We start from the raw sequence: 53,708 nt of genomic DNA on the forward strand, positions 1-53,708 counted from the left end.
CCAGCGTCGTCACCGGGCTGCCGGTGGTCGCTTCGACGGCCGCGAGCAGCGCGCGCGTGCGGCGCTCGGTCGAGCAGGTGTCGATCAGGACGGTGTGGTCACCGGCGTCCACGAACCCGCAGTTGTTGATGTACCAGGAGCCGTCGGGCTGGACGTAGCCGTGGACCTGGTCGGCGAGCGAGGTGACGGCGGCGGCCGATGGCGAACGATCGATCACCGGGTCACTATGCCCCAGATCGGGCTCCGCCGGTTGGCGGAATAATTCGGAATTTCACTGGTCCAGGCGAGTGACAACGCAGGTGACTGGCGTTCTGCGGCGTTTCCTGGAACGCTGCGCGGTGTCATCATCGAGATCCGCAAGGTGAAGCACTAACCTGGGTGGGTTCGATAGTTCGCGTGCGACGGCGGCCGGTGGCCGCCGTTGCTTGGTAGTGGTCCGGGAGAGCAGGGCGATGGCCAGCACCGTCACCTCGCGCCGGAAGCAGCTCGGCAACGAGCTCCGGCATGCCCGCACCGCGGCGCGGATGACACAGCAACAGGTCGCCGAGGTCCTCGGCTGCACCCAGGGCAAGGTCAACAAGATCGAGTCCGGTGCCGTCGGGGTGAAGCTCGGGGATGTGCGATCGATGCTGAACGCGTTCGGGATCAACGGCGAAGAGGCCGACACGCTGATGAACCTGGCGCGGGCCGCCGCCGGGCAGCGCGGCCACTGGTCGGGCTACCGCTCGGTGGTGCCCCACTGGTTCCGCACCTTCACCGACCTGGAGCCCGCGGCCGCGGAGATCCTCACCTGGCACGGCGAGCGCATCCCCGGCCCACTGCAGTCCGAGCACTACATGCTCAAGCAGTTCACCGAGTTCGGTGCCACCGACGTGACATCGCTGGTCCGCAACCGGCTCGACCGCAAGGCGGTGTTCGAGCAGCAGCAGCCGCCCTACTACCGGTTCATCATCAGCGAAGGCGCACTGCGCCGGGCACCGGGCGGGTACGCGCCCGCGGTGATGCTCGACCAGGTCGAGCACCTGCTCTCGCTCGAGAAGCACCCGCGCGTCTACGTGCACGTACTGCCGTTCGGCGCGCGGCTGGCCGCGGTGCCCAACGACTTCACGATCATGCGCTTCCCGGACCGCACGCGGGACTTCGTCTACATCGAGCACTCGGCAGGCGGCCTGTACCTCGACGACGTCAAGGACTTCAACATCTTCGTCGACTCCTGGGACAGGCTGCGCGGAGCAGCGCTGGAGCGCCAGGAGACCCGCCAGTTCCTCAAGGAGCTTGCAGAGGGTTACCGCGCCCAGATGCAGCAGCTCCAATAGGGCGAATGGGTGCGGGAGCTGTCCCGGACGGTGAACAACTGTCGGTAGAGTGAGCCCGGTGCGCCGGAACCCACCGTAAGCGCCGCCCGAAGGGGAGATCGTGGACCCCGACTTCCTGCCCGACGCCGTCGACCTCGACCGGCCGAACGTGGCGCGCATCTACGACTGGGCGCTGGGCGGCACCGCGAACTGGGCGATCGACCGGCAGTACGGCGAGCAGGCGGTGCAGGCGTTCCCGCTGGCGAAGACCCTCGCCCGGAACAACCGCGACTTCCTGGGCCGGGCCGTGCGCTACTGCCTTTCCGAGGGCATCACCCAATTCCTCGACCTCGGCTCCGGCATCCCGACCGCGGGCAACGTGCACGAGGTCGCCGACGACCACGCCGACGACACCCGGTGCGTCTACGTCGACCACGAGCCCGTGGCCGTCGTGCACGGCCGGATGCTGCTCGAGGAAGCGGGCGACCCCGAGCGCCACGCCGTGCTCCTCGCCGACCTGCGGGACGCCGGAGAGGTCTGGGAAGCCGCGCTGGCCACCGGCGTGCTCGACCCCGACCGGCCGATCTGCCTGCTGACCGTGGCGGTGCTGCACTTCCTGCCGGACGACACCGGCGTCCGCGAAGCGATCCGCGACTACCGGACGCTCCTGGCGCCCGGATCGGCGTACGTGCTTTCCCACGCGACCGAATCCGGCGTCGGAGGCGAAGAGCTGGCGCAGATCCGGCGGCTCGTGAAGCTGTCCGAACGGTCGAGTTCGCCCGCGGTCTCCCGGTCGCTCGACGAGATCGCCGCGTTCTTCGGTACCTTCGACGTCGTCGAGCCCGGGATCGTGCCTGTGGGAGAGTGGCGCCCCGAGCCCGGCGCCGCCACGGTCCCCCTCGCGAGCGTGGTCGGCGGTGTCGGCCGCAAGCCTGGAGGACTGGACCCATGACGACGCAGGACCCCGAAGCCCCCGAGGGCGTCGACCTCGACCGGCCGAACGCGGCCCGCATCTACGACTGGTTCCTCGGCGGCGACGCCAACTGGGCCATCGACCGGCAGTTCGGCGAGCAGGCGGTCAAGACCTTCCCGATGATCAAGACGGTCGCCAGGGTCGGCCGCGACTTCCTCGGCCGTGGCGTCCGGTACCTGGCGCGCAACGGCGTCGACCAGTTCCTCGACCTGGGATCGGGCGTGCCGACGGTCGGGAACGTCCACGAGGTCGCGGCGGAGGTCAACCCGGACGCGCGGTGCGTGTACGTCGACAACGAGCCGGTCGCGGTGGCGCACTCCCAGATCCTGCTGGAACGCGAAGGCGTCGCCCACCGGCACGCGGTGCTGCAGGGCGACCTGCGCAACCCGGCCGACATCTGGAAGCGCGCGCTCGACACCGGCGTCCTCGACCCGAACCGCCCGATCGCCCTGATCATGGTGGGCGTCCTGTACTTCCTCGGCCGGGACGAACCGGTGGCCAAGACCATTCAGCAGTACCTGTCGCTGCTGCCGTCGGGCTCGTACTTCCTGTCCTCGCACCTGACGAGCGACGATTTCGAGGGGATGGCCGACTCCGAGAGCCGCGAGGCGATCATGAAGCAGTACAACAAGTCGAGCACCCCGCTCCACCTGCGCAGCCGGGCGGAGTTCACGTCGTTCTTCGAGGGCCTGGAGCTGGTGGAGCCGGGCATCGTGTACCTGCCGGAGTGGCACCCCGAGGAGATCGAGTCCAAGGCCACGAAGAAGGTCGCGAACGACCCGGCGTTCGTCGGTCACCTCTGCGGCCTCGGCCGCAAGCGGTGACGGCCGCCGCCTACGACGCGGTCGCCGTCCAGTACGCCGAATTCGTCCGGGGAGTCTGGGACGAACACCCCCTGGAACGGGCGGCGTGGACGGCGTTCGCGGAGTCCGTCCGCGGCCGCGGCCCCGGTCGCCGACCTGGGTTGCGGCCCCGGCCACCTCACGGCGCACCTGCGGTCACTGGGGCTCGACGCGTTCGGCGTCGACCTGTCGCCGGCGATGATCTCGCTCGCCCGAGCCGCTCATCCGGACCTGCGGTTCGAGGTGGGCTCCATGGCGGCGCTGGAGCTGCCGGACGCGTCGCTCGCCGGGATCCTGTCGTGGTACTCGGTGATCCACACGCCGCCGGTGGACGTCCCCCGGTACTTCGCCGAATTCGCCCGAACGTTGGCGTCCGGTGGTCACGTTCTGTTGGGGTGCTTCGAATCCCGGGGCCGCCCGCTGACGTCGTTCGACCACAAGGTGACGACGGCCTACTGCTGGCCGCTGGACGAACTGGCCGGCATCGCCGCCGCGGCGGGGTTCGCCGAGGTGGGGCGGGTGTACCGCGAACCGGCGGCGGGGGAGCGGCCCCTGCGGCACGCCGCCCTGCTGCTCCGGAAACCGTAGCCACGAACGAAAAGAGCCCCGGTTCCGTCAGGGAGCCGGGGCTGTTTCGTGGTGGGGCGGCAGTTCAGGCGCGCGAGCCGATCCGGCCGCGCATCAGGGGCGTCAGGTCGATCGCGGCTTCCAGCGGACGGGTCGTGCGGACCCCGTCGGAGTGGCGCCGCAGCGGGAGGTCCTGATCCGTCGCCCACGTCGTGGTCTTGCGCAGTGGCGCCTGGATCAGGCTGAAGCCGAAGCGGTTCCGCAGCTCGTTCCCGATCCCTCGGCGGCCACGGTGTTCTTCGTCCTCGCAGCGGAAGAGCGAGTTCACCCGGACGGCCATTCGGCTACACCCCCAGCTCTCGTCGCGGTACTTGACGGGAAAGCGCTTCCGCGTCTGTTCGGACCAGCTCGGTCGTGGCCGCGGCGGCTTCCCGTCCGAAGACGTCGAGCCTGTTCACGGCGAGCGCGCCCGGTGGCGCACTGTCCTCGACGATCACGCTGTTCCTCCCCCATGAGGTCCTGCGGCAGGTTGGTTCGTTCATTCCGGCTCTGGCCTGTCCGACACTTCGTCCCGTGTCGATGACCGTCCGCCGCGAGCAGGGAGTCGTTCACCGACACCAGCGCCCCGGCCGATGCGATTAATCCTACTCCTGGAATAATCTTCATGTCGAGGCCGGACCTAGTTGATCACCCGCTTGGCCCTGTGACTTGCTCCATTGAGACACTGAGTAGCCGGGAGCGGGCTCTTTTGACCAGGTCGCGACCGCGCCCCCCAACGATCCTCGGAGGTACGACCCATGGCGGATTATCCGTCGTTCGCGGATTACGATCCGAACACGGCCGTGTCCCTGTTCGAAGAGGCCGCCTGGGAGAAGTCGTTCGCCAGCGAGCCCAACGGCGGCAGTTGCGTCGAGGTCAACCTGGGCTCCGACGGCCTGATCGGCGTCCGGGACACCAAGCTCGCGACCAGCCCCGTCTTCGTGTTCGACACCGCCGAGTGGGAAGCGTTCCTGATCGCCGTCAAGGCCGGGCAGTTCGACCTGCCCGCCTGAAACCCGCCCGCTCGTCGGAAAATGGTGAAGGCCTCCTTCCCGTCCTCTGCGGTGAAGGAGGCCGTCACGACGGTACGAGTACGTCCGGGCGCCCAATGTGAGCGGAATCTCACCCGATTGCCGGAAGCTCCCCGCCCCGCAGCCGGCTCCGGGTCCGGCGCCAGGCCACCACCACGAGCACCACGAGCCCGATCAGCGGGAGCGTGCTGATCGCCCAGCTCACCCCCATCGGCGGCCCCGGCTGCTCCAGCACCGGCAGCGCGCGCAGTTCGCCGGTGCCGGAGCCGGCGGGGCCGTTGACGGTGAAGCGGAACGTCCAGTCGCCCGCCCGCGGCATCGAGCGGACGTCGAGCCCCCAGACCTCGCGCTTGCGCGGGTGCCGCACGAGCGGCTGCGTGCGGTTGCGCCCGCCCTGCGGGTTGACCATCGTCAGCGTGCCGGACTTGTCCCCGATCCCGCCGTCGGGGATGAACGTGAAGTCCAGCGACTGCATGGCTTTCAGCGGCCAGGTGCTGAATCCGACCGTCAGCCCGTACGGCCCGGCCTGCACGCGCTCGGTGTGCACGATCTCGACCGGCTCGTAGGCGTTCGCCGGTGCGGCGGTGGCGAACAGCAGCCCGGCGACGGCGGCCAGGGCAAGCACGATCCGTCTTGCGGGGGTTCCGGGTGGCGGAGCCCCCGGCCGGAGCGGAGCTCCGAATGACTTTATGGGGGTTCCGGGTGGCGGAGCCCCCGGCCGGAGCGGAGCTCCGAATGACATTGTCTTACGCATCAGCGGTTTCCCCCTTCTTCGCGGGCGCCAGCAGGCAGAGCATTCCGCCGAACCGCCACCCGGCGAACCCGCCGAGCAGCCCCAGTGCCGCGCTGAGCACGGCGGTCGTCGTCAGGTACCAGGCCGGCGGCAGGTGCGCGCCGGTGTAGAGCAGGAAGCGCTGGACCGGCAGGCTCAGGCCGAGCAGCAGCCCGGCGATCCCGCCGGCGGCCACGGACACCCGGCCCGCGCGCCACCCCCGGCGCCGGCCGGTGAGGTACACCAGCTCCATCAGCGCGGCCACCGGCAGCAGCGCCATCGGCGTCAGCGACGGCATCGCCGGCACGCCGGAAACCGCGTCCCGCATCGGCAGGCCGACGAGGTCGGCGTACGCCTGTGCCGCCCACGGCGAGAACCACCAGAACACCGCCTGCACGACCGCGACCAGCGCCGCGGTGCCGACCGCCCCGCCCGGACGGCGGACGAACCCGGCGCCGACCGCGATCAGCAGCACCGCCATCATCGATGTCCCGACCGAAACGGGGTCGGCGTAGTCGGCCGGTACCTGCTGCAACCCGAGCGCCAGCACCGGTCCGAACGTGAGCAGCACGGTCAGCGACGCCGGCGTGCCGAGCCGGCCCCAGCGGTGTTCGCGCGCCGCGGCGAACACCGCGGTCGTGCCGATGAGCGACACCGTGATCGACAGCAGCAGCCCGATGTGCGGCGGCGAGTCGATGACCGCGTCGAAGCCGTAGAGCCCGTGCCACCACTGGTCCCACAGCCCGTACAGCAGGAACGTCGCCGCGCCGACGCCGGAAACCAGGTAGCCCAGCGGGGCCGCGAACGTCCGGCCGAACACGTTGACCACGCGCCCGCCGATCCGCGGGTCGACCGGCCGTCCCGCGCGCCGCGCCGCCGTCGTCAGCAGCACGACGGCGAGGCTCGCCAGGCCGACGACAGCGCTGCCCGCGTACAGGAACAGGTGTGGCAGCGTGAAGAACGTGTCCGGCCCGACGTCGTCGTGCCACTGGATGTCCCAGGTGAGCCCGACCAGTGACAGCAGCGACCCGCCGAGCACGACGTTCGCCGGCAGCAACCCCGTCCGCGCCTGTTTCGGCACCGACGTGCTGCGCACGCCGGATGCGGTGAGATCCATTCCCCCTCCTTCTACTTGACCAACACGGGAAAGACGACCTGCGCGGGCCCGCCGGGGCCGCGCAGGGAAACGGTGATCTCCCACTGCCCGGCCATCGGCAGCCCGACGTCCGCGGCGCGGAAGCGGCCGGGCCCGTCCGGCCCGGCGGGCACCGGTGCGAGTGCGTGCCCCATCTGTGCCATGACCGGCGCGACCGTGACGGCTTCGGGCGCGGGCCCGGTCACCGCCACCGCGAACGTGTTGCTGCCGATGCGTGGCTGGTCGGTGGAGAACTGGACGGTGTACGGCCCCGAAACCGCTTGCTGCGTGGCCGGTTTCGCGCCGCTGCCGCCCCACAGCAGCCACGCGGCGCCGGCCGCGACGACCAGCGTGACGACGACGATCAGCACCGTGGGGCGTTTCACCGTCCGGCTCCCGTCGTCGGGACGTCCACCACGGCGGGGACGGTGAGCACCTGGTAGCCGCGTTCGGCCTGCAGCCAGATCCGGTACCGGCCCGGCGCGGCGAAGGTGTAGGTGAAGCTGACGTCCGGGCCGTACGCGGCGACCGTCTCATCAGGACGGCCGGTCTGGCCCGCGACCGGCGGCACCATCGCGTGGACGTGCGCCCACGTGGGTGCCTTGGCGGCGCCTTCGCCGGCGGGGCCGGTGAACGGCCCGGTGACGATCAGGTGGCCGAGCATGCCCAGCCACGGCTGGAGGTCCTGGGCGGGGAAGTGCGCGGTGATGGTGGTCGGTGTCCCGGAGCTGATCGTGATTCCGACCGGGGTTCCGTCGATCGTCCGCGGTCCGGCGCCGGGTGGTTCGGGCGCGGGGGCCGCGGTACCCTTGATGTCCACAGTGGACCGGGCCAGCTGCACTCCGCCGCCGCGCCGGGCGAGTTCCGCGGCGACGGCGTACGTGCCCGCTTCCGGCTCGGCGAGGCGGACGCGGTAGTCGCCGGGGCCGACCCGCACCGGGTGCAGGTGGCTCAGCCGGCCGGACGGCGAGACGAGCACCAGGTGCACCAGCGCGTTGTCGTGGACCAGCAGGTCGTCGACCGGGCGTCCGGTGGCGCCGTCGGTGAGCGTCAGCTTCAGGTCGCCTTGCCGGGCCTCGATGGCGAGGTTCACCGGCGGGCGTGAGTAATCCATTGTGGACAATGGCGCGGTCCCGTACGGATCGGTGACGTTGTCGAACGTCGGGTCGAGCTGGCTGCCGGGGGCGGGCGGCGGGGGAGTGCTCGCCGACAGCAGCGCCCCGGTGACGGCGACGGCGAGCGCTGCGACCACACCCGCCGCCGGCACGAGCGCGAACGCCGTCCGCTTGGCCCGCGCCCCGACGACCAGGGCGAGCAGCAGGAAGGCGCCCGCGGCGACGAACCCGCCGTAGGTCGCCTTTTCCCACGGTGGCACCACCCGCGCGGGCACGATGAACGGGATCGTCGCCGGGGGTCCGGTGCCGTCGCTCAGCGAGAGTTCCCACGGCCCCGGTGCGTCGACTTCGAGATTCCCCGCGTAGACACCCGGCTCGGCGCCGAGGACCACGTCGGCGCGCGACTTCGTCAGCCCGCCGGCCGCGACGGCCAGGTGCAGCGCGCCGGTCGCGGTGCCCCGGTGCGTCACGACGTCGACCCGCAGCGGGGACGGCGTCGTGTCGACGCGGCGGATGATCACGGTGAGCTCGCGCGCGCCGAGCGTCTGCGCCACTTGGATGTCGGCGCCGCTCGGCGCGCCGTCGGCGTGCGCGATCCCGCTGCCGGCCACGATCCCCAGTGCGGCCAGCAGCATCAGCAGTGCCGCTTTCGATTTGTTCCCCATCGTGGTCCCGAACCTAGCCAGTGCGGCCGGTGGCGGGCGTCACGGCGGCGAGGGAATCCCGGTCCCCAGTTCGGGGGACCGGAGCACCCCGGGATCTCAGGGATCGAGGAACTTCCGCAGGTGGGCGACGACTTCCTCGGGCTGCTCCTCGGCGAGGAAGTGGCCGCACTCGGCGAGCGCTTCGCCGGTGACGTCGGTGGCGTACTCCCGCCAGATTTCGAGGGCGGGGAGCGTGCCGACCAGTCCGTTCGCGCCCCAGAGGGCAAGAGTCGGCTGGGTCAGGCGCTTTCCGGCGTCGAAGTCGGCGTCGTCGAGTTCGGCGTCGTCGGGGAAGGAGGCGCGGTAGTCGTCGAAGCCGGCCCTGAGCGCGCCGGGCTGGGAGAAGGCGCGGACGTACTCGGCTCGCGCGTCGGCGTCGAGGGCGTGGCGTTGGTAGGTCCAGCGCTCGAAGAAGTAGCCGAGGTAGGCGGCGATGTTCTGGCCCGCCAGGAGTTCCGGCAGATCGGGCTGCAGGTGGAAGAGCCAGTGCCAGGACGGCTTCGCGATGACGTCGAGCCGCTGCCACATCGCGCGGGTGGGCACGATGTCGAACACCGCGAGGCGGTCGACCTGGTCCGGGCGGTCCAGCGCCCAGCGGTGGGCGACGCGCCCGCCGCGGTCGTGGCCGGCGACGGCGGTCTTCGCGAAGCCCAAGTGGTCGGCGAGCGCGGCGACGTCGGCGGCCATCGTGCGCTTGTCGTACCCGGTCTCCGGCTTGTCGGTGCGGCCGTACCCGCGCAGGTCGGGGGCGATCACGGTGTGCGTCTCGGCGAGCGGCGCCAGCACCTTGTGCCAGCAGTGCGACGTCTGCGGCCAGCCGTGCAGCAGGAACAGCGGCGGGCCGTCGCCGGCCCGGAGGTAGTGCATGCGGATGCCGTTCACCGTGGCCATGTTCTCTAACCTGTTCATACGGTTAGACGGTAACGGCTCTTCTAACTGCCCGCAACGGTTAGAATGCGGGGCATGGAGTGGGTCTTCGATGGCGGGCGGCCGTGTCTCGACCTCGTCAACACGCTGCGCAGCCGCTACGAGGCGGGGGTCGAACTGCTGACCGGCCCCGACGCGCTGGCCGAGTGGCTTTCGCTGGCCGGGTTCACGACGGGCCCGGTGCCGGTGACGGCGGGCCACGTGCTGGCGGCGAAGGCGCTGCGGGAGGCGATCGACCGGGTGCTGCTGCCGCCCGAGGTGCCGGAGCGGATGGACATCGACCTGGTCAACAACGCGGCCGCGGCGGCTCCGGCGCCCCCGCCGCGCCTGGCTCTCGTCGACGGCGTGTTGCGGCGCGAAGTCCCGGTCCCGAAGGACCCGGTGGCGGCGGCGTTCGCGGCACTGGCGGCGGACGCGATCGACCTGGCGACGAGCGGCGCGGCGGTCCGCGTCTGCGCCGCGGACGACTGCGGCCAGCGGTTTTGCGATGCGTCGCCCCGCCGGAACCGGCAGTGGTGCTCGATGGCGCGGTGCGGGAACCGGGCGAAGGCCCGGGCCCACTACGCCCGCGCGATCACCCGCAACGACTGACCGCCGCTTTCACGTGAAAGCTACGCAAGGGGGATGCCGTAGCTTTCACGTGAAAGCTACGCAAGGGGGTAGCCGTAGCTTTCACGTGAAAGTGCCGGGTGCGGCGCCTGGGCCTTCGCCGCGGATTAGCGCCCGATACACCCGCGGGTGCGCGCGGAACCACACGTTGAGCTTCCCGGTCCACCGCATGGGCGCCGTCCGCAGCCCGGCCGGGATCGGGGTGCTCGCGAGGCGCACGCACGCCGCGAACCGGTCGAACCGCCGCTGGTCCCGCTCCGTCCACTGTAGACCGAGCTGCGAGCGGAACGAGGGCGGCAGCGTCGCCCGGATCAAGAACACCTGCAGGCCCCCGACCGGTCGCCACCACGAATCCGGCAGCCACCCCACCGGTTTCCGCGCCGTCCGGACCGTCTCGAAGAGCGTGTCGATCGTCGGGTTGGCCGCAAACCCGGCCACCACCGACGCGTAGTAGCGCTCGAAAGCCGCCCAGTCCGGGGGCAGGTCGCGCTCGCGCACCCCGAGCAGCCGCCCGATGCCGCACATCTGCGCGTAGTACTCCTCGAGCTCCGGACCGGACAGCGGAACTCCGAAGAACCGTTGCGCGTCGACCGGAGCCTTCACCAAGGTCGCGTGCACCCACGCGTACGCCGCCGGATCCAGCGCGCTGTACCGCCGTCCGTCCGAGAAACCCTTGAACGACCGGTGCAGGGAACGCAGCCGCGCGGCTTCCACCCGGGCTCCGGCCGTACCGCCGTAGACGTAGATCGACAGCGACGCGACCGTCCGCATCAGGCGCGTCCAGGGATCCGCCGTGTAGTCCGAATGATCCCGCACGCCCGCCGCGACCACCGGGTGCGCCACCTGCAGCACCAGCACCTGCCCGGACAGGAGCGCGTCGCGGAAGTCGCCGAAGTACTTCCACGCCGCCGTACCGCGGACGACCGGCGGGGCCGTCAAGCGCCGCGGAGGAGCATCATCAGCGGCCCGGCCACGGGGGTGTCGGTCTCGCCGGTGGCCAGCCGCCGCAGCTGCAGCCCCGCGATCAGCGCGACCACCGGACCGGCCAGCCGCCGCGGTTCCGGCACGCCCAGTACTTCGAGGATCGTCACGGCCAGTTCGTCGTACGCCGCGAAGCAACGCGAAGAAGCCTCGTGCAGCCCCGGATCGCGCGCGGACTGGAGGTACAGCTCGTGCGCGCCGAGCTCGTCGGTACCGAACGGCAGCTGCGCGATCACGTGCTCGACGACCGAGGCGGCCTGCTCGACGCTCAAGCCCTGCGCGCGGTAGTCGTCGACGATCGCACCCAGCTTCGCCGTCTCGTCCTCGACGAACAGCAGCATCGCCTCCCGCAGCAACGCCGTCTGGCTCGGGAAGTGGTAGGTCAGCGTGCCGAGCGAGACGCCGGCGGCGGCGACGATCCGGCGGTTCGTCAGGCCGCCGACGCCGTGCTCCCCGACGACCGCCAGCGCGCCGCGCAGGATGGCTTCCCGGGTGCTCACCAGCTTGTCGCGGGATGCCTTTCCGGCCACCGTTCGACCTCTTCCAGTTGCGCGGCGAGGGAAATCAGCCGCTCCTCGGCGTGCGACGGCCCGAGCAGCTGCGCGCCGAGCGGCAGTCCGCCTGCCGTCTGCCCGGCCGGCACGTTGACCCCCGGCCAGCCCAGCACGTTCCACGGCCAAGCGTACGGGCAGGCGGCGATCATGGCCTGGTCGGTCTCCCACCCGGACAGCCCGTCGAACGTGCCGACCGGCGGCGGCGGGGTTGCGGTCGTCGGGGTCAGCAGCACGTCGACGCGGCCGAACACCGAGCCGATCCGCCGGTGCAGGCCCGGCTCGAGGGCGCGGGCGAGCCGCAGCGCGGGGCCGGCCAGCAGGCGGCCGTGGCCGGCGTTGCTGCGCGTGCGCGGGTCGAGCCCGGTCCGGTCGGGCACCCGCAGCGTCCAGTCGCGGACGCCGGTCAGCGAGCGCGGCAGGAACGTCAGCCCGATCAGCCCGTAGTCCGGTTCGACCTCGACGATCTCGTGCCCCAGCCCGGCGAGCGCCCCGGCCAGCCGCCGTACAGCGCCGTCGACGACCGGGTCGAGCCGGGTCTTGGTGGCGGTGAACGGGATCCGGGTCGACAGCCCGATCCGCAGTCTGCCGGGTTCGCGGGTCGCGGCGGTCCGGAAGGTGCTGCCGGTGCCGGCCGCCGCGTCGAGCAGCAGGGCGGCGTCTTCGACCGTGCGGGCCAGCGGGCCGAGCACGGTCAGGCCGTGGAACAGCTCGCCGTCGGTCGGGATCCGGCCGCGCTGGGGCTTGATACCGACCAGCCCGGTCCACGCGGCCGGGATGCGCACCGAGCCGGCGCCGTCGGAACCGAGCGCGGCCGCGATGACCCCCGACGCCACCGCGGCCGCGCTCCCTCCCGAAGAACCCCCGGGGGTGTGGCCGCGGTGCCACGGGTTGCGCGTCACGCCGAAGGCCGGGCCCTCGGTGAACGGCCACTGGCCCAGTTCGGGGGTGTTCGTCTTGCCGATGATCACGGCGCCGGCTTCGCGCAGCAGCGCGACGGCGGGCGCGTCGGCCGTCGCGCACGGGAAGTCGCCGGCGCAGCCGAAGGCGGTGGGCAGGCCGGTGAGGTCGGCGTCGTCCTTGATCGCGATCGGCACGCCGAGCAGCGGCGCGCGGTCCCCGGCCGCGAGCCGCCGATCGGCTTCGGCGGCTTCGGCGCGGGCTTCGTCGTCACGCAGGTGGCGGAAGGCGTTGAGCGTGGGCTGGCTCGCGTGGGCGCGCCCGAGCGCGGTGGCGGTGAGCTCGGCGGAGGTGACCTCACCCGCGGCGAGCTGCGCGGCCTGCGCCGCGAGGCCGGTGAAGTCGAGACTCGTAGCGGTCATGGCGGCCCCCGAAGGTTCTCGTTCGTTCGAACGAACGTTACCGGACGACGACGCTTTCCGGCTACTGCCGATGACTTTTCGCCGCGCCTTCCGTCTGCCCGGTGGACGACTACGTGAGGAGAACCATGGCCACGGTGCACGCGGGCATGACCATGTCCTTGGACGGCTTCGTAGCCGACCGCCACGGCGGCACGGCGCGGCTGTCCGACCCCGCCGCGGCCGGCGGCAGCGGGTACATGACCGAGCTGATCCGGGAAACCGGTGCGGTCGTGCTCGGCCGCCGGACGTTCGCGATGGCCGAGGATCCGGACTGGTTCGTCGACAACTACGAGTTCCAGGTCCCGATCTTCGTCGTCACCCACCGGCCGCCGGACGTGCGGCCGGCCCAGGACGAGAACCTCACCTTCACCTTCGTGACCGACGGGATCGCTTCGGCGGTCGCGCAGGCGAAGGCGGCCGCGGGCGACCGGGCGGTCAAGGTGATCGGCGCGAGCGTGGTCCGGCAGGCCCTGCGCGCCCGGCTGGCCGGCGAACTGCACGTCGACATCGCCCCGGTGCTGCTGGGCGCCGGGCTGCCGTTGTTCGGCGATCCGGACCTCGAAGGCATCGTGCTGCGGAGGATCGCGGTGCTGGAGGTCGGGACGTTCACTTCGCTGCGCTTCGCGCTCGCCGAATAACCCCATATAGTGGTTAGAAGCCGAGCCTGGAGGGCCGATGACGTTCGACTTCGCCGGATTCCCCGACGCCGCGCTGGCCGCGATCCCCCGCGTCGACCTGGGCGGCTGGCCCACTCCGCTGCAGGAGGCACCCCGGCTCGGCGAAGCCCTCGGCCTGCCGAACCTCCTGCTCAAGCGCGACGACGTCCACCCGCTCGGTGCGGGCGGCAACAAACTCCGCAAGCTGGAGTACCACCTCGGCGCCGCCCGGGAAGCCGGCGCGGACACCGTGGTCACCTTCGGCGCGCTCCAGACCAACCACGGCCGCCAGACCGCCGCCGCGTGCGCGAAGCTCGGCCTGCGCTGCGAACTCGTGCTCACCGCGAAGGTCCCGCGCGACGGCGAGGCGTACGAACGCGGCGGCAACCTCCCCCTCGACCGGCTCTTCGGCGCGACCGTCCACATCTGTGCCGACGGCGAAGAAACCGGCCGCACCTACGATCGCCTGGTCGCCGAAGCCGTGGCGGACGGCCGGAAGGTCGCCACCGTCCCGGTCGGCGGCTCCAACGACCTCGGTGCCCTCGGTTACGTCCGCGCCACGCACGAACTCGCGAAACAGCTCGCGGATCGCGGCATCGAGCGGGCCCACCTCGTCGTCCCGCACGCCAGCGGCGGCACCGCGGCCGGGGTGGCGCTGGCCGCCGGGCTGCTCGGCGGCCTCGGCGTCGGCGTCGCCTGCGTCAGTCACCCGCTCGCCGAGGCGACGGCGAACCTGCGCGAGCTGACCTCCGGCGCGGCGAAGCTGCTCGGCGTGGATCCGCCGTCGCTCGACCACATCCGGCTGGGCGACGCCACGCTCGGCCCGGGGTACGGCATCCCGACCGAAGAGGTCTGGGCCGCGCTACGCCTTTTCGGCCGCACCGAAGGAGTCGTGCTCGACCCCGTCTACACCGGCAAGGTGGCCGCCGCGCTGGTCCAGTGGGCGGGCCACTTCGCCCCGGACGATCACGTGGTGTTCCTGCACACCGGCGGCATGCCCGGCCTGTACGGCTACACGCCCGAATTCGCGGCGGCCGTCGAAGGCTGATTCCAGCCGGGTGGCGAGCCACAGCAGCGTGCACAGCAGCGCGATGTCGGCGAGCAGCAGCAGCCGCTGCATGACGCCGATCGGGAAGGCGTCGGAGATCCCGGGGAACGGCTCGATCCCCGCCTCGCTCAGCCGCACGAAGACGAAGCTCGCCGCGAACAGCGTGAACGCGGCGGCGGTCAGCCGGATCGCCCGGACCAGCGTGGCGCGTTCCGGCCGGTCCCGCAGTGGTTCCAGCAGTGAGATCGCGGCACCGGGCAGGCTGCAGAACGCGACCAGGCACGCGTAGAGGTGGATTTCGCCGCTCACCGGGTCCGGCGCCATCGGGTAGCTCGCCGGGAAGATCGCGGCCGCGGCCAGCCCGAGTGCCCACAGCGCGAGCAGCGCCCGGGTCGTCCGCGACAGCGGCACGCCGGCGACCTGCAGCGCGCCGAGCACCGCGAGCGACCCGACGGCCAGCGAGAACACGCTGGCCGCGAGCATCCCTTCACCCCGGTCGGTCACCGTGTAGCTCGACAGCGTGTCGTACACCGGGTCGTGCGAACTGATGACGTGCAGCACCACGGCCGTGAACAGCCCCCACCCGATCGCGCCCAGCGCGACGAGCCGCCACGGTCTTGTCCGCTTTTCTGCTGCCGTCCCCATGTCGTCCAGGTTCTCGGAGAACCGGGACCGCCGTGATCAGGGAAGACCCTGAATTCCCCCGGAGGTGAAGTCGGCCAGGACGAGGGCCTGGTCGTCGTGCCGCTTGGGCCGGGGCCAGCGCTCGCCGTCCGGATCCTGCTTCTCCGCGGTGCGGACGGCGTCCAGCACGGCGTCGGGCCCGTCGGCGCGGGTGGTCGCCAGTACCTCGCGCCAGCCGAACAGCTCGTACTGGTCGACGCCGATGGACACGCCGTCGCTGGCGAGCAGCACGGCCTCGACGTCGGTGCGCCGCCAGCTGCGCCGGACCGCGTGGGCGGCGGCGCCCGGGTCGGCTTCGGCGACCCAGAAGCCGTCGTGGGCGTTGCGCCGCCGCCGGACGTCGGCGCCGGTCTGGAGCATCCCGCGCCGCCGCAGCCGGGCGAGCCGGTCGTCCGAGACGACATCGATCCCGAAGCCGCCGAAGCCGATCACCGGGCTGTCGGCCAGGACGAGCGCGTCGACGCGGTCTTCGAGCCAGCGCACGGCCGCGACCGTGCTGGACGGCGAGCGCTGCGGCCGCAGCCGGTGTTCGGCCGTGAGCGCGGCGATGGCGCTGGTCAGGACGTCGGCCAGGTCGGCTTCGGGTGCCGCGCGGAGGTCTTCGGCGAGGCGCCTCGCCAGCCGTTCCGCGTACCAGCCGCCCGGGGGTTGCGAGGGGTCCGACGAGGTGGCGCCGTCGAGGACCAGCACGGCGTTGTCGAGCACGACGACGTGGTCCTCGGTGGGGCGTGGGTGGCCGTCGGCGCCCACCCCGGCCCGCTCGGCGATCACGATCTCGGGCATCACCCGACTGTACGTCGCCCCTTCCGCGGTTTCGCGCTGAGCGTGTCAACCTCGGTTGACAAGAGTGACTTGTCAACGTAGGTTGACGGACATGACGGAAGCGACGGATTTGGCCGCCCGGGCGGGTGACCGCGATCCCCGGGTGGGGCTGTGCGCGGTCGCCGCGCTCCGGCGGCTGCTGGAACAACTGGAGGCCGTGCAGGTCCGCAGCGCGCGGGTGCACGGCTGGTCGTGGCAGGAGATCGCCGCCGAGCTGGGGGTCAGCCGGCAGGCCGTGCACAAGAAGTACGGGAGGCACTGATGTTCGAAAGGTTCACGGCCGACGCGCGGATGGCGGTCGTCGAAGCGCAGATCGTGGCGCGGGAGTCCGGTTCGGTGGAGATCGGGCCCGCCCACCTGCTGGCCGGGCTGGTCAAGGTGAATGTCCCGCTGCTCACCGAGCTGGGTGTCTCCGCGGACGACATCGCCGCCGAGCTGGCCCGCACCCGGCGCCGCGGCGGGGTCAGCGACGCCGACGCGGAGGCGCTCACCGAGTTCGGCATCGACGTCGAGCAGATCGTCGAGCGCATCGAGCAGACCCACGGCGAAGGGGCGCTGGCCGGGCGGCTCGGTCCGGCCAAGCGCGGGCACATCCCCTTCACCGCGCAGTCGAAGAAGACCCTGGAACTGAGTCTCAAGGAGGCCGTCCGGCTGGGGGACAAGCACCTCGGCCAGGAGCACATCCTGCTGGCGCTGGCCCAGCAGCGCGGAACCGACGACGTGCTCGCCCGGCGCGGCGCCGACTACGTGACGCTGCGCCGGATCGTCCAGCAGCGCAAGGCGGGTTAGGGCACGGGCTGCTGCTCTTCGTGCTGCGGTTCGCGCCACACGACCAGCGGCAGCAGCGCCTGGGTGAGCGGACCGATCGCGAGGGCGTAGAGCAGGGTGCCGAGCCCGAGGGTGCCGCCGAGCGCGAACCCGGCGACGACCACGGTGATCTCGATCCCGGTGCGCACCAGCCGGACCGACCGGCCGGTGCGCGCCGCGAGCCCGGTCATCAGCCCGTCGCGGGCGCCCGGACCCAGCCGGGCGCCGACGTAGGTGGCGGTCGCGAAACCGTTCAGCAGGACCCCGCCGACCAGGAGCGCGAGCTGCCAGCCGAGGTCGTGCTGCTCCGGCAGCACCGCCCGGACGAGGTCGACGGTCACCGAGATGACCACGACGTTCGCGACCGTGCCGATCCCGGGCCGCTGGCGCAGCGGGATCCACAGCAGCAGCACGGCCACCGAGATCACGCCGGTCACCGTGCCGAAGGTCAGCCCGGTGTGCTTCATGACGCCTTCGGCCAGCACGCCCCAGGGTTCGAGACCCAGGTGCGCGCGGGTGAGCATGGCGACGCTGGTGCCGTAGAGGGCGAGGCCGGCGAGCAGCTGCGCGCTGCGGCGGACGGGGTCACGGGAGATCCGGACGGGCCGGAGATCGATCTGAGCCACGCCTTCACTATCGAGGGAAGTGGTCTGGTAAACCATAGCCAATTCCAGGATAGTGGCCTTATGGAACCCGTGATCCCCCTGGGCGGACGCATATCCGGTCCGCGATTGGCCGCCTTGCTGGGCTCGTGGCGGCAAGGCGGCTCCCGGCAGGGGGCGGCGGACCTGGCCGCGGCCATCGAGCTGCAGGTACTCGACGGCCAGCTGCCGCTCGGCACCCGGCTGCCCGCCGAGCGAGAGCTGGCCGACGCGATCGGCGCGAGCCGGACACTGATCGGCGCGGCGCTGGACCGGTTGCGGGAGAACGGTTTCGTCGCGAGCCGCCGCGGCGCCGGATCGTGGATCACCGCACCCGGACGGCGTCGCCGCGACACGGTCGTCCCGGACGGCGCCGACCTGATCGACTTCGCCCACGCGTCGCCGGCGGCCCCGCCGGGAATGGTCGCGGCGGTCGACGCGGCGCGCTGCGCCCTCATCGACCACCTCGGGCAGCACGGGTACCAGGAACGAGGCCTGCTGGGCCTGCGGGAGAAGATCGCCCGGCGCTACACCGAGCGCGGGCTGCCGACCACGGCCGCGCAGATCATGGTCACCAACGGCGCCCACCACGCGTTCGTGCTGGTCCTCCGGATGCTGACCGGGCCGGGCGACCGGGTGCTGGTCGAGCAGCCGACCTACCCGAACGCCCTCGAGGCGATCCGGGCCGCGCACGCCATCCCGGTGCCGGTGGCGCTCGACCCGGCCGGCGCCCGCAGCTGGGACATCGCCGGCATCGACGCGGCGCTGCGCCAGGCGTCCCCGCGCCTGGCCTACCTCGTGGTCGACTTCCAGAACCCGACCGGTCTGCGTCTGGACGCCGAGGGCCGCGAACGGCTCGGGGCGGTCCTCGCCCGCGCCCGGACGCCGGTGGTGGTGGACGAAACGCTGGTCGAGCTGGACCTGGAGGGGGATCCGCTCGACGGACCGCCGCCGCTGGCCGCGTTCGCGGGTGACCTGGCGATCTGCGTCGGCTCGGCGTCGAAGTCGCACTGGGGCGGCCTGCGGCTGGGCTGGATCCGCGCGTCCGAGGACCTGCTCGGCCGCCTGGTTTCGGCGCGCTACGCGGTGGACCTCGGCTCGCCGGTCTTCGAGCAGGTCGTGTTCTCGGAACTGCTGGAGGCCGACGGCTGGGCGGCGCTGGCCCGTCGTCGCGAAGAGCTGCGCCGAAACCGCGACGCACTGGCGGGTGCGGTGCAGTGGCACCTGCCGGACTGGACGTTCACGCTCCCGAAGGGCGGTTTGTCGCTGTGGTGCCGCCTGCCGGAGCCGGTGAGCTCCCGGCTCGCGGTGGCGGCGGCGAGTCACGGCATCCAGGTGACCCCGGGCTCGCGCTTCGGCGTCCACGGCGGCATGGAGCGCTGGATCCGCCTGCCGTTCGCGTTGCCGCCGGAGAAGATCACCGAAGCGATCCGCCGCCTGAGCGCGGCGTCGGCGTCGGTCCGGGCGACCCCGGCCTCGCTGGACGCCCCCATCGCATGAACGAACCGGTGCGCCGGATGCGAGCCTGCTCCCAGGGAAGGGCGGCGGTCGTGTGCATCCAGCGCACCGGTTCGTCATTCCACACACCCGCTCACGGACGTGACCCCGTTCGCGGGTACCGCGGGCTTCCCGGCACAGCCCCTCGACGTGCCGGGAAGCCGCGGCTCAGGTGCGCTCTCGGTACTGCGAGTCCTCGCTCGGCGCGGTGAGCAAGGGCTCCCGGAGCGCGCCCGGTGTGGGTCCCGGCGTCGCGGGGGCAGCGCGACGCCGGGACCGGAATCCGACCCGGCCGGGCGCGGTCGGCCGGTCGGAAAGAAGGTGGTTTCGCATGGGTTTCGCCCCTGGGGTACGTCGGACGCGTCAGGGCGTCACGAGACGTGAAAGAGCCACGGATCACGTACTGGAGCAGGGGAAACGTCACGCTTCAACGGCGTGCGAGTGCGCCTTGATGATCTTGAAATGGACGCACTTGTCCCCGGCTGCCCGGTGCGGGGTCAGTCGGGGGAGGTGGTGGGCAGGGCGGCTTCCCTGCCGGCGCCGTCGACCTCGTGGTCGCGGCTGGTGCCGATCAGCTTGAGCTGGGTCGTGGTGACGTCGTCGGTGTGGACGGCGAAAGCGTGGCGGGCGCCACCGGGGCCGTCGTGGCCCGGGGCGGCGGTAGGGGCCGGCGCGCTCGGCGCCGTGGTGCCGCCCGGCAGGCCGGGAGCGGGGTCGCTGCCGCCGCCGTTGCGCAGGTGGGTCCCGGAGTCGCGCGGCTGGTCCTCGACCACCGGAAGCGGCTGCGTCTGCCGGACGACCAGGTGCCCGAGCCCGACCCGGGTGGTCTGCTGCTGCGGCGAGGCGACCGTCTCGGGCACCGCGACCGCCTCGGACACGGTGGCCGGGACGGTCTCGGTGACCACGGCCTGCCCCTGGGTGACGACGATCGTCACGGTGGGCACGATCGCGGTGACGCCGCCGGAGTTCGAGCCGCCGCCGAGCACCGGGCCCAGCAAGTCGTCGAGGGGCAGCAGCGCGGGTGCGCCGGGGTTGTCCGCGGGCGGCTGGGTGAGCGGCGCGAGGACGGTGTGGGAAAGCGTGTTCGTGACGGCGCCGACCGTGCCCGTGACGGTGGAGAGTGTCCCGCCGACCACGTCGAGGACGCCGCCGACGAGGCCGCCGAGCAGGTCACCCCCTGCGGAGGTGGCCTTGGTGGTGGCCGGCTCTTCGCCGGCCGAGGTGTCCTTTGTGGTCCCGGACGCTCCGCCGACTGCCTCGAGGGCGTTGCCGACGAGCCCGAGCAGGTTTCCGCCGGTGGAAGTGGCCTTCGATGCTTCGGCGGGCGGGCTGTCCGGGGAAGTGGCCTTCGACGCTTCGGCAGGCGAACTGTCCGGGGAAGTGGCCTTCGTGGTCTTCGCCGGCTCTTCGGCAGGCGAGGTGTCCTTTGTGGTCTCCGGCGCGGGTGCCGTTTCGCCGTCCTGCTGCGTCTCGTCCGCCGGTGCCGGTCCGGCGGTGCCGGTCTTCGGTGTCACCGTGCACGTGAGGGCGCCGGTCCCGTGGTGGCTCTTGCGGTGCCTGGCGTGCGAGAACGGCTTCGTGGCGTGGTCCACAGTGGAAACCGTGGGCGCTTCGGGGCAGGACGGCGCCTCGGCCGCCGACGCGGTGCTGCCGGACAGTGCGGCGCCGAGCAGCCAGCCCGCGAGGGTCAGGCCGCCGGCGACCAGGATCTTGGCGGCGGGCCGCTGCAGCGACGCGGCCCACGGGCGCGGGGTGCGCCCGCGCGGGGCGCTTTCACCCGCTGTGAGCACGGGCCGACCGGGGCTGGGCCGAACGGGCGCAGGCCGACCGGGAGCGCCGCGGCGCACGTCCGCCGTGCTGCTCACCGCCACCACCACCGTCCGCGCCTGAGACTCTCGCGATGCACGCTCGAGCCCGTTCTTGCTGGGTCTTTCTCCGGCCAGGTCGCAGTTCCCCCGGGGCTGCACTCTTTCTAGCACCGCTCGCGAGTCTTTCATCTCTCCCGCGTTCGATCCAGCCCGCAAGGCGGAACGGCTCTCCCGGGCCAGGGATCTGCGGCCGACGAGTTGATCACTCTCAGTACCGTTCGGGTGCACCTTTGCGGCCATTCGGACGAGTACTGCAATTTGCACACTCCGGCGATGACCTGATGTTTCGCCGAGTCCGGTCGCGATGGGTGCCGCTTCGGCTCCGTTCCGTGCCCGGCCAGTGGATTGGGCCGAGTGACGGGAAATACGTCCCGGATCGCAACTCCGACTGCGCCGAACGAGTTCCCGCGGATTTCCGCCGGGCCGCCCCGAAAACGCTTCCCCGCCCGTTCCGGGGTGGCCTGCGGTCCGTGAGGACGACGAGGCCGCCCTGGTGTCGCCACACGTCGTCAAGGAAGGCCCGGCAGGCGCCGCGGACTCTGCCGCGCCACCGCGGCCGTCGCCGGAACGCGTCTGGGCGATTGCTGAGCGTGACGTCGTCAGGGGCCGGTGGGCGGAGCCGCGCGGCCGATCACGGGACCTGAGCCACCGGACGGCGCGAGGCCGTTCCCGGTGCCGCGCCGAAACGGCCGGGCGAGAGGTCTACTCGGTCCGGCCGCGGTCGTCAGACCAGTTTGCGCAATCGGGTGACGGCCTCGTCGATGACCTCGTTGCGCTTGCAGAACGCGAAACGCAGCAGGTGTTTCCACTCTTCCGGGTGATCGGTGAACACCTTCACGGGCACCGCGGCGACCCCGACCCGCCCCGGCAGTTCCCAGGCCAGCTCGGCGGCGTCGGTGAAGCCGAGGGGCCGCACGTCGACGCAGACGAAGTACGTCCCCGCGGTCGGCCGGACGGCGAACCCGGCGTCCGCGAGCCCGGCCGAAAGCCGGTCACGCTTCTCCTCCAGCGACTCGCGCAGGCCGTCGACCCAGGACAGCTCGTGGTCGAGGGCGTACGCGACAGCCGGCTGCAGCGGCCCGCCCGACACGAAGGTGATGAACTGCTTCGCCGCCTTCACCGCCGCGACGAGTTCCGGCGTCGAGCAGACCCAGCCGATCTTCCAGCCGGTGCAGTTGAACGTCTTGCCGGCGCTGGAGATGCTCACCGTCCGCGGCCGCATGCCGGGCAGCGTGACCAGCGGGATGTGCTCAGCGTCATCGAAGACCAGGTGCTCGTAGACCTCGTCGCAGATCGCAATGAGGTCGTGGTCGACGCACAGCGAGGCGAGCGCCTCCAGCTCGGCGCGGGTGAACACGGTCCCGGTCGGGTTGTGCGGCGAGTTGACCAGGATCGCCCGGGTCCGCGGCGTGACGGCGGCGCGCAGGCCGTCGACGTCGAGACCGAAGCGGCCGTCCGTGCCCTCGACCAGGCCGACGACCCGGCGCTCGGCCCCCGCCATCGCGACCGCGGCGGCGTAGGAGTCGTAGTACGGCTCGATGACGATCACCTCGTCACCGGGCTCGGTCAGCGCCAGCAGCGTCGCCGCGATGGCCTCGGTGGCGCCCGCGGTGACCAGGATCTCCGTGTCCGGGTCGTACTCGGTGCCGTACCGCAGCCGGTGCCGCGCGATCGCCGCCCGCAGCTCGGGCCGCCCGGGCCCGGGCGGGTACTGGTTCGCCCCGCCGAACAGCGCGTTCTTCGCCGCTTCGAGCATCCCGGCCGGGCCGTCGGTGTCCGGGAAACCCTGGCCGAGGTTGACGGCGTCGTGCCGGACGGCCAGCGCCGTCATCTCGGCGAAGATGGTCGAGGTGAACGGCCGGAGCCGGGGGACGAGAGCAGGTTCGCGCACGATCAGCCATCCTCACGGACAATGGCGATGTGGAGCAACTGACCCCCGCGAAGGTGACGCCCGCCGACCCACCGGGCGGCGCGGCCGGTGAAGAGGAAAAGCGGCGAGCGCTGCGCAAGATGAAGCTCGTCGCGCTGTCGTTCCTGGTCGGCGCGACGCTCGTGTTCCTGCTGGCCAGCTGGGCGCAGGCGAACGGCTGGCCGGGCTGGGTCGGCTACGTGCGCGCCGCGGCCGAAGCCGGGATGGTCGGCGCGCTGGCCGACTGGTTCGCCGTCACGGCGCTGTTCCGGCACCCGCTGGGGCTGAAGATCCCGCACACGGCGATCATCCCGAACAAGAAGGACGCGCTGGGCAGCAGCCTCGGCGACTTCGTCGGGTCGAACTTCCTCTCCGAGGAGGTGGTGCGCGACAAGCTCAAGCGCGTCGAGATCGCGAAGCGGCTCGGCGGCTGGCTCGCGGAACCCGACAACGCCGAACGCGTGACGTCCGAGCTGGCCACCGTGGTCCGGGCCGCGGTGAAGGTGCTCCGCGACGAGGACGTCCAGGCGATCATGGAGCAGGCCGTCGCGCGCCGGATCATCGACAAGCCGTGGGGTCCGCCGCTGGGCAAGATCCTGCAGGGCGTGTTCGCCGACGGCGCGCACCACAAGCTCGTGGACCTGATGTGCGACCGTGGGTACGAGTGGGTGCGCGACAACCACACGACGATGCTGCGCGTGGTGTCGGACCGGGCGCCGAGCTGGTCGCCGAAGTTCGTCGACGAGATGCTCGCCGACAAGGTCTACGGCGAGGTGCTGTCCTTCGTCTGGGCGGTGAAGACCGACGTCAACCACCCGATGCGGCTGGCGCTGGACAAGTTCCTCGGCGAGTTCGCCCAGGACCTGCAGACGAACCCGGACGTGATGGCCCGCGCCGAGCAGGTCAAGGGCCAGATCGTGCACCACGACGAGGTGCAGCGGCTGATCGGCTCGGCGTGGAGCACGGCGAAGGAAATGCTGCTCACCGCCGCCGAGGACCCGTCGAGCGAGCTGCGCCGGCGTGTCCGGCTCGGGCTCACCTCGCTGGGGCAGCGGCTGATCACCGACGACCAGCTCCGCGAGAAGGCCGACGGCTGGGTCGAGGGGGCCGCGGCGTACCTCGTGAAGAACTACTCACGGGAGATCACCACGATCATCACCGACACGGTCGAGCGATGGGACGCCGAGGAGACGTCCCGCAAGATCGAGCTCCAGGTGGGCCGCGACCTGCAGTTCATCCGGATCAACGGCACCGTCGTGGGCGCGCTCGCCGGGCTCGTCATCTACGCCGTCGCGGAGCTGCTGTTCTGAGGGCCTGGACGTATACCACACCCGGGGGAGCTTCAAACCAGTTGTCCACAGGAAGCTGAGTTATCCCCCGGGTTATCCACAGGTTTTCACGGTGATGGCCTAACGGCTGTCCACAACGTATGGGGCCCGAGCGGTCCGGGGCGTGGATATGTGGTGCCGTGTCCCCAAGTTGTCCACAACCGTTCGAGGGTCCGCCGCTCGGATGAGACCCTCAGCCCGCAGCGGCACGAGCGCGCCAGCCCCGTGCCTTCTCGCGGTTGCCGCAGACCCGCATCGAGCACCACGTGCGCGAGCGGTTGCGCGACTCGTCGTAGAACGCCCAGAGGCAGGTGTCGGCGGGGCAGATCTTCAGCCGGATCCAGTCGCCGCGCACGACCAGCCGCGCGCAGGCCGCGAACACCGCGCCGACGACGTCGTCCGCGACGAGCGCCGGCCCGTCGGCGGTGAGGGCGATCCGGGTGCCGACGTCGACGCTGCCGCCGGGCAGCCGCGGGTCGCCGATCGCCGCGCGCAGGGCGTCCCGCGCCGCGCGGGCTTCGACGGCCGGATTGGCCGCCAACGCGCGCGCGGCCGCCCACTCGCGCCACTGCCCGGGATCTTCGAGCAGGTCAGTGCCCTCTTCGACGTTGACCGTGTTGAGGAACTCCACCACCAGGGAGGCGTCGGTGTGCACGTACCGAGTGTACGGCGGACGGTGGTTGCCCCCGGCGACGCTAACCCACATAATCGATTTACTGGTTATCCATGATCGAAGGGAGCGACTGATGAGCGCGGTACCGACGCTGGGCGTGGTGGCCCTCGACTGCCCCGACCCGGCCGCGCTGGCCGGGTTCTACCGGGAGGTGCTGGAGTGGGACGCGCCCGAAGCGAGCGAAGACGGGCACTGGGTCACGCTCGCCAACCCCGCGGGCGGCGCGGGCCTCGCGTTCCAGCGGGTGCCCGACTACCGGCCGCCGGCGTGGCCGTCGGCGGAGAACCCGCAGCAGCTGCACCTGGACCTGAACGTCACGGACCTGGAGGCGGCGCACGAGCGCGTGCTCGGGCTGGGGGCGAAGCTGCTCGACGACCACCCGAAGACGTTCCGCGTCTACGCCGACCCGGCGGGCCACCCGTTCTGCCTCTGCGCCTGCTGAGTCGCTTTTGCGTAGTCTCGGCGGTGTGATTTGTCCGAAGTGTCAGAACCAGATGCGGACCGTGGCCAAGAACGGCGTCCACATCGACCAGTGCGACGGCTGCCGCGGGATCTTCCTCGACCGCGGTGAGCTCGAGGCCATCGTCGGTGCGGAAAGCTCGTTCTACGGTCAGCAGCCGCCGCCGTACCAGGGCGGTCACGGCCGCCCCGACTCCCCGCGCCCCTACCGCGGCGGCCACCCCGACTCGCCGAAGGCGTACCGCGGCGGCCATCCGGACTCGCCGCGCCCGCACCGCGGGGGCTACGCGGACTCGCCGCGCCCGCACCGCGGGTACTCGGATTCGCCGCGGCCGTACGGCCACGGGAACCGCAAGCGCAGCTTCCTCGAGAACCTCTTCGACTGATGGGTCTCGACCTGCGGATCTGCCCGGCGTGCGGTGAGCTGGCGGACCGCCCGGTCGTCGCGGGCACGGTCATCACGTGCGGCAAGTGCGGGCACGAGTGGCCGTTCCGGAAGCTGCCCCTGTTCGCGCTGACCGGTCCCAGCGGTGCCGGGAAGTCGACGATGGGGCCGCTGTTGGCGGCCCGGTTCGCCGGCGACGTCGTCGTGCTGGAGCAGGACATCCTCTGGATCGACGCCCTGCACGACGACGTCGCGGCGTTCCGCTCGGTCTGGCTGCGGATGGCGGCGATGCTGCACCAGAACGGCCGCCCGGTCGTGCTGTGCGGGACGGTGGCGCCCCCGGAGTTCGAGCCGTTGCCGGAGCGCGCGTTCTTCAGCGACATCCACTACCTGGCCCTGGTCGGCTCGGCGGAGTCGTTGCGCGCCCGGCTGAGGGCGCGCCCGGCGTGGCGCGAGTGGGACGAGCCGCGGATCGACGAGATGCTGGAGTTCAACGACTGGCTGCGGAAGTCGGGCCCCGGACTCGGCGTCGACCTCTTCGACACCACGGAGGTGTCCCCGGAGGCGGCGGCCGATCACGTGGAGAAGTGGATCCGCGCCCGGCTGCCCTAGTCCAGCGGCCAAGTGCGGCCGTCCGGGGAGTCGAGCCAGAACTTCTGGCGGCCGCCGGTCACCGTCACCCCGAACCGGTCGCGGTCCGGCTTGCCCAGCTCGCACCACTCGACGTAGGCGGCCTCGGCCAGCTCCCACAACGCCCGCGGGCCGCCCTGGGCCACCTCGTCCGCGCCGCGGCGCTTGCGGTGGCGGACCCACGAGCCGTCCGGGTGGATCAGCGCGACGTCCGGTGCGTCGTCGTCGCCGCCTTCGCGCACCGGCCGGACACCGGGCAGTGCGAGTCCCGCGAAGAACTCGAACTGCCTGCGGGGCTGGAGCACCGTCGCCATCGGCAGCCGCGTCTGCTCCCAGTCGCCGCGCGACGGCATCGGTACCGGCCCGGCCTCCGGCAGCCGGTGCGCGCGAAGCGGCATGAAGCGGCCGTCCCGCGCGAGGACGCGGCCTTGCGCGGTGCCGTCCTCGCCGACGACCAGCCGGACCAGCCCGGCGCCGATCGGGCGGTTCAGTGTCGTGACGATCAGGCCGCCCGGCGCCGTCTGCGCCGGCCAGGCCGCCGGGATCGACGTCACCGAAGCGGTGCACAGCACCCGGTCGAAGATCGCGCCGGCCGGGAAGCCGAGCGCGCCGTCGCCCACCGCGCAGGCCGGGTGGTGGCCGGCCGCGGCCAGCCGTTCGCGCGCCGCCGCGGCGATCACCGGGTCGATGTCCACAGTGGACACTTGACCGGCCCCGCAGCGGTGGCTCAGCAGAGCGGCGTTGTACCCGGTGCCGGTGCCGATCTCGAGCACGCAGTGCCCGTCGCGCACCCGCAGCTCCTCGAGCATGATCGCCATGATCGACGGCATGCTCGACGAGCTCGTCGGCGTGCCCTCGACCGGGCCGGTGCGCCGGGCGGCCTCCCAGCGGTCCGGGTCGTCGTCGAGCTGCGTGACCAGCACGTCACGGGAGTAGACGGTCTCCAGCCAGCCCGGATCGCCGCGGTCGACCGCCGCCCACAGCCCGCCCGCCGGCACGAAGAACCGCGGGAGGAAGACGTGGCGGGGCACCGCGCGGAAGGCGGCGATCCACTCCGGCGCGTGCAGGACGTCCTCGTCGAGCAGGTGCTCGACGAGGCGCCGCCGCAGCCGGGCCGAGCGCGTCATGGGACCACGGTAGCGGTGAGCACCACCACACCCGATAGTTGCAAGCAGAGTGCTTGCAATAGCTAGCACTCGGGCGTACCGTCGAAGGTGTCGCGAGGAGGTGACCGGATGGCAGAGACCGGTGGGACATCAGGATCCGGAAGTCCCATGGAAAAGGTCGCGGACATCGCTTCCGACATCGGCGAGTACATCCGCCAGCAGCGCAACACCGCGAAGATCTCGTTGCGCCAGCTGTCGAAGCTCGCCGGCGTGTCCAACCCGTACCTGAGCCAGATCGAGCGCGGGGTCCGCAAGCCCAGCGCGGAGATCCTGCAGCAGATCGCCAAGGGCCTGCGCATTTCGGCGGAAGCGCTGTACGTGCAGGCCGGGATCCTCGACCTGCCGACGGGCGGGCCGGTGGGCGACGCGATCCGCGCCGACGCCGAGCTGACCGAACGGCAGAAGCAGGTCCTGCTCGACGTTTACGAGTCCTTCCGCCGGGAGAACGCCGCGGCACGGCCGGCCGCCGGGTCCGCTCCCACCACGGACACCCCAGACACAGCTTCAGCCGCGAACCCCAAGGAGTCAGCATGACCACCCCCAAGACCGAAGACGTCAAGAAGGCCGTCACCACCGCCCTCGACCAGGTCCGCACCCCGCTGCTCGCCGCGCTCGGCGCCGGCAACCTGGCCACCCACGCCGTGACCGACGCCGTGGCGAAGGCCAAGGAGAACGTGACCAAGAGCGGCGAGGTCGCCCGCAAGAACCTGCAGGAGCTGCCGACCGACGTCGAGAGCCTCCGCGAGAAGCTGGACCCGGCCGAGCTGCGCAAGGTCATCGACGAGTACACCGAGGCCGCGCTCAAGCTGTACAACAAGCTGGCCGAGTCGGGCGAGCAGGCGTGGGACAAGATCGCCACGCAGCCGCAGGTCAAGAAGGCCATCGAGCAGCTCGAAGAGGCCCTGACCACCGCGCAGGGCCAGGCCGAGGTCGTCAGCACCGAGGTCCGCGAGCGCGTCGACGGTGTGCTGGCCAAGGTGACCAAGCGCACCCGCTCCGCCGGCGAGAAGGCCGCCCGCAAGGTGAGCAAGGCCGCCGACGACGCGGCCGACGCCGTCGAGGAGCTGGGTGACGACGTCGCCCACGAGACCCGCTCGGTCAGCCGCAAGGTCGCGAACAAGACGGCCCCGAAGACGGCCGCCCCGGCCCGCCGCACCACCACGTCGACCACCACCAGCGCCGCCGCGAAGAAGCCGGCCGCGCCGAAGACCGACAAGTGACATCGCCGTGAAGACCCGGCCCCGCCACCGCACCACCGGTGGCGGGGCCGGGGTCGTTCGGGCGGTTTGCCGTAAGCTGTCGCTGTGCTAGTCGCCATCTGGATCCTCAACGTCATCCACTGGGGCAGCGCGCTGGTCGGCCTCTTCGCCTTCGTGCACGCGCTGCTCCAGCGTGCCGACGCCTATTCGGCCGCCGACCGCAAGACCAAGCCGATCTGGATGCTGATCACCGGTGGCGCAACGCTCGCCATGGCCCTGTTCAACGTGATGGGCCCCGGAATGATCTTCTGGGTTCCGGCGATGGCCGCGGCCCTGGTCTACATCGTGGACGTCCGCCCCAAGCTGATCGAAGTCCAGCGCGGCGGCTCCAACTGGTGAGCCGGGTCCCGCCGAGCCGTTCCGTACGGTGAGCCGGGTCCTGCCGAGCCGAGCCGTTCCGCTCCGTGAGCCTCCTTCCCGCCTTCGCCACTCCCGGCGGGGGCGCTGTTTTAATGGGGTCGTGACCTGGACCATCGCCGGGAGCCTCACGGTCGTTCCCGCCCCCACGCGTACTGACCTGCTCGCCGAGCCCGTGGCCAAAGTCCTGGCCGCGCTCGCCGACCCGGACGCCGTCGGCGTCGCGGAGATCGACCCGTCGCTCGCCGACACGGCCGCCTTCTGCGAGGCCTACGGCTCGCCGCTCGAAGCGTCCGCGAACTGCGTCGTCGTCGCCGGCAAGCGCGCGGGCGAAGTCCGCTTCGCGGCCGCGCTCGTGCTCGCGACCACCCGCGCCGACGTCAACGGCGTGATCAAGCGCCGCCTCGACGTCCGCAAGGCGTCGTTCGCGCCGATGGACGAAGCCGTCTCGCTGACCGGGATGGAGTACGGCGGCATCACGCCGGTCGGCCTGCCTGCCGAGTGGCCCATCCTGCTCGACCGGCGCGTCGCCGACGCACCCGAGCTCGTCATCGGCAGCGGGATCCGCGGCAGCAAGGTGCTGATCTCCGGCGCCGCGCTGGCCGCCTTGCCCGGCGCCGAGGTCATCGAGGACCTCGCCCGGTGACGTCCGTCTGGCTCCGGTACCTGACCGGTGCCGACATCGACTCGCTCGGCGTCACGGACGCGGACATCGTCGGCGCGGTCGAGGACGTGCTCGCCGACCACGGTCGCGGCCAAGTCGTGTTCGAGCCGCGCACGCACCTCGTGCCGGACAACGGCGGCAAGGGTCACTTCAACATCCTCCGCGGCCACCTGTCTGCGAAGCAGGTCAGTGGCGTGAAGGTCGTCGGTGATTTCGTGGGGAACTTCGAACGGGGCCTCCCTTCGGAAATGGCGTTGATCCTGCTGCTCGACCCGGACACCGGCATGCCGCGGGCGATCGTCGACGGCACGATGATCACCGAGGCCCGCACCGGCGCGATGACCGCCGTCGGCGCGAAGTACCTGGCCCGCCCCGGTTCGCGGGTGCTCGGGCACATCGGCGCCCGCGGTACCGCCTGGTGGAACGTCGTGCTGCTCGACTCGTTGTTCGACTTCGCCGAGATCCGGGTGACCAGCAAGCGCCCGGAATCCCGCGAGGACTTCGGCCGCCGGCTGTCCGAACGGCTCGGCAAGGACGTCCGCGTCTGTGCCACGGCCGAGGAGACCCTGGACGGTGCGGACATCCAGGTCGAGGCCTCCCGGCTCGTCGAACCCGAGGCGCTGGTGCGCCGCGAGTACCTCCGGCCGGGCACCTTTCTGGTGCCCTACGGCACAATCAGCGCGCTCGAGCTCACGCTGCTCGACGACATCGACAAGGTCGTCGTCGACGACTGGCGCGAATCGCGGTCCGGCAACCCGCGGTTCGGCGCCCTGCGCCCGCAGCTCAACGCCGGCCTCCTCACCGCGGACGGGGTCCACGCCGAGATCGGCGACATCGTGGCGGGCAGCAAACCCGGCCGCGAGTACGACGCCGAACGGATCCTGTTCTGGCACCGCGGACTGTCCACAACGGACATCGCGGTGGCGAACATGATCCTCGCCCGTGCCGAGGCTTCCGGCGTCGGCACCATACTGCCCTATCGATGATCGTCTCCGACAGCGAGTTCGCTGACAGTGAACGGTTGGTTCTGGACAAACCGCTGGTAGAGGCCCTGAAACTGCGTCGGAACGAGCTCTTGACAGCGCTGGCGGAGCGGGAAAAGCCGGTCTACGGCGTCAACACCGGGATGGGACGCCTCGCCGGTGTCGCGCTCGATCCGCGGCGGCAGGCGGAACACCAGCGCAACCTGCTGATCGGCCGCGCGGTCGGCGGACCGCCGTGGCTGCCGCCCGAGGACGTCCGAGCGCTGCTCGTCGTCCGGCTGCGCGACTTCCTGCGACCGTGGTCGGGGGTGAGCCCGGAGCTGGTGCAGTTCCTGGTGGACCGGTTGAACGACGGTTTCACGCCCGCTGTCCCGCGCTTCGGGCTCGGCAGCTCGGGCGAGATCATCGCGCTGTCCCACGCTTTTCAAACGTTTCTCGGCATCGGCACGGTTTTGGAGGACGGCGTCGAAGTGCCGGCCGCTTCGGCGCTTGCTGCGCGTGGTGCCACGCCTTATGTCCTTGGGCCGAAGGAAGGTGCTTCCCTGCTTCAGGGTTCTCCGCTGGCGGTGATGCACGCTGCGCGTGGCTGGGCCGAAACCCAGCAACTCATCGACCTGCAGACGCTCACCGCGGCGATGGCGATCGACGTGCTCGGCGCGCCGCGTGCGGTGTTTTCCCCGGTCATGGCGGGCGGCGACGATCACCTGCGGGCGTTGCTGCACGAGCTGACCGAGCTGGTCGGCATCGGCCCGGTGCGGGCCGGTGTGGTGCAGGCCCCGCTTTCGGTGCGGGTCGCGCCGCGGGCGCTGGCGCACGCTTCCCGCGTCACCGGCGATTTGCGCGAGACCCGGCGACGCTGGGAAACGATGCCCGGCGATTCGCCGTCCTTCGTCGACGGTTCGTTCATCCCGGGGACGGGCTACCACGCCGTGGACCTGGGGTTGCGGATGGACGCGGTGACGGCCGCGCTGGTCCACGTCGGGGAAATCTCGGTGCAGCGGACGCACCGCCTGACGGACGAGCGGTTCAGCGGATTGCCGTCGCAGCTCACGGCCGATCCCGGGCCACAGGCGGGATTGGCCCCGCTGCACAAGCGGGCGGCCGGCGAATTGCAGGCGCTGCGACGGCTCGCGGCACCGGCCACGCTCGGTTCGATCGACACCTCGGCCGGTCAGGAGGACGTGCAAGCGTTTGCGACGGCGGCCGGCGAACAGTTGCGCGCGGCGGCTTCGCACCTTTTCGCGATCACGGCGTGCGAGCTGATCACGGCATCGCAGGCACGCCATTTGGCCGGCGGGGACGGTGTGCCGGGGCTTCGCGCGGCTTACGGGTGGGTGCGGTCGGTGGTGCCGCCGCTGGCCGAGGACCGCCCGCTCGGCCCCGAGGTCGAGCGCTTGATCGCCGCTTGCCGGGCGGCCTTCTTCACCGACTTGGCGACGCTCACTTAGATCGGCCGGGTGCCGCTGACTCCCCGGCCCGCGGAGGGTCCAGTGCGCTTGGGCGGCGGTCTTCGGAGCGGGAGCCACGTCCGGATTCGCTGACCCGCCCACCGATTCCGGAGCGTGTGGCCGCATGGCCGAGACGTGTCGCCGGCCGGCAGCGCGCTCGTGACTCTGCCGAAATCCAGCCCGGCCCGCGGGGGCGCCCCCCGTCTCCACGCTAGTGCGCGGCACCGACTATTCCGGGCGCCGCAAGAGAAATCCACGGAGTTGTCCACAGGTTGCCCAGATGTGGACAACCAGCCTTCGGACGCCGCCGGAACGGACAGCCGGGCCGAGCGGCGCGCTACTTTCGGTGTGCGCCCTCCGGGGACGCGGACCCCGGGGAAGGAGGGATACGACGGCGGGTCCGCGTGAAGGTGAGGGTGCGGCCATACGGGCGGAAGCCCAGCGCGCGATACAGAGGAGGGCACCCACGGATTACCCATGACCGATCATCGGATACACGACGGCTTCGCGAGCGCCGGCGTAGTGGACCGCGCGGGCGAGCCCGGTGCGACGGAACTCCGGCAAAGTTCCGACGGGCTCCAGCTCGCCGACAGCATTGCGCTCGTCGAGCCAGATCAGGCACTGGGCAACGAACCGGCCGGAGCGCACCACCGGCTCGGGCAGATCCACGAGGAGGCTAGATAGATACGACTGGAAACAGAGCGGCGACGACATGCTTCTCGGCGTCGACCACCGTGACAGCGAGCTCGGCCGCGGAGGCGGTGTCTTCGAACCAGCGGAGCACTTCGGATGTGAGTTCGGGGAGCGCCGGATCCACGAGCAGCGCCAGTTCACCGGGTAGCGAAATCCAGCCCACGCGATGACTTCGCCGCCCGCTTCCCACACCACGGTCGGCCACTCGGCTTCCCGGCCGGCGTGCTGGAACCGCTGCCACGCGGGGTCCCCGACGTGCACCGAACTCGCCTTCGACCAGATCCGCTGGGCCGGCCTCGGCATGGCCCGCAGGTCCGCTGGACCGGAGTAGCCGCGTCGCGTGACGACGGGCACGGGCAGAATCGTCCTGTGCCGCACCGGCCGTCGCCAAGCGGTTTTACCGCGGAGGTGGGTGTGGACGCCGGACTGCTCGGGCGCGCGGCCGCGATGTTCGCGGCGACGAACGTCGACGACCTCGTGCTGCTCGCGGTGTTCTTCGGCCAAGCGGCCGGGCGTCGCGGCGAGCTCAAGGTCGTGGGCGGGCAGTTCCTCGGCTTCGCGGCGATCCTGGCCGTGTCGGTCGCGGGGGCGCTCGGAGCCGGGCTGCTGCCGGACGGTGCCGTCCGCTGGCTGGGCGTGCTGCCGGTGCTGCTCGGCATCCGCGCGGCCTGGCAGGCGTGGCGCCAGGACGACGACGAGCCGGCATCGGCGGGCGGACTGCTCGGGATCGCGACGGTGTGCTTCGCCAACGGCGGCGACAACGTCGGCGTGTACGTCCCCGCGTTCGCCGCGACCGGGCCCGCGGGCCTGGTGGGCTACGTGGTGGTGTTCCTGGTGGGCGTCGCGGTGTGGTGCGTCGCCGGGCGGTTCCTCGCGACCCGTCCGAGCGTCGCCCGGGTGCTCGCGCGGTGGGGACACGTCGTGCTGCCGGCGGTGTTGATCACGCTCGGCGTGCTGATCCTGGTCGGCGCGTTCTAGCTAGTGGGCGATCGGCCGGGTGGGGCCAGGTGCTGGCCGTCGTGTGCGGCGTGGCCTCTGGCGTGGCGGCGTTGTGTGGCGGCCATCGGGATGGTGCCGAGGTGGCGAGCCTGGCGCTGGGCCTCGGCCGTCGTGCGGTGGTGGGCTCGGCCGCGTCGGCGATGACCAGTGCGTGGCGCCGGGCCGCGGTCGCGCTAGTCGCGGCGTGCGTTCTGCAGGGCGAGGCCGCGCGGTGTCGCCAGGCGCGTGATCAGGGCGAACGCGCCGTCGCACAGGAGGGCCAGCACCACCGCTGCCAGGCCGCCGGCGAAGATTGCGCCGTAGCCTTGGGCGCCTACCGCGAAGCCGTCGACTATGTAGCGGCCCAGGCCGCCGCCGTCGTTGACGATTGCTCCGATCGCGACCGTGGCGATCAGCTGGAGGAACGCCACCCGGGCGGCCGCCAGGATCACCGGGGACGCCAGCGGGAGCTCGAGGCGCACCATGATCTGCGACTCGCGGTAGCCGGTGCCGCGGGCGGCGTCGACCGTCTCCTGCTCCAGGGACACCACGCCCGCGTACGTGTTGGTGAACAGCGGCGGCATCGCCAGCGCGACCAGGGCCAGCAGCAACGGCCAGAACGTCGTGTCCAGCTCCCAATGGCTGGCCAGGAACCAGAACAGGATGATCAACCCGAAACTGGGGATCGCCCGGCCGATGTTCACCGCGCTGCTCGCGAGGAACGCGCCGCGGCGGTAGTGGGCCAGCCACAGCGCCGCCGGGACCGTCAGCACCGCCGCGATCACCAGAGCGAGGAGGGAAAACCTGAGGTGCTCCAGCGTCCGGTAGGGGACGCCCGCCCGGTCGGTCCAGCTCCAGCGGTTCGGGTCGGTGAGCCACGCGTTCAGCTGGTCGAGGAAGTTCATCGCGCCCGCACCTTCCGGGTCCAGGGCGTCAGGAGGCGCTCGCCGAGCCAGAGCAGGAGGTCGACGACCACCGCCAAGACCACCGACAGCGCCATGCCGACGATGATCTCCGTCGAATTGGGCGTCGCGTTCTGGATGCCGTTGCGGATGAAGTACCCGAGACCGCCGAGGCCGAGCATGGACGTGACCGTGACCAGGCCGATGGTCGTCACCGCGGCGACGCGCAGGCCGGCGATGACCACCGGCAGGGCCAGCGGCAGTTCGATCTGCCAGAGCAGCCGCCTGCGGGTGAAACCCATGCCGGTCGCGGCCTCGCGGACCTCCGTGGGCACCTGGTCGACGCCGATGACGATGTTGCGGACCAGGATGAGCAGCGTGTACGTCGCGAGGGGGATCACCGCGGTCGTGAACGTCAGCCCGAAGAACGGCCGCAGAACGGCGAACGCACCCAAACTCGGTATCACGTACAACGCGCCCGTGGTGCCCAGGATGAACCCGTACGTGCGGCGGAAGCGCAGCGACAACAGGGCCAGCCCGATCGAAACCACGAGACCGATGCCGAGCGCGGTGGCGGTCAGCGAGATGTGCTCGAGGAGGCGCTGCACGATGACGTCGGCGTTGCGGTCCACCCACTTCCACTGGAAGATCGGCGGTCCGCTGTCAGCGGCCAGCGGCGTCACCGCGGTCACGTGCACCGGCCGACCCTACCTCGATCGGACGAGAAGTTCCGCGGACTGGGAATTTCGGGAGCTTTCTCCCACGATGTGGATTCTTGTCGGGGGTCGGCGCTAGGGTCCTTTCGTCTGTTCGAGTGACGAGGGAGTGGGATTCGTGCGCTGGTTCCGGAACGCGTCCGTGGTGGCGGTGGCCGTCGCGGCGACGCTCGGTTTGGCCGCCTGCGGCGGCAGCGACAGCGGTGACAAGCCCGCCGCGCAGAGCAAGGGTGGGGCGCCGATCATCGTCGCGTCCTTCAACTTCACCGACAGCCAGATCCTCGCCGAGATCTACGCGCAGGCGCTGGAAGCCAAGGGCTATCCGGTGACGCGCAAGCTGAACCTCGGCTCGCGGGAACTGATCTACCCGTCGCTGAAGTCGGGTGAACTGCAGTTCGTCCCCGAGTACCAGGGCGCGGCGATCACCACCGGCTTCGGCAAGGAGGCGGGCAAGACCGCGCAGGAGGAGCACGAGCAGCTGGCGAAGCTGTTCGAACCCAGCGGCGTCGGGCTGCTGAACTTCGCCGCCGCCGAGGACAAGAACACCTACATCATCAAGTCCGACCTGGCCAAGGAAAAGGGCATCGCTTCGATCAGCGACCTGAAGAAGCTCGACAAGGTCGTCATGGCCGGCCCGCCGGAGTGCGAGAAGCGCCTTCCGTGCTTCCTCGGCTTCAAGGACGTCTACAAGCTGACGAACGCCAGCTTCCAGACCATCCAGGAGGCCGGGCCGCGCGTCGAGCAGCTCAAGTCCGGGGCTGTCACGGTCATCCCGGTCGACTCGGTCAGCCCGCTGACCGGTGACTCGAAGTACACGGTGCTCAAGGACGACCTCGGCATCGTGCCGACCGAGAACGTCGTGCCCGCGGTGAACAAGAAGGTGCTCGACGAGCGCGGTGCCGACTTCGCCAACGCCGTGAACGCCGTCAGCGCGAAGCTGACGACTGACGTCATGCGGGACCTCAACAAGCGCGTCGACTCCGACGGCGAACGGGCCGAAGACGTCGCGAAGGACTGGCTGGCCCAGGCCGGTCTCTGACCCCTGGTACCGCAGGCCGCCCCGGCTGGGGGCGGCCTGCGGCCGGGGCGGCCGAAATCAGGCGAGCCCGCGGACGACCCACGCGCGGGCCGAGAGCGGGATCGAGCCGTCCGGGTTCGCCGGCAGGCGGCTGCGCAGGAGGTCGCGGATCCGGTCGCGGTGCACTTCCGGCAGCGTGGCCAGGTACGACGGCGCCGGGCCCTGGGCGCCGAGGAACGGCTGCCAGTAGTCGTCGAAGTCCGTGAACACCGTCGGGATCTCGATCTCCCCGACGGACACCGCCGTGAAGCCCGCTTCCGTCCACAACCGGCCGAACGGCTCCGGGCGGCACAGCGTGAACCGGCGGCCCTCGTCCAGCTCGGCGGCCTTGTCCGGGTCGAGCTCGGTGGCCACGTCCCAGAAGCGGCGGATCAGCTCCATGCCGTCGGCGAGGTCCCACAGGTACGCCGCGGCCAGTCCGCCCGGCCCGGTCACCCGCGCGATCTCCGCGGCCGCGCGGGCCGGTTCGGGGACGAAGTTCAGCACCAGGCCCGACACCACCACGTCGAACCGCGCGTCCGGGAACGGCAGCGATCGCGCGTCGGCGAGGGTGAACGTCGCCCGCGGGTCGGTCACCGCCGCGCGAGCCGTTTTCAGGAATCCCTCGGACGGGTCGACGCCGTCGATCTCCGCGGGGTCGGTCGCCGCCAGCACCGCCGACGTCAGCGCGCCCGTGCCGCAGCCGACGTCGAGCCAGCGCCGGCCCGCCGGGGCGTCGAGTTGCCGGACGAACGTCTCCGCGATCCGGCGGCTCCACCGTCCGATGTAGGCCTCGTACGCCTCGCCTGACTGCCACATGCCCCGAAGTACAGCACAAAAACCGCTGGTCAGCCTCCGGTCAGTTCGCCCGTCGCGTCGTGACCCGCCGACGTCGCGCGGCGGAGGAACCCGGCGATCAGCGCCAGCTCGTCCTCGCTGTACCCCGCGCAGAGCTCGTCCATCGCGGTGTTCATCCCCGCGTAGAGCCGGAACAGCTCCGCGTTGCGGCCGCGGACCGCGCGCACCGCCACCGAGCGCCGGTCGGCCGCCTCCGGGTCGCGCTCCCGGGCGATCCAGCCGCCCTTTTGGAGCCGGTCGAGGATGCCGGTCATCGTCGCCGGGTGCAGCCCGGCACGGCGGGCCAGCGCGCTCGGGCTCAGCGGGCCGTGCCGGGCGATCAGCTCCAGGCAGTCCAGGTCGACGTCCTTGAGCGCCAGGTGGGCGCTGACCTGGTGGTTCAGCAGCGAAAGCTGGTTGCGCAGCTCCCGCAGCGACTCCTTCACCGCCACGGTCGACCGGCGGTGCGCTCGGGAACTCATATGGACCTCGTATCAGTTGGCTGGGAGCAGCCTAACCGCCGAGAGCCATCCGCGTGTATGCCCGGACGTCGGCGTCGGAGTCGGCGCGCCGCGCCTGCAGCCGCGAAGCGACCTCGGCCGAGTCCGCCCACTTGCCGAGGGCCTGGACGGCGGCCCGCCGGACGTTCGGGTGGTCGTCCTCCAACGCCCCGAGCAGCGGTTCCGACGGCGTGGCCAGTGCACCCAGCGCCGTCGCCGCGCCGCGCCGCACCTGCCACGCCGGATCGACGGTCGCGGCCACGGCGAGACCGGCCAGGTCACCGCCGCACCCGAGGTCGGCGGCAGCCGTCAGCGCGGCCGCGCGCACCAGCGGGTCCGGGTCGACGGCCAGCGCCGACACCGCCCCGGTCGAGCGGGGGTCGCCGATCGTCCCCAGCCCGGCCGCCGCCGCGACCCGGACCTCACGCGACGAATCCGCGGCCGCGGCCGCCAGCGTCGAGGCCGCGTCCAGGGAGACCAGGCCCCGCACCGCCTCCAGCCGGACCACGACCGCCGGGTCGGCCAAGGCGGCCGCGAACAGGGGCTCGTCGCCGAGCCGCAGCGCCCGCAGGACGTCCAAGGCCACCGACCGCACGTCCGCGTCGGACACCGCGAGCGCCGTCCGCAGGCCCGCGCCCAGCGACGCGGACGGCGCCAGGACCTCCACCAGTTCCCGGAGCCCCGCCGCCGCGGCGGCCCGCACCCGCGCGTCGATGTCGTGCAACGCCGTGACCAGCGCCGGCCCGAACCCGTCCGGCGCCGACTCGGTGAGCACCGCGATCGCCGTCGTCCGCACCTCGGCGTCCGGATCGGACAGATAGCCCGACAGCGAACCGAGCGAAGGCTGTTCCTCGGCCAGCGCGACGACCTCCAGCACCCGCGGCGACGAATGCGTCCGTGCCGGAGCCGGCGTGACGACGTCCGGCGGGGTGTGCCCGCTGAACGCCGTGTGGGTCCCGAGCACCTCGGCGGCGAACTCCGGCACCGAAAACTCCGGCACCGGCACCACGTACGGCGCCACCGGCCGCTTCACGAACTCCATCTCGCCGGCCGTCGTCTTGCGCAGGTTGAGGTGCGCGAGCCACGAGACGTCGTCGCGGCCGGGGTGGTCGGTCCGGTCGTGGTAGAGCCCCCACCGGCTTTCGGTCCGCACCAGCGACGCGCGGGCCGCCATCTCGGCGCAGTCGCGGATGAACGTCACCTCGGCGCAGCGCATCAGCTCGTGCGGGGTTCGCGCCCCCATCGACGCGATCTCCCCGGTCATCCGCGCGAACGTCTCGAGGGCGATCTCCAGCTTCGCCGTCGTCTTGGGCGGCGCGACGTAGTCGTTGACGAACCGCCGCAGCTTGTACTCCACCTGCTGCTGCGGCGGCCCGTCCGGAGTGGACAGTGGGCGGTAGATCAGCTCGTGGGCGTGAGCGATCTGGTCCTCCGGCAACGTGACCGAAGGCCGCACCGACCCGGCCGCGTGCGCACCCGCCAGATCGCCGTAGACGAACGCGCCGATCATGTAGTTGTGCGGCACGCACGCGAGGTCACCCGCCGCGTACAGGCCGGGGACCGTCGTCGCGCCGTGCTCGTCCACCCAGACGCCGGACGCCGAGTGCCCGCCGCAGAGCCCGATCTCCGAAATGTGCATCTCGACGTCGTGCGTGCGGTAGTCGTGGCCGCGGGTGGCGTGGAACGTGCCGCGCGTCGGCCGTTCCGTGGTGTGCAGGATGTTCTCCAGCGCGCCGAGCGTTTCCTCCGGCAGGTGCGTCAGCTTGAGGTAGATCGGGCCGCGGGCCGACGAGATCTCCTGGGCGACCTCGGCCATCATCTGCCCGGACCAGTAGTCGCAGTCGACGAAGCGATCGCCCGCCGCGTTGACCTGGTAACCGCCGAACGGGTTCGCGACGTAGGCGCAGGCCGGGCCGTTGTAGTCCTTGATCAGCGGGTTGATCTGGAAGCACTCGATCCCGGAGAGCTCCGCGCCCGCGTGGTACGCCATCGCGTAGCCGTCGCCGGCGTTGGTCGGGTTCTCGTAGGTGCCGTAGAGGTAGCCGCTCGCCGGCAGGCCCAGCCGTCCACAAGGGCCGGTCGCGAGGATCACCGCGGACGCCGAGACGGTGACGAACTCCCCGGTCCGCGTGTTGAAGCCGGCGGCACCGACCGCCCGGCCGCCCGACGTCAGGACCCGCACCGGCATCACCCGGTTCTCGATCGTGATGCGCTCGCGCATGTGCTTCTGCCGCAGGACGCGGTAGAGCACCTTCTTGATGTCCTTGCCCTCCGGCATCGGCAGGACGTAGCTGCCGGACCGGTGCACGCGCCGCACGGCGTACTCGCCGTACTCGTCCTTCTCGAACTTGACGCCGTACTTCTCCAGCCGCTGCACCATGGCGAACCCGCGTCGCGCCGTCTGGTACACCGTCGCCTGGTTGACGACGCCGTCGTTGGCGCGGGTGATCTCGGCGACGTAGTCCTCGGGGGTCGCCTTGCCCGGGATGACCGCGTTGTTCACGCCGTCCATGCCCATCGCGAGGGCGCCCGAGTGCCGGACGTGCGCCTTCTCCAGCAGCAGCACGTTCGCGCCGTGCTCGGCCGCGGTCAGCGCGGCCATCGTCCCGGCCGTCCCGCCGCCGATGACGAGGACGTCGGTCTCGAAGTGCGTCCGCGTGGACAGCGGCGGTGCCTCGAACGTCATGCCGCCACCAGCCCGTCGAGGACCTCGGTGCGCTCGGCTTCCACCGCGGGCCCCGCCGTGCGCGGCCGCGAGGACTCGACGATCTTCGCGAGCCGCCCGTCGCGGGTGAGCACCGCGACCCGGTCGGCCAGGTACAGCGCCTCGTCGACGTCGTGGGTCACGAACACCACCGTCGACGGCCGCCGTCCCCAGACCTCGACGAGCAGCCGCTGCATGGCCGTGCGCGTCTGCGCGTCGAGGGCGCCGAACGGTTCGTCGGCCAGGATCACCCGCGGGGACCCGGCGAGGGTGCGGGCCAGCTGGACGCGCTGGCGCATGCCGCCGGACAGCTCGCGCGGCAGGTGGTCTTCGTAGCCGGTCAGCCCGACCTGGGTCAGCCAGGACTCCGCTTCGGCCCGGCGGCGCGCCCGCGGCACGCGCCGGATCGCCAGCGGCAGCTCGACGTTGCGGCGCACCGAACGCCAGGGCAGCAGCCCGTCGTCCTGGAACACCAGCGCGCGCTCGGCCGAGGCGCTGCGCACCGGCACGTCCGAGGACAGGATGCGGCCCGACGACACCGGCAGCAGCCCGGCGAGCGCGCGCAGCAGGGTCGACTTGCCGCAGCCGGACGGCCCGGTGACGGCCAGGATTTCGTGCTCGGCGACGTCCAGGTGAAGGCCGGACAGGACGGCTCGCGGTCCGTAGTGGACGCTCACGTTCTCGATGCGCAGACTCACGAGTTCTCTCCTCGGGGCAGCCAGCGGGTGGCCCGCCGGCCCAGCAGTTCGACGGCGGCCGACGTGAGCCAGCCGAGCAGGCCGATGGTGAGCATCCCGACGATCACGCCGGGGTAGTCGACGACCGTGTAGGCCTGCCAGGTCCGGTAGCCGACGCCGAACTCGCCGGAGATCATCTCCGCCGAGATCACGCAGATCCACGAAACGCCCATGCCGACGGACAAGCCGCCGAACACGCCGGGCAGCGCACCCGGCAGCACGACGTTCCACAGCACGCGGCGCCGCGAGCCGCCCATCGTGCGGATCGCGTCCTCCCAGACCACCGGCAGCGCGCGCACCGCATGTCGCGTGCTCACCACCACCGGGAAGAACGCCGCGAGGAACGTGATGAACACGATGCCCTGCTCGTTGGTGGGGAAGAGCAGGATCGCGATCGGCACCACCGCGATCGCCGGGATCGGCCGCAGGACCTCCAGCAGCGGCTGGACGACGTCGGCGGTACCGCGGGACCGCGCGATCGCCGTGCCGAGCGCGATCCCGAACACCGCGGCCAGCGCGAAGCCGGTGACGATCCGGCGCAGGCTGTCGAGCAGGTCCTGGTAGTAGACGGCCGTGCCCAGCTGGTAGCCGAGGTCGCGGGCGACTTCGACGGGGGTCGGCAGCCGGTCGAAGTGCAGCCACAGGTCGACGTCGAACGCCGTGAGCAGCTCCCACAGCGCCAGCGCGGCCAGGATGCTGAACGCGCGCACGGCGAGCCGGCTGAACCGCCTTCTCGGGGGTGCGGGCGCGGCTTCCGCGACGGCGGGTTCGTGCTCGAGGGTCTGGGTCATCGGGATTCCTCCACGGCTTGCGCGTAACCGACGATCGAGCCGGGGTGCCCGGCGAGGTGGGCGCGGGCGCCGTCTTCGGTGGTGAACGGCAGCAACGCGCCGCTCGCGTCGCGCACCCAGACGGCCTTGTCCGCGAACCAGCGGGTGCCCGTGGCGGCGTCGGGAACGTAGGCCGCGCGGACCGGCTTTCCCGCGTGGGCAATGGCTTTGAGCAGGCACTCCGGCGTCGCGGCGGGGTGCGTCGCGGGTTCCCCGGCGAGCCACAGCTCGCCCGCGGTGCGGGGATCGGTGACGGCCAGGGAGCACGTGGTGTCGAATCCGGTGACCGGCGCCGGGTTGTCCGCAATGGACACCGCGCTGTCGTACGCCGGGCCGTAGACCTCCCGCAGGTACCGGTCGTCGACGAACGCGCCGAGGTCGAGCCGTTTGATGTTGCCGATCGAGCGCAGGAACGGCGTGTCGGTCTCCAGCGCGCCGATCAGCGGGCGTTTCAGCGGCAGGTCGAAGGTGACCATGCCGCCCGCGCCGTTGTAGAGGTAGACGACCTCCGCGGGCAGTTTCGTGGCGGAAGCGACCTTCTGCGCCGCGTCCATCGGGTGGGCGTGCAGGTGGTCCGTCGCGTCCCGTTGCGCGCGCAGGAACGCCGTGACGACGTCGTGGTGGGTGTCCGCATAGGACTCCCGGACGACGACGCCGTGCCACGTCGGCAGCTTCAGCGCCGAGCCGTCGTAGAGCAGCCGCGCCTGGTTCGCGAACACCAGCTGGCCCGGCCACGCGACGAACTGCCCGAGCGCGTCGACCGCGCCGGACAGCAGCCCGGACGCGCCGACCGCGGGCGCCTGGTTCTGGAGGTGGACGTCGTCGGGGCCGATGCCGACGTTCTGCAGGGCGTGCACGGTGGTGCCGTGCCCGGCCGAGCCGATGCTGGCCGAGATCTTCTTGCCGCGCAGGTCGGCCAGGGTGTGCGCGGGGGAGTCCGGCGGCACCACGACCATGTTGAGCGCGCCCAGCAGGTTGTACCCGGTGGCGGCGATCAGCTTGGTGCGGCCGTTGCCGAACTCCTGCGTGCGCGAACCGTTGATGAGCAACGGGTAATCGCCCATCGACCCGATGTCGATCTTGCCCGCGACCATCTGCGCGGTGATCGGCGCGCCGGTCGAGTAGTCTTGCCAGGTGACGTGATAGCGCTTCCCGTCCCGCTTGCCGAGCTCGGTCAGGCGCTGCTCGAAGTACCCCAGCGACCGCAGCAGCGTGCCCGCGGTGACGGTGTTGATCGTCTTCGACTGGTAGCCGATGACGACGTCGACGTCGCTCGACGACGCCGCGTTCGCGGTGCAGCCCGCGGCCAGCAGCGCGGCGGCGAGCAGGAGCCGGAGCGCCTTCACCGCAGCAGGTAAGGCATGTTGATGGTCACCGCGCCCGTGGGGCAGCGCGCCGCGCACGGCCCGCAGTACCAGCACTCGTCGACGTGCATGTACGCCTTGTCGGTGTCCGGGTCGATGGCCAGGGAATCGAGTGGGCACATGTCGACGCACAGGCGGCAGCCGTCGAGGCACTTCGACTCGTCGATCGTGACCGGGACGTCGATCCGGCTGGGCACGAGGGGCATGGTGGTCTCCTTCAGGAACGGTCGAGGCGGGCCCGCATGGTGAGGCGGTCGCCGCGCAGGCGGATGTATTCGAGGTCCACCGGGCGGCCGGACGCGAAGTGCGTCAGGCGTTCCCAGCGCAGCAGCGCCGAACCGGGCGGCACCGCCAGCACCGCGGCGGTTTCCGCGTCGGCGTTGAGGGCTTCGATGTCGATGTCGGCGTAGCCCAGCCGCTGCCCGGACGTCTCCTCGATGAGCGCGAAGACGTCCCGCCCGGCGAGGTCGTGCTCCAGCAGCGGTTTCCCGATCTCCGGCAGCAGGTAGGTGAGGTCGAGCGAGAGCGGGACGCCGTCGAGGCGCCGCAACCGTTCGAGGTAGACGACTTCGGAGCGCTCCGGCACGCCGAGCCGGTGCGCCACGACGGCCGGTGCGGGCACCAGGCCCGCCGTGCGGACGTCGTTGGTGACCTCGCCGTGCTCGCGCAGCACCTCGGCCAGGCCGGCGAGCCGGTTGAGCCCGTGCGGGTACTTGTGCCCGGTCACGACCGTGCCGACGCCCGGCTGGCGCGTGATCAGGCCGTCGTCGCGCAGCAGCGCGAGAGCTTCCCGCACGGTGTTGCGGGTCGCCGAAAACTCGGCCGTGAGCTCCTCCTCACACGGCAGCGTCTCGTCGGCCAGCACCCGGCGGCGCAGCAGGTCGGCGACCTGTCTCGCGCTGTCGGAGCGGGTCCGCCGGGGTGTGGTGGGCATGGCGGCGAGAATGGCCAGCTTGTGTTAACACCGCGTTACGCCACTTCCGGCCGCCTCGGCGAGGCTCTGACCTGCGTGAACACCTGTCCAGAGCCGACTTCCGCCGCTCAGTATCTGGGACGTCGTGAGGGCGCCCGCAGGACGTGCGCGCGGCGGTGGAATCGTGGAGTCTGTTCGCGAACTTCGGAGAAGGAGTGAAATGGGTAAGGTCACGGCCACCGCGGAGCGCACGATCGATGCTCCGGCGGACAAGGTGCGCGCGCTCGTCGCCGACTACGCCGAGACGCGGCCGAAGCTGCTCACCGAGCACTACCGCGACTACGAGGTGACCGAAGGCGGCGTCGGCGCCGGGACCAAGGCCGGCTGGAAGCTGCAGGCGACCTCCAAGCGCGTGCGCGACGTCAAGGCCACGGTCACCGAGCCGAAGCCCGGCACGCTCGTCGAGACCGACGCGAACTCCAGCATGGTCACCACCTGGACGGTCACCGAAGCGGGTGAACGCAGCGTCGTCCGGATCGAGACGACCTGGGACGGCGCCGGTGGCATCGGCGGCTTCTTCGAGAAGACCTTCGCACCCGGTGGGCTCAAGAAGATCTACGACGGCGTGCTGGAAAACCTCGCTGACATCGTGTGACGGCTCACGATCGGAATGATCGCCCCGCTTAGCCGGTTGTACGGGGAGAAATCCGGGGCCATTGCCCCGCTTGACGTCTCGACCTAGGAGTTCGCACGGTGAACGCACCCACTCAGGCCACCGAAATCCGGCTCGCTTCGCGCCCGCACGGTGTCCCCACGCAGGACAACTTCGACATCGTCGACACCGAGGTGCCGTCGCCGGGTGACAACCAGATCCTGGTGCGGAACCTGTTCATGAGCGTCGACCCCGCGATGCGCGGCCGCATGCGCGACGTGAAGTCCTACGTGGCGCCGTTCGCGGTCGGCGAGGTCATGAGCGGCGGGGCCGTCGGCGAGGTCGTCGAGTCCAACGTCGACGACGTGAAGCCGGGTGACCACGTGCTGCACCAGGCCGGCTGGCGGACGCACGCCGTGCTCGACGCCCAGCGGTTCGTGAAGGTCGACGGCGCCGCGGCGCCGCTTTCGACCTACCTCGGCGTGCTCGGCATGCCGGGCCTGACCGCGTACGCGGGGCTGCTGAAGTCGGCCGAGTTCAAGCCGGGCGACACCGTGTTCGTCTCCGGCGCGGCCGGTGCGGTCGGCTCGCTGGTCGGCCAGCTCGCGAAGCTGAAGGGCGCCAAGCGGGTCATCGGCTCGGCGGGTTCGGCCGAGAAGGTCCGGCACCTGATCGACGACCTCGGCTTCGACGCGGCCTTCAACTACAAGGACGGCCCGGTCGCCGAGCAGCTCCACGCCGCCGCGCCCGAGGGCATCGACGTCTACTTCGACAACGTCGGCGGGGAGCACCTCGAAGCCGCCATCGACGCGATCACCCTCCACGGCCGGATCGCCGTCTGCGGGATGATCTCCCAGTACAACGCCACCGAGGCGACCCCGGCGCCGCGCAACCTGTCGCAGATCATCGCCAAGCGCATCACGATCCGCGGTCTGCTGGTCCTCGACCACTTCGACCTGCAGCCGCAGTTCGTCAGCGAGATCGCGCCGCTGGTGAACTCCGGTGAGATCAAGTACTCCGAGACCGTCGTCGACGGCATCCGCAACGCGCCCGAGGCCTTCCTCGGCCTGCTGTCGGGCGCCAACACCGGCAAGATGCTGGTCCGCATCGCCGACTGAGCGCGGACTAGAGGAGCTCGGCCAGCTCCGGCAGGGCCGAGATCGTGTACGTCGGCTCGGGTGCGCCGGGCAGCGGGCGGACGCCGGGGCGGGCGAGCAACGCCGTCCGCAGCCCGGCCGCCTGCGCGCCCGCGATGTCCCAGTCGTGGGCGGCGATCATCACCGCTTGCCGGCCCGGGTAGGCGTCGAGGACCTGCCGGTAGGCCTCCGGCGCGGGCTTGAGCCTGCCGGCCTGCTCGGCCGAGAAGATCCGGTCGAAGTGCGGCGCGAGCCCCGAGTTCTGCAGCTGCGCCTCGGCCGTGGTCAGCGGCGAGTTCGTCAGCGCGACGACGTCGTGGCCCGCTTCGCGCAGCTTCACGAGACCCGCTTCGACGTCGGGGTGAGCGGGGAGTGAGCGCAGTCCTTCGCCGAGCTTCGCGAGGTCCACCTCCCGCCCGTGCCGGGCGGCGACTTCGACCGCGGCGTCACCGGCGATGCCCGCGAAGTCGCGGTACCCGCCGGACGCCGTGACCGTCAGCGCGGTGTGGATGACCAGGCCGAACCATTCGCGCCGCAGCTCGGGTCCGCCGATCGTGGCGTCCAGCCCGGCGACGTCGAGCAGGGTCTCGTTGACATCGAACACGCACAGCATGCGGCTCTCCGAAGGTTCGAAGGTTCTCGTACCTGATCGAAGGTACGACAGGTGTCGTACCATGTCCAGCATGCCCGGTGAACTGCCCGTCCCCGAGATGGCCGACGTCGATCTCGGCACGGTGCTGGCCGCGCTCGCCGACCCGCACCGCCGCGCGGTGGTGCTGGAGCTGGTGGCCGGGCAGGACACCGAGCGCGCGTGCTCGTCGTTCCCGCTGCCGATCGCCAAGTCGACCCGGACGCACCACTGGAAGGTGCTGCGCCAGGCCGGTCTGGTGCGGCAGCGTGACGCCGGGAACGGCACGTTCGTCCGCCTGCGCCGCCCGGAGTTCGACGCGAAGTTCCCCGGCCTGCTCGACGTTGTCGCCGAGCTCAGTACTGCTCGGTGAGGGCCCGTTCGTCGAGCCGCGCGTCCAGCTCCGCCGCCGGGACGACCACCGCCAGCTTCGGCCGCTTGCCCTGCACCACCAGCGAGTCGAAGAACGGCGCGTCGGACACCAGCTTCGCGCGGCCGTTGACGCGGAGCGTCTCGTTCATCCCCGGCACCAGGAACAGCAGGCCGGCGTGCGGGTTGTCGATGATGTTGCGGAAGCTGTCGATCAGCTTGTTGCCCGGGCGGTCGGCGAGCACCAGCGTCTTCTCGTCGAGCACCAGCACCGAGCCCGCCGGGTCGCCGCGCGGGGAGACGTCACACCTGCCGTCCGGGGCCGACGTCGCCAGCAGCACGAACGGCGAGTGCTCGATCAGGTTCCGCGCGTGTCCGTCGATCCGGTCGATGACCTTCTTCTGCGTCAGCTCGGCCACTTCGCCGACCATGCCCCCCACGCTAGCGGGCGCCACCGGCGATCCGGCCCGCGATCACGATCCGCGCGGCCTCGGTCGACTTCCGCACCACGAGATCCACCGAATAGCCGTGCTTCACGAAGACGCCGTCGAGGTGGAACGTGCCGTAGCCGTGTGCCTGGGTGAACAGCTGTTCCATCAGCTCCAGCGCGGTCGCCGGGTCGGCGGCGACGGCCAGGCACCGCAGGAGGAACTCGTCGGTCAGCCGGCGGGTCTGCTCGTGCAGTTCCACGTGCTCCGGGCCGTGGAGGCCGTCGGCGTAGATGACGTTCATCCCGGCCCGCCGCTCGATGAGGTACCGCGTGTACGCGCCCGCGGCCGCCGCGAGGGCCTCCGCCGGGTCTTCGTGCTCGCCGGCCGCGGAAGCGACGCGGTCCGCCAGCTGGCACGCGATGTGCGTCGCGATCTCGGCCAGCAGGCTCTCGCGGGTCGCGAAGTGCCGGTACGGCGCGCCGGGACTGACCTTCGCCCGCCTGGCGACCTCTGCGACGGAGAAGCCGGCCAGGCCCAGCTCCGCGATCAGGTCGAGGGAGACGCGCACGAGTTCGCCGCGGAGGTCGCCGTGGTGGTACTTGCCGCCCATGACCTCACTCACATCTTTCGCTCGGAATATGTAAGACCTCTCTTACGTCGAACATGTAAGAGGCCACTCACGAAACCAACAGTACTTGTCTTGGAGGGTTCCATGAGCACGACCACGCACGCCATCGCCGCCCCGGCACCGGGCGCGCCGCTCGCGCCGACCACGATCGAGCGCCGTGACCTGCGTCCGGAAGACGTGCTGATCGACATCGCCTACGCCGGCATCTGCCACAGCGACATCCACCAGGCCAAGGAGGACTGGGGCCAGGCGATCTTCCCGATGGTGCCCGGGCACGAGATCGCCGGCGTCGTCGCCGCGGTCGGCTCGGCCGTCACGAAGTACCAGGTCGGTGACCGGGTCGGCGTCGGCTGCATGGTGGACTCCTGCGGCGAGTGCGAGTACTGCCGCGCCGGCACCGAGCAGTTCTGCGTCAAGGGCAACATCCAGACCTACAACGGCGTCGGCTTCGACGGCGAGAACACCTACGGCGGCTACAGCAACCAGATCGTCGTGAAGGACGCCTTCGTCTGCCGCATCCCCGAGGGCATCGACCTCGACGTCGCCGCCCCGCTGCTGTGCGCGGGCATCACCACCTACTCCCCGCTGCACCACTGGGGTGCCGGCCCCGGCAAGAAGGTCGCCGTCATCGGCCTCGGCGGGCTCGGCCACCTGGGCGTGAAGATCGCCGCCGCGATGGGCGCCGAAGTGACGGTGCTGAGCCAGAGCCTCAAGAAGCAGGAAGACGGCCTCAAGCTCGGCGCGCAGGACTACTACGCGACCAGCGACGAGTCGACGTTCGACGTCCTGCGGGGCAAGTTCGACATCATCCTCAACACCGTGTCGGCCAAGCTGCCGGTGGACGCCTACCTCGGCCTGCTGCGGGTCGGCGGCGCGATGGTCAACGTCGGTGCGCCCGGCGAGCCGCTGTCCTACAACGCGTTCTCGCTGCTCGGCGGGAACAAGGTGCTGGCGGGCTCGATGATCGGCGGCATCGCCGAGACCCAGGAGATGCTGGACTTCTGCGCCCAGCACGGCATCGGCGCGGAGATCGAGACGATCCCGGCCGACAAGGTCAACGAGGCCTACGAGCGCGTCGAGAACTCCGACGTGCGCTACCGCTTCGTCATCGACGCCGCGACCATCGGCGCGTGACCCCCGGCGCCTGACCCCTCGTGAGTGGTAATTCGGGTTCTAACCCGAATTACCACTCACGAGCACGAGCGCGTCAGAACACCACGGTGCGGTTGCCGTGCACCAGCACCCGGTTCTCCAGGTGCCAGCGCAGGCCGCGGGCCAGCGTCACCTTCTCGATGTCCCGGCCCTTGCGGACCATGTCCTCGACCGAGTCGCCGTGGCCGACCCGGATGACGTCCTGCTCGATGATCGGGCCCGCGTCCAGGTCCGCCGTCACGTAGTGGCACGTCGCGCCGACCAGCTTCACCCCGCGCGTGTGGGCCTGGTGGTACGGCTTCGCGCCGATGAACGACGGCAGGAAGCTGTGGTGGATGTTGATCGCCCGGCCGGCCCACTCGCGGCACAGGTCCGCGGGCAGGATCTGCATGAACCGGGCCAGCACCACCGCGTGCGGCTCGTGCTCGCCGACCAGCTTGCGGACCTCTTCGAACGCCTCGGCCTTGCCGCCGGCCGGGAACGGCACGTGGTGGAACGGGATGCCGTGCGCGCGGGTGATGTCGCCGAGGCTCTCGTGGTTCCCGATCACCGCCGCGATGTCGACGTCGAGCTCGCCGGAGGCGACGCGGCCGAGCAGGTCGTACAGGCAGTGCCCGGCCTTCGAGACGAGGATCACCGCGCGGCGCCGCTCGCCGGTGTCGGTGACCTGCCAGTTCGAGTCGGCGGACAGGTCCGCGGCGACCTCGCCGAAGCGGGCGCGCAACTCGGCGGCGTCGAACGGCAGCGAGTCGGCCCGGACCACCTGGCGGGTGAAGAACCAGCCCGTGTCCGGGTCCGTGTGGTAGGCCGCCTCGACGATCCAGCCGCCGTGCTCGGCGAGGAACCCGGAGATCCGGGCGATGATGCCGGTGCGGTCGGGGCAGCCGAAGGTGATGACGTAGCGGCGTTCGGGAGCGGTCACGACGAGCATTCTTCCTGGCGCTGGTCAGGGCGCCGCGAGCGGTGCGAGGTCACCCGTGACGGACGCCTGGTGCGGGCGCCCCCACAGCGCGCGGTAGACGTCGTCGGCGGAGCCGTTCAGCCCGGCCTTCGGCTCGCCGAGGGCCCACGTGCGCTCCGGCGTGGTCACGCGCACCTCGGCCGTGCGGCCCAGCCGCGGGAGCAGGGAGGTCAGGAACTCGTCGATCCCGTCGTTCGCGAAGGACGGCGAGAAGCGCGTCGGCGGACCGTCTTCGAGCGCCGATTCGGCGTCGAGGCGGTGGATCGCCGTCTCGTGGGCCATCCGCCGCGTCCAGTCGCCGACCGTCACGGCGAAGCCCGGGTACGGCGAGAAGGCGGGGGTCTCGGGAGCGCGGTTCAACGCTTCGCGCAGGGCCAGGCGCTGGCCGTCCCACCACCCGAGGACGTCGTCCCAATCCGGCGGGGGCGCCGGCTGCACGGGCCGGTTCACCGCCAGGCCGACGGCGAAGGCGTGCACGAACGCGATGTGCGACACCAGGTCCTGGACAGTCCACTCCGGACAGTTCGGCACCCGGGCCGCCGGCCCGGCCTTCAGCGCCGCCCGCTTCAGCCCGTCGGCGTGGACGTCGATCGCTTCGAGCATGGGCCGACCGTAGCCGCCTCCCGGCCTCGACGACGAAGAAGCTGCCCCGTGCCCGCTCAGGCCGGGGCGACCGCCGACCACGGGACGGTCAGCTCGCCGAGCCGGATGCGCGACGGCGGGCCGAGGACCGGCCAGCCCCGCGCGACCAGCAGCCGGACCGTCTCCAGCCAGCGTGAGCGGACGCCGAAGGACTGGTGCGGTGCCGCCGTCGCCCAGCCGGCGTCCAACGCCGTGAGCAGCTCGTGGACCCGCTCGCCGCGGACGTTCCGGTGGATCAGCGCCTTGGGGAGCCGCTCGGCGATCGTCGACGGCTTCTCCAGCCCGGCCAGGCGCATCGACAGCGTCAGCGAGACCGGCCCGGACGCCGAGACCAGGACCCACGTCGACCGCCGCCCGATCTCGTCGCACGTGCCTTCCACCAGCAGGCCCTCGGCAGGCATCGAGTCCAGCATCAGGCGCCAGGCACCGGGCACCTCGTCCTCCGCGTACTGCCGCAGCACGTTGAACGCCCGGACCAGCACCGGCCGCGCCCCGGCCAGCTCGAACCCGCCGCGGCGGAAGTCCAGGAACGGCGGTGCCGCGGCGGACTGCGCGACCGCGACCCGCACGGGATCCAGCTCCAGGCCCAGCACGCGGACGTCCGGGCGGACCCGGCGCAGCCGGCGGGCCAGCTCGACCGTCGTCACCGGGGAAGCGCCGTAGCCGAGGTCGACGACCAGCGGCGCGTCGGCCGAGCGCAGCAGCCGGGACGTGCCCGGCGCCGACGCGATCCACCGGTCGACCCGGCGCAGGCGGTTCGGGTTGGTCGTGCCGCGGGTCGGTGCGCCGACGGGCGTCAGTTTGCTTCGGTGAGCCACTTCGCGGTGAATTCGGCTTCGCGTTCCAGCAGCTTCGTGACCTGCTCGGCGATCACGCTCTCCAGCTTCCCGCCGAACAGCGGGATCCGGACCGTCACCTCGCCGCTGATCCGCAGCACGGTCCGGTCGTCGTTGGCCAGCAGCGCCGTCCGCGCACTGATCTCGCCCGGCACGCCGCCCACCTCGACCGAGGCGTTGCCCTGCCGGCCGGTGCCGTCGTTGCTCACGCGCCAGGTCTGCGTGCGGGTCACCAGCAGGTCGCCCTTGTGCAGCGTCCGCACCGCCTGCGGCAGCTTGTCCGCGCTGATCCCCTGCCGCAGCTCGTACCGCAGATCCGAACCGGAGACCTCGTACGACAGGAGCGCCGCGCTGTGCCCGCCGAGCTCCTCCAGGCGCGCACGCAGCGCTTCTTCGCCGGCGACGGCCGCGTACGTGGACGCGACGTCGGCGGCGAACTCGGCGCGGTGCTCGATCCGGGATCCCATGAGCCGGACAGTACCGTCAGACGCGTGAACTCCGCCCGTACTCCCGCCCTCCCGACGCTCTCCGCGTACACGACGCTGCACCTCGGCGGCCCGGCCCGCCGGTTCGTCAGCGCGGTGACCAGCGAAGACCTCGTCGCGGCGGTCCGCGAGGCGGACACGGCGGGCGAGCCGGTGCTGCTGCTCGGCGGTGGTTCCAACCTGGTGGTCGCGGACGCGGGCTTCGACGGCACCCTCGTCGAAGTGGCGAACACCGGCTGGCGCCGCGACGGCGCGGTGGTCGAGGTGGCGGCCGGCCAGAACTGGGACACCTTCGTCGCCGCACTGGTCGAGGCCGGCCTGGGCGGCCTCGAATGCCTCTCCGGCATCCCCGGCAGCGTCGGGGCGACGCCGATCCAGAACGTCGGCGCGTACGGCTGCGAGGTCGCCGAGTCGATCGTCTCCCTGGAGCTGTACGACCGCGGGACGCGCGAAGTGCGCACGCTGAAGGCCGGTGACCTCGGCTTCGCCTACCGGACCAGCGTCCTCAAGGGCACGGACACCGGCGTCGTCCTCTCGGTCCGCTTCGAAATCCGCGAAGACGGCCTCTCCGCGCCCATCCGCTACGCCGAGCTGGCGCGCACGCTCGGCGTCGAGATCGGCGCGCGCGTCCCGGCCGCCGCAGCCCGCGAAGCCGTCCTCGAGCTGCGTCGCGGCAAGGGCATGGTGCTCGACCCGGCCGACCACGACACGTGGAGCGCCGGGTCGTTCTTCACCAACCCGATCGTCCCGTCGGCCGAGGCCGAAGCGGTACTGGCGCGGATCACCGAGAGCGTCGGCACCGACGTCCCGCAGTACCCGGCCGACGGCGGCGTCAAGCTGTCCGCGGCCTGGCTGATCGAGCGCGCCGGCTTCGCCAAGGGGTACCCCGGGCCGGGCCACCGCGTCTCGCTGTCCACGAAGCACACCCTGGCGCTGACCAACCGCGGTGCCGCCACGACGGAGGACCTGCTCGCCCTGGCCCGCGAGGTCCGCGACGGCGTTCTGGAGCGCTTCGGCGTCCGGCTGCACCCCGAACCACTGCTGATCAACTGCGTGATTTGAGCCAAACCGGGCAACCCGTACGTGTGTAGGACGTCTTTGTCGACAAAGGCGTCCGTGCCCGATCGGATGGTTTTTACCTTTCGGCGGGTAACGTCAGCCGGGCTACCGGCGCTAAAGGCGTGTGCCCGCTGGTCGCGGGGGATTTCAGGAGGTTTCGGTGATCGAACGGCGTACCGTCTTCAAGGCTGCCTTGGCGGCTGGGGCCGCACTGGTCGCCGCGGCGTGCTCCAGTGAAAACGGCGGCACGGCGCTGCCCACCGGCGCGGCCAACGCCGACGGTGAGGGCGGCGGCGCGCAGCCTGTGGCGAA

The 53,708-nt window shown here is 71.5% G+C and carries 64 protein-coding genes and 2 pseudogenes (2 of these 66 running past the window's edge); 29 read left to right on the forward strand and 37 right to left on the reverse strand.

Features of this window, described 5'->3' with window-relative positions; all coding sequences use genetic code 11:
• Positions 1-217, reverse strand: the start of a protein-coding gene (locus AB0F15_RS00915) for an MBL fold metallo-hydrolase (protein ID WP_360263160.1). The gene continues 704 nt to the left of window position 1, outside the view; 217 of the gene's 921 nt are visible here — the first part of the coding sequence; it begins with the start codon at positions 215-217; the stop codon falls past the left edge of the window.
• 235 nt (positions 218-452) lie between these two features.
• Between AB0F15_RS00915 and AB0F15_RS00920 the strand changes: the two genes are divergently transcribed.
• The 4 genes and pseudogenes from AB0F15_RS00920 (at position 453) to AB0F15_RS00935 (ending at position 3,698) form a co-directional block, all read left to right on the forward strand.
• Positions 453-1,316: a helix-turn-helix transcriptional regulator gene (locus AB0F15_RS00920; protein WP_103354905.1), complete on the forward strand. Its 864-nt coding sequence runs from the start codon at positions 453-455 to the stop codon at positions 1,314-1,316.
• A 100-nt stretch (positions 1,317-1,416) separates the two neighbouring features.
• Positions 1,417-2,247 (forward strand): SAM-dependent methyltransferase, encoded by an 831-nt coding sequence (locus tag AB0F15_RS00925; protein WP_360263164.1) that lies wholly within the window; start codon positions 1,417-1,419, stop codon positions 2,245-2,247.
• Entirely contained in the window at positions 2,244-3,092 is an 849-nt protein-coding gene (locus tag AB0F15_RS00930) for an SAM-dependent methyltransferase (RefSeq protein WP_360263167.1), read from the forward strand. Before AB0F15_RS00925 ends, AB0F15_RS00930 begins: the two co-directional genes overlap by 4 nt.
• A pseudogene (locus AB0F15_RS00935) lies at positions 3,089-3,698 on the forward strand (class I SAM-dependent methyltransferase). The gene AB0F15_RS00930 and the pseudogene AB0F15_RS00935 overlap by 4 nt, the downstream one beginning before the upstream one ends.
• A gap of 64 nt (positions 3,699-3,762) precedes the next feature.
• On the opposite strand, the gene AB0F15_RS00940 reads toward AB0F15_RS00935, so the two are convergent.
• Together AB0F15_RS00940 and AB0F15_RS00945 are read right to left on the reverse strand one after the other, a co-directional pair.
• Positions 3,763-4,017 carry a hypothetical protein gene (locus tag AB0F15_RS00940; RefSeq protein ID WP_360263170.1) on the reverse strand — a complete coding sequence of 85 codons (255 nt, stop codon included), beginning with the start codon at positions 4,015-4,017 and terminating at the stop codon, positions 3,763-3,765.
• Between the two features lie 4 nt (positions 4,018-4,021).
• A complete protein-coding gene (locus AB0F15_RS00945) occupies positions 4,022-4,174 on the reverse strand; it encodes a hypothetical protein (RefSeq protein ID WP_360263173.1) in 153 nt (50 codons plus the stop codon).
• Positions 4,175-4,474: 300 nt separating this feature from the next.
• Between AB0F15_RS00945 and AB0F15_RS00950 the strand changes: the two genes are divergently transcribed.
• Positions 4,475-4,729, forward strand: a complete 255-nt coding sequence (locus AB0F15_RS00950) for a DUF397 domain-containing protein (protein WP_308673561.1) — start codon at positions 4,475-4,477, stop codon at positions 4,727-4,729.
• A 109-nt stretch (positions 4,730-4,838) separates the two neighbouring features.
• Here AB0F15_RS00950 and AB0F15_RS00955 read toward each other — a convergent pair whose 3' ends face one another.
• From AB0F15_RS00955 to AB0F15_RS00975, 5 genes are all read right to left on the reverse strand, one after another.
• Positions 4,839-5,372 carry a hypothetical protein gene (locus AB0F15_RS00955; protein ID WP_360263177.1) on the reverse strand — a complete coding sequence of 178 codons (534 nt, stop codon included), beginning with the start codon at positions 5,370-5,372 and terminating at the stop codon, positions 4,839-4,841.
• Positions 5,373-5,493: 121 nt separating this feature from the next.
• Entirely contained in the window at positions 5,494-6,636 is a 1,143-nt protein-coding gene (locus tag AB0F15_RS00960) for a hypothetical protein (protein ID WP_360263180.1), read from the reverse strand.
• An 11-nt stretch (positions 6,637-6,647) separates the two neighbouring features.
• Positions 6,648-7,040: a FixH family protein gene (locus AB0F15_RS00965; protein ID WP_360263183.1), complete on the reverse strand. Its 393-nt coding sequence runs from the start codon at positions 7,038-7,040 to the stop codon at positions 6,648-6,650.
• Positions 7,037-8,434 (reverse strand): hypothetical protein, encoded by a 1,398-nt coding sequence (locus AB0F15_RS00970; protein WP_360263186.1) that lies wholly within the window; start codon positions 8,432-8,434, stop codon positions 7,037-7,039. The genes AB0F15_RS00965 and AB0F15_RS00970 overlap by 4 nt, the downstream gene beginning before the upstream one ends.
• Positions 8,435-8,530: 96 nt before the next feature.
• Entirely contained in the window at positions 8,531-9,382 is an 852-nt protein-coding gene (locus AB0F15_RS00975) for an alpha/beta hydrolase (protein ID WP_360263189.1), read from the reverse strand.
• A 54-nt stretch (positions 9,383-9,436) separates the two neighbouring features.
• On the opposite strand from AB0F15_RS00975, the gene AB0F15_RS00980 reads away from it, so the two are divergent.
• Positions 9,437-9,991 (forward strand): CGNR zinc finger domain-containing protein, encoded by a 555-nt coding sequence (locus AB0F15_RS00980; protein WP_360263192.1) that lies wholly within the window; start codon positions 9,437-9,439, stop codon positions 9,989-9,991.
• An 81-nt stretch (positions 9,992-10,072) separates the two neighbouring features.
• On the opposite strand, the gene AB0F15_RS00985 is transcribed toward AB0F15_RS00980, so the two are convergent.
• The 3 genes from AB0F15_RS00985 to AB0F15_RS00995 are packed head-to-tail and all read right to left on the reverse strand — an operon-like array spanning position 10,073 to position 12,863.
• Positions 10,073-10,948 (reverse strand): oxygenase MpaB family protein, encoded by an 876-nt coding sequence (locus AB0F15_RS00985; protein WP_360263195.1) that lies wholly within the window; start codon positions 10,946-10,948, stop codon positions 10,073-10,075.
• Positions 10,945-11,520, reverse strand: a complete 576-nt coding sequence (locus AB0F15_RS00990) for a TetR family transcriptional regulator (protein ID WP_360263198.1) — start codon at positions 11,518-11,520, stop codon at positions 10,945-10,947. The genes AB0F15_RS00985 and AB0F15_RS00990 overlap by 4 nt, the downstream gene beginning before the upstream one ends.
• On the reverse strand, positions 11,487-12,863 hold the full coding sequence (locus AB0F15_RS00995; RefSeq protein WP_360263201.1) for an amidase: 1,377 nt from the start codon (positions 12,861-12,863) through the stop codon (positions 11,487-11,489). Before AB0F15_RS00995 ends, AB0F15_RS00990 begins: the two co-directional genes overlap by 34 nt.
• A gap of 125 nt (positions 12,864-12,988) precedes the next feature.
• Here AB0F15_RS00995 and AB0F15_RS01000 point away from each other — a divergent pair, with 125 nt between their 5' ends.
• Positions 12,989-13,540, forward strand: coding sequence for a dihydrofolate reductase family protein (locus AB0F15_RS01000; RefSeq protein ID WP_360263204.1), 552 nt, complete (start codon positions 12,989-12,991; stop codon positions 13,538-13,540).
• A gap of 37 nt (positions 13,541-13,577) precedes the next feature.
• Complete coding sequence (locus AB0F15_RS01005) at positions 13,578-14,606, forward strand: D-cysteine desulfhydrase family protein (protein ID WP_360263208.1); 1,029 nt, start codon at positions 13,578-13,580, stop codon at positions 14,604-14,606.
• Positions 14,607-14,684: 78 nt separating this feature from the next.
• Here AB0F15_RS01005 and AB0F15_RS01010 read toward each other — a convergent pair.
• Both AB0F15_RS01010 and AB0F15_RS01015 read right to left on the reverse strand, forming a co-directional pair.
• Positions 14,685-15,251, reverse strand: a pseudogene (locus tag AB0F15_RS01010) (DUF998 domain-containing protein); the annotation flags it as partial.
• Positions 15,252-15,287: 36 nt separating this feature from the next.
• Complete coding sequence (locus AB0F15_RS01015) at positions 15,288-16,073, reverse strand: protein phosphatase 2C domain-containing protein (RefSeq protein WP_360263211.1); 786 nt, start codon at positions 16,071-16,073, stop codon at positions 15,288-15,290.
• 91 nt (positions 16,074-16,164) lie between these two features.
• Between AB0F15_RS01015 and AB0F15_RS01020 the strand changes: the two genes are divergently transcribed.
• Together AB0F15_RS01020 and AB0F15_RS01025 are read left to right on the forward strand one after the other, a co-directional pair.
• The gene (locus AB0F15_RS01020) at positions 16,165-16,374 is read left to right on the forward strand and encodes a sigma factor-like helix-turn-helix DNA-binding protein (RefSeq protein WP_360263214.1); all 210 of its coding nucleotides are present in this window, start codon (positions 16,165-16,167) and stop codon (positions 16,372-16,374) included.
• Positions 16,374-16,901 carry a Clp protease N-terminal domain-containing protein gene (locus tag AB0F15_RS01025; RefSeq protein ID WP_360263217.1) on the forward strand — a complete coding sequence of 176 codons (528 nt, stop codon included), beginning with the start codon at positions 16,374-16,376 and terminating at the stop codon, positions 16,899-16,901. Before AB0F15_RS01020 ends, AB0F15_RS01025 begins: the two co-directional genes overlap by 1 nt.
• Here AB0F15_RS01025 and AB0F15_RS01030 read toward each other — a convergent pair.
• Entirely contained in the window at positions 16,898-17,545 is a 648-nt protein-coding gene (locus AB0F15_RS01030) for a hypothetical protein (RefSeq protein WP_360263220.1), read from the reverse strand. The two genes, AB0F15_RS01025 and AB0F15_RS01030, sit on opposite strands and share 4 nt — an antisense overlap.
• A 60-nt stretch (positions 17,546-17,605) precedes the next feature.
• Here AB0F15_RS01030 and AB0F15_RS01035 point away from each other — a divergent pair, with 60 nt between their 5' ends.
• Positions 17,606-19,060 (forward strand): PLP-dependent aminotransferase family protein, encoded by a 1,455-nt coding sequence (locus AB0F15_RS01035; RefSeq protein WP_360263223.1) that lies wholly within the window; start codon positions 17,606-17,608, stop codon positions 19,058-19,060.
• 494 nt (positions 19,061-19,554) lie between these two features.
• Here AB0F15_RS01035 and AB0F15_RS01040 read toward each other — a convergent pair whose 3' ends face one another.
• Both AB0F15_RS01040 and AB0F15_RS01045 read right to left on the reverse strand, forming a co-directional pair.
• Positions 19,555-20,847, reverse strand: coding sequence for a hypothetical protein (locus AB0F15_RS01040; RefSeq protein WP_360263226.1), 1,293 nt, complete (start codon positions 20,845-20,847; stop codon positions 19,555-19,557).
• Between the two features lie 802 nt (positions 20,848-21,649).
• Positions 21,650-22,816: a pyridoxal phosphate-dependent aminotransferase gene (locus AB0F15_RS01045; protein WP_360263229.1), complete on the reverse strand. Its 1,167-nt coding sequence runs from the start codon at positions 22,814-22,816 to the stop codon at positions 21,650-21,652.
• A 29-nt stretch (positions 22,817-22,845) separates the two neighbouring features.
• Here AB0F15_RS01045 and AB0F15_RS01050 point away from each other — a divergent pair, with 29 nt between their 5' ends.
• Entirely contained in the window at positions 22,846-24,144 is a 1,299-nt protein-coding gene (locus AB0F15_RS01050; RefSeq protein ID WP_360263232.1) for a DUF445 domain-containing protein, read from the forward strand.
• Positions 24,145-24,355: 211 nt separating this feature from the next.
• Here AB0F15_RS01050 and AB0F15_RS01055 read toward each other — a convergent pair whose 3' ends face one another.
• Positions 24,356-24,817: a CGNR zinc finger domain-containing protein gene (locus AB0F15_RS01055; protein WP_360263234.1), complete on the reverse strand. Its 462-nt coding sequence runs from the start codon at positions 24,815-24,817 to the stop codon at positions 24,356-24,358.
• A gap of 91 nt (positions 24,818-24,908) precedes the next feature.
• Here AB0F15_RS01055 and AB0F15_RS01060 point away from each other — a divergent pair, with 91 nt between their 5' ends.
• From AB0F15_RS01060 to AB0F15_RS01070, 3 genes are read left to right on the forward strand one after another with little or no spacing between them, the layout of a single operon-like run.
• Positions 24,909-25,277, forward strand: a complete 369-nt coding sequence (locus AB0F15_RS01060; protein ID WP_360263237.1) for a VOC family protein — start codon at positions 24,909-24,911, stop codon at positions 25,275-25,277.
• Positions 25,278-25,284: 7 nt separating this feature from the next.
• Complete coding sequence (locus AB0F15_RS01065; RefSeq protein WP_360263239.1) at positions 25,285-25,680, forward strand: zf-TFIIB domain-containing protein; 396 nt, start codon at positions 25,285-25,287, stop codon at positions 25,678-25,680.
• Complete coding sequence (locus AB0F15_RS01070) at positions 25,680-26,291, forward strand: AAA family ATPase (RefSeq protein ID WP_360263242.1); 612 nt, start codon at positions 25,680-25,682, stop codon at positions 26,289-26,291. Before AB0F15_RS01065 ends, AB0F15_RS01070 begins: the two co-directional genes overlap by 1 nt.
• Here AB0F15_RS01070 and AB0F15_RS01075 read toward each other — a convergent pair.
• A complete protein-coding gene (locus tag AB0F15_RS01075) occupies positions 26,288-27,436 on the reverse strand; it encodes a methyltransferase domain-containing protein (RefSeq protein WP_360263245.1) in 1,149 nt (382 codons plus the stop codon). The two genes, AB0F15_RS01070 and AB0F15_RS01075, sit on opposite strands and share 4 nt — an antisense overlap.
• A 147-nt stretch (positions 27,437-27,583) precedes the next feature.
• Here AB0F15_RS01075 and AB0F15_RS01080 point away from each other — a divergent pair, with 147 nt between their 5' ends.
• From AB0F15_RS01080 to AB0F15_RS01105, 6 genes are all read left to right on the forward strand, one after another.
• Entirely contained in the window at positions 27,584-28,009 is a 426-nt protein-coding gene (locus AB0F15_RS01080; protein WP_360263248.1) for a helix-turn-helix transcriptional regulator, read from the forward strand.
• Complete coding sequence (locus tag AB0F15_RS01085; protein ID WP_360263250.1) at positions 28,006-28,695, forward strand: hypothetical protein; 690 nt, start codon at positions 28,006-28,008, stop codon at positions 28,693-28,695. Before AB0F15_RS01080 ends, AB0F15_RS01085 begins: the two co-directional genes overlap by 4 nt.
• Before the next feature lie 84 nt (positions 28,696-28,779).
• Entirely contained in the window at positions 28,780-29,073 is a 294-nt protein-coding gene (locus AB0F15_RS01090; RefSeq protein ID WP_360263253.1) for a DUF2516 family protein, read from the forward strand.
• Between the two features lie 121 nt (positions 29,074-29,194).
• Positions 29,195-29,737 carry a YbaK/EbsC family protein gene (locus AB0F15_RS01095; protein WP_360263255.1) on the forward strand — a complete coding sequence of 181 codons (543 nt, stop codon included), beginning with the start codon at positions 29,195-29,197 and terminating at the stop codon, positions 29,735-29,737.
• Complete coding sequence (locus AB0F15_RS01100; protein WP_360263258.1) at positions 29,734-30,741, forward strand: ornithine cyclodeaminase family protein; 1,008 nt, start codon at positions 29,734-29,736, stop codon at positions 30,739-30,741. Before AB0F15_RS01095 ends, AB0F15_RS01100 begins: the two co-directional genes overlap by 4 nt.
• Complete coding sequence (locus tag AB0F15_RS01105; protein WP_360263261.1) at positions 30,738-32,186, forward strand: aromatic amino acid lyase; 1,449 nt, start codon at positions 30,738-30,740, stop codon at positions 32,184-32,186. The genes AB0F15_RS01100 and AB0F15_RS01105 overlap by 4 nt, the downstream gene beginning before the upstream one ends.
• A 471-nt stretch (positions 32,187-32,657) precedes the next feature.
• Here AB0F15_RS01105 and AB0F15_RS01110 read toward each other — a convergent pair whose 3' ends face one another.
• On the reverse strand, positions 32,658-32,855 hold the full coding sequence (locus tag AB0F15_RS01110; protein WP_360263263.1) for a hypothetical protein: 198 nt from the start codon (positions 32,853-32,855) through the stop codon (positions 32,658-32,660).
• Positions 32,856-32,862: 7 nt separating this feature from the next.
• Positions 32,863-33,042 carry a hypothetical protein gene (locus tag AB0F15_RS01115; RefSeq protein WP_360263266.1) on the reverse strand — a complete coding sequence of 60 codons (180 nt, stop codon included), beginning with the start codon at positions 33,040-33,042 and terminating at the stop codon, positions 32,863-32,865.
• Positions 33,043-33,293: 251 nt separating this feature from the next.
• Here AB0F15_RS01115 and AB0F15_RS01120 point away from each other — a divergent pair, with 251 nt between their 5' ends.
• Positions 33,294-33,857: a cadmium resistance transporter gene (locus tag AB0F15_RS01120; protein WP_360263269.1), complete on the forward strand. Its 564-nt coding sequence runs from the start codon at positions 33,294-33,296 to the stop codon at positions 33,855-33,857.
• 194 nt (positions 33,858-34,051) lie between these two features.
• On the opposite strand, the gene AB0F15_RS01125 is transcribed toward AB0F15_RS01120, so the two are convergent.
• Together AB0F15_RS01125 and AB0F15_RS01130 are read right to left on the reverse strand one after the other, a co-directional pair.
• Complete coding sequence (locus AB0F15_RS01125) at positions 34,052-34,762, reverse strand: ABC transporter permease subunit (protein ID WP_360263272.1); 711 nt, start codon at positions 34,760-34,762, stop codon at positions 34,052-34,054.
• The gene (locus AB0F15_RS01130; protein ID WP_360263275.1) at positions 34,759-35,457 is read right to left on the reverse strand and encodes an ABC transporter permease; all 699 of its coding nucleotides are present in this window, start codon (positions 35,455-35,457) and stop codon (positions 34,759-34,761) included. The genes AB0F15_RS01125 and AB0F15_RS01130 overlap by 4 nt, the downstream gene beginning before the upstream one ends.
• A gap of 136 nt (positions 35,458-35,593) precedes the next feature.
• Here AB0F15_RS01130 and AB0F15_RS01135 point away from each other — a divergent pair, with 136 nt between their 5' ends.
• Positions 35,594-36,514, forward strand: coding sequence for an ABC transporter substrate-binding protein (locus tag AB0F15_RS01135; protein WP_360263278.1), 921 nt, complete (start codon positions 35,594-35,596; stop codon positions 36,512-36,514).
• 57 nt (positions 36,515-36,571) lie between these two features.
• On the opposite strand, the gene AB0F15_RS01140 is transcribed toward AB0F15_RS01135, so the two are convergent.
• Genes AB0F15_RS01140 through AB0F15_RS01175 form a run of 8 tightly spaced genes read right to left on the reverse strand, consistent with a single transcriptional unit; the run spans position 36,572 to position 44,438 of the window.
• Complete coding sequence (locus AB0F15_RS01140; RefSeq protein ID WP_360263280.1) at positions 36,572-37,351, reverse strand: class I SAM-dependent methyltransferase; 780 nt, start codon at positions 37,349-37,351, stop codon at positions 36,572-36,574.
• Between the two features lie 29 nt (positions 37,352-37,380).
• Positions 37,381-37,851, reverse strand: coding sequence for a MarR family transcriptional regulator (locus AB0F15_RS01145; protein ID WP_360263283.1), 471 nt, complete (start codon positions 37,849-37,851; stop codon positions 37,381-37,383).
• Positions 37,852-37,882: 31 nt separating this feature from the next.
• Positions 37,883-40,555, reverse strand: coding sequence for a fumarate reductase/succinate dehydrogenase flavoprotein subunit (locus tag AB0F15_RS01150; protein WP_360263286.1), 2,673 nt, complete (start codon positions 40,553-40,555; stop codon positions 37,883-37,885).
• On the reverse strand, positions 40,552-41,271 hold the full coding sequence (locus AB0F15_RS01155; protein WP_360263289.1) for an ABC transporter ATP-binding protein: 720 nt from the start codon (positions 41,269-41,271) through the stop codon (positions 40,552-40,554). Before AB0F15_RS01155 ends, AB0F15_RS01150 begins: the two co-directional genes overlap by 4 nt.
• Positions 41,268-42,101: an ABC transporter permease gene (locus AB0F15_RS01160; RefSeq protein WP_360263291.1), complete on the reverse strand. Its 834-nt coding sequence runs from the start codon at positions 42,099-42,101 to the stop codon at positions 41,268-41,270. The genes AB0F15_RS01155 and AB0F15_RS01160 overlap by 4 nt, the downstream gene beginning before the upstream one ends.
• A complete protein-coding gene (locus AB0F15_RS01165) occupies positions 42,098-43,486 on the reverse strand; it encodes an ABC transporter substrate-binding protein (RefSeq protein ID WP_360263294.1) in 1,389 nt (462 codons plus the stop codon). Before AB0F15_RS01165 ends, AB0F15_RS01160 begins: the two co-directional genes overlap by 4 nt.
• Positions 43,483-43,710: a ferredoxin family protein gene (locus AB0F15_RS01170; protein ID WP_103337264.1), complete on the reverse strand. Its 228-nt coding sequence runs from the start codon at positions 43,708-43,710 to the stop codon at positions 43,483-43,485. The genes AB0F15_RS01165 and AB0F15_RS01170 overlap by 4 nt, the downstream gene beginning before the upstream one ends.
• Before the next feature lie 11 nt (positions 43,711-43,721).
• On the reverse strand, positions 43,722-44,438 hold the full coding sequence (locus tag AB0F15_RS01175) for a GntR family transcriptional regulator (RefSeq protein WP_360263298.1): 717 nt from the start codon (positions 44,436-44,438) through the stop codon (positions 43,722-43,724).
• 199 nt (positions 44,439-44,637) lie between these two features.
• On the opposite strand from AB0F15_RS01175, the gene AB0F15_RS01180 reads away from it, so the two are divergent.
• Together AB0F15_RS01180 and AB0F15_RS01185 are read left to right on the forward strand one after the other, a co-directional pair.
• Positions 44,638-45,072 (forward strand): SRPBCC family protein, encoded by a 435-nt coding sequence (locus tag AB0F15_RS01180; RefSeq protein ID WP_360263301.1) that lies wholly within the window; start codon positions 44,638-44,640, stop codon positions 45,070-45,072.
• A gap of 98 nt (positions 45,073-45,170) precedes the next feature.
• Positions 45,171-46,187 (forward strand): NADP-dependent oxidoreductase, encoded by a 1,017-nt coding sequence (locus AB0F15_RS01185; RefSeq protein ID WP_360263304.1) that lies wholly within the window; start codon positions 45,171-45,173, stop codon positions 46,185-46,187.
• Between the two features lie 7 nt (positions 46,188-46,194).
• On the opposite strand, the gene AB0F15_RS01190 is transcribed toward AB0F15_RS01185, so the two are convergent.
• Complete coding sequence (locus AB0F15_RS01190) at positions 46,195-46,818, reverse strand: haloacid dehalogenase type II (protein WP_360263307.1); 624 nt, start codon at positions 46,816-46,818, stop codon at positions 46,195-46,197.
• 70 nt (positions 46,819-46,888) lie between these two features.
• Here AB0F15_RS01190 and AB0F15_RS01195 point away from each other — a divergent pair, with 70 nt between their 5' ends.
• The gene (locus tag AB0F15_RS01195) at positions 46,889-47,206 is read left to right on the forward strand and encodes a helix-turn-helix transcriptional regulator (RefSeq protein ID WP_360263310.1); all 318 of its coding nucleotides are present in this window, start codon (positions 46,889-46,891) and stop codon (positions 47,204-47,206) included.
• Here the strand turns inward: AB0F15_RS01195 and AB0F15_RS01200 are convergent.
• Both AB0F15_RS01200 and AB0F15_RS01205 read right to left on the reverse strand, forming a co-directional pair.
• Entirely contained in the window at positions 47,190-47,633 is a 444-nt protein-coding gene (locus AB0F15_RS01200) for an MSMEG_1061 family FMN-dependent PPOX-type flavoprotein (RefSeq protein ID WP_360263313.1), read from the reverse strand. The genes AB0F15_RS01195 and AB0F15_RS01200 overlap by 17 nt on opposite strands.
• A gap of 10 nt (positions 47,634-47,643) precedes the next feature.
• Positions 47,644-48,255 carry a TetR/AcrR family transcriptional regulator gene (locus tag AB0F15_RS01205; RefSeq protein ID WP_360263315.1) on the reverse strand — a complete coding sequence of 204 codons (612 nt, stop codon included), beginning with the start codon at positions 48,253-48,255 and terminating at the stop codon, positions 47,644-47,646.
• A 90-nt stretch (positions 48,256-48,345) separates the two neighbouring features.
• Here AB0F15_RS01205 and AB0F15_RS01210 point away from each other — a divergent pair, with 90 nt between their 5' ends.
• Positions 48,346-49,395 carry an NAD(P)-dependent alcohol dehydrogenase gene (locus AB0F15_RS01210; RefSeq protein WP_360263318.1) on the forward strand — a complete coding sequence of 350 codons (1,050 nt, stop codon included), beginning with the start codon at positions 48,346-48,348 and terminating at the stop codon, positions 49,393-49,395.
• Between the two features lie 73 nt (positions 49,396-49,468).
• On the opposite strand, the gene purU is transcribed toward AB0F15_RS01210, so the two are convergent.
• From purU to AB0F15_RS01230, 4 genes are read right to left on the reverse strand one after another with little or no spacing between them, the layout of a single operon-like run.
• Complete coding sequence (gene purU, locus AB0F15_RS01215) at positions 49,469-50,344, reverse strand: formyltetrahydrofolate deformylase (RefSeq protein ID WP_360263321.1); 876 nt, start codon at positions 50,342-50,344, stop codon at positions 49,469-49,471.
• 15 nt (positions 50,345-50,359) lie between these two features.
• Positions 50,360-50,977, reverse strand: a complete 618-nt coding sequence (locus tag AB0F15_RS01220; RefSeq protein ID WP_360263323.1) for a maleylpyruvate isomerase family mycothiol-dependent enzyme — start codon at positions 50,975-50,977, stop codon at positions 50,360-50,362.
• Between the two features lie 56 nt (positions 50,978-51,033).
• Positions 51,034-51,834, reverse strand: a complete 801-nt coding sequence (locus AB0F15_RS01225; protein ID WP_360263325.1) for a class I SAM-dependent methyltransferase — start codon at positions 51,832-51,834, stop codon at positions 51,034-51,036.
• Positions 51,813-52,319: a DUF2505 domain-containing protein gene (locus AB0F15_RS01230; protein ID WP_360263327.1), complete on the reverse strand. Its 507-nt coding sequence runs from the start codon at positions 52,317-52,319 to the stop codon at positions 51,813-51,815. The genes AB0F15_RS01225 and AB0F15_RS01230 overlap by 22 nt, the downstream gene beginning before the upstream one ends.
• A gap of 24 nt (positions 52,320-52,343) precedes the next feature.
• Between AB0F15_RS01230 and AB0F15_RS01235 the strand changes: the two genes are divergently transcribed.
• A complete protein-coding gene (locus AB0F15_RS01235) occupies positions 52,344-53,399 on the forward strand; it encodes a UDP-N-acetylmuramate dehydrogenase (RefSeq protein WP_360263330.1) in 1,056 nt (351 codons plus the stop codon).
• Between the two features lie 157 nt (positions 53,400-53,556).
• Positions 53,557-53,708: the 5' end (the start) of an Ig-like domain-containing protein gene (locus AB0F15_RS01240; RefSeq protein ID WP_360263332.1), read on the forward strand. It continues 1,030 nt past the right edge of the window; only the first 152 of its 1,182 coding nucleotides appear in the window; the start codon lies at positions 53,557-53,559; its stop codon lies beyond the right edge, outside the window.

Origin of the sequence: Amycolatopsis sp. NPDC026612 (assembly GCF_040638285.1) — a bacterium.
In the GTDB taxonomy this organism is placed as follows: Bacteria; Actinomycetota; Actinomycetes; order Mycobacteriales; family Pseudonocardiaceae; genus Amycolatopsis.

Coding starts and splice junctions, on each gene's coding strand:
- AB0F15_RS00920 (WP_103354905.1), top strand. CDS start 453: ATGGCCAGCACCGTCACCTCGCGCCGGAAGCAGCTCGGCAACGAGCTC.
- AB0F15_RS00930 (WP_360263167.1), top strand. CDS start 2,244: ATGACGACGCAGGACCCCGAAGCCCCCGAGGGCGTCGACCTCGACCGG.
- AB0F15_RS00940 (WP_360263170.1), bottom strand. CDS start 4,017: ATGGCCGTCCGGGTGAACTCGCTCTTCCGCTGCGAGGACGAAGAACAC.
- AB0F15_RS00950 (WP_308673561.1), top strand. CDS start 4,475: ATGGCGGATTATCCGTCGTTCGCGGATTACGATCCGAACACGGCCGTG.
- AB0F15_RS00960 (WP_360263180.1), bottom strand. CDS start 6,636: ATGGATCTCACCGCATCCGGCGTGCGCAGCACGTCGGTGCCGAAACAG.
- AB0F15_RS00970 (WP_360263186.1), bottom strand. CDS start 8,434: ATGGGGAACAAATCGAAAGCGGCACTGCTGATGCTGCTGGCCGCACTG.
- AB0F15_RS00975 (WP_360263189.1), bottom strand. CDS start 9,382: ATGAACAGGTTAGAGAACATGGCCACGGTGAACGGCATCCGCATGCAC.
- AB0F15_RS00980 (WP_360263192.1), top strand. CDS start 9,437: ATGGAGTGGGTCTTCGATGGCGGGCGGCCGTGTCTCGACCTCGTCAAC.
- AB0F15_RS00995 (WP_360263201.1), bottom strand. CDS start 12,863: ATGACCGCTACGAGTCTCGACTTCACCGGCCTCGCGGCGCAGGCCGCG.
- AB0F15_RS01000 (WP_360263204.1), top strand. CDS start 12,989: ATGGCCACGGTGCACGCGGGCATGACCATGTCCTTGGACGGCTTCGTA.
- AB0F15_RS01005 (WP_360263208.1), top strand. CDS start 13,578: ATGACGTTCGACTTCGCCGGATTCCCCGACGCCGCGCTGGCCGCGATC.
- AB0F15_RS01015 (WP_360263211.1), bottom strand. CDS start 16,073: ATGCCCGAGATCGTGATCGCCGAGCGGGCCGGGGTGGGCGCCGACGGC.
- AB0F15_RS01020 (WP_360263214.1), top strand. CDS start 16,165: ATGACGGAAGCGACGGATTTGGCCGCCCGGGCGGGTGACCGCGATCCC.
- AB0F15_RS01025 (WP_360263217.1), top strand. CDS start 16,374: ATGTTCGAAAGGTTCACGGCCGACGCGCGGATGGCGGTCGTCGAAGCG.
- AB0F15_RS01035 (WP_360263223.1), top strand. CDS start 17,606: ATGGAACCCGTGATCCCCCTGGGCGGACGCATATCCGGTCCGCGATTG.
- AB0F15_RS01060 (WP_360263237.1), top strand. CDS start 24,909: ATGAGCGCGGTACCGACGCTGGGCGTGGTGGCCCTCGACTGCCCCGAC.
- AB0F15_RS01070 (WP_360263242.1), top strand. CDS start 25,680: ATGGGTCTCGACCTGCGGATCTGCCCGGCGTGCGGTGAGCTGGCGGAC.
- AB0F15_RS01075 (WP_360263245.1), bottom strand. CDS start 27,436: ATGACGCGCTCGGCCCGGCTGCGGCGGCGCCTCGTCGAGCACCTGCTC.
- AB0F15_RS01080 (WP_360263248.1), top strand. CDS start 27,584: ATGGAAAAGGTCGCGGACATCGCTTCCGACATCGGCGAGTACATCCGC.
- AB0F15_RS01085 (WP_360263250.1), top strand. CDS start 28,006: ATGACCACCCCCAAGACCGAAGACGTCAAGAAGGCCGTCACCACCGCC.
- AB0F15_RS01105 (WP_360263261.1), top strand. CDS start 30,738: ATGATCGTCTCCGACAGCGAGTTCGCTGACAGTGAACGGTTGGTTCTG.
- AB0F15_RS01125 (WP_360263272.1), bottom strand. CDS start 34,762: ATGAACTTCCTCGACCAGCTGAACGCGTGGCTCACCGACCCGAACCGC.
- AB0F15_RS01140 (WP_360263280.1), bottom strand. CDS start 37,351: ATGTGGCAGTCAGGCGAGGCGTACGAGGCCTACATCGGACGGTGGAGC.
- AB0F15_RS01145 (WP_360263283.1), bottom strand. CDS start 37,851: ATGAGTTCCCGAGCGCACCGCCGGTCGACCGTGGCGGTGAAGGAGTCG.
- AB0F15_RS01150 (WP_360263286.1), bottom strand. CDS start 40,555: ATGACGTTCGAGGCACCGCCGCTGTCCACGCGGACGCACTTCGAGACC.
- AB0F15_RS01160 (WP_360263291.1), bottom strand. CDS start 42,101: ATGACCCAGACCCTCGAGCACGAACCCGCCGTCGCGGAAGCCGCGCCC.
- AB0F15_RS01170 (WP_103337264.1), bottom strand. CDS start 43,710: ATGCCCCTCGTGCCCAGCCGGATCGACGTCCCGGTCACGATCGACGAG.
- AB0F15_RS01175 (WP_360263298.1), bottom strand. CDS start 44,438: ATGCCCACCACACCCCGGCGGACCCGCTCCGACAGCGCGAGACAGGTC.
- AB0F15_RS01180 (WP_360263301.1), top strand. CDS start 44,638: ATGGGTAAGGTCACGGCCACCGCGGAGCGCACGATCGATGCTCCGGCG.
- AB0F15_RS01190 (WP_360263307.1), bottom strand. CDS start 46,818: ATGCTGTGCGTGTTCGATGTCAACGAGACCCTGCTCGACGTCGCCGGG.
- AB0F15_RS01195 (WP_360263310.1), top strand. CDS start 46,889: ATGCCCGGTGAACTGCCCGTCCCCGAGATGGCCGACGTCGATCTCGGC.
- AB0F15_RS01200 (WP_360263313.1), bottom strand. CDS start 47,633: ATGGTCGGCGAAGTGGCCGAGCTGACGCAGAAGAAGGTCATCGACCGG.
- AB0F15_RS01210 (WP_360263318.1), top strand. CDS start 48,346: ATGAGCACGACCACGCACGCCATCGCCGCCCCGGCACCGGGCGCGCCG.
- purU (WP_360263321.1), bottom strand. CDS start 50,344: ATGCTCGTCGTGACCGCTCCCGAACGCCGCTACGTCATCACCTTCGGC.
- AB0F15_RS01220 (WP_360263323.1), bottom strand. CDS start 50,977: ATGCTCGAAGCGATCGACGTCCACGCCGACGGGCTGAAGCGGGCGGCG.
- AB0F15_RS01230 (WP_360263327.1), bottom strand. CDS start 52,319: ATGGGATCCCGGATCGAGCACCGCGCCGAGTTCGCCGCCGACGTCGCG.